Here is a 57,671-nt window from a genome sequence, read left to right as displayed (position 1 = left end):
GCTTATCAAACCAATGAAAACACTCACGACACTCAATGCCGCGATTCAACGCGGATTGGCCGGAGCGGAGAGTGTTTTTAATTTATTGGATAAGGCTACTGAGCCAGATCAAGGTAAAAAAATAGCCCAGAAAGTGCGCGGTGATCTTGTGTTTGATAAAGTTAGTTTTGCATACCGTCGAGGGCAGCAGGTACTGCATGAGGTCAGTTTTAGCGTCGCTGCTGGTGAAACAGTCGCTTTGGTAGGTCATTCCGGTAGTGGTAAAACAACGATTGCCAGTTTAATTCCGCGTTTTTATGAGCTTAGCCAGGGTCGGATTTTGTTAGATGGAGAAAGCATTCAAGAGTTAACGTTAGCAAGCTTGCGAGAGCAAATTGCTTTAGTGAGTCAACACGTAACTTTGTTTAATGATACCATGGCTAACAATATTGCTTATGGTTGTTTTGATGTGAGCCGTGAACAAATTATTCATGCAGCCAAACTGGCTTTTGCCCATGAATTTATTGTTCGTTTACCCAGCGGTTACGATACCAAAATAGGGGAAAATGGGGTTCTTCTCTCAGGCGGGCAACGTCAACGTTTAGCTATAGCGCGTGCCATACTAAAAGATGCCCCACTTTTAATTCTAGATGAAGCAACTTCGGCCTTAGATAGTGAATCAGAGCGTTATATTCAATCTGCACTGGAACAAGTAATGAAAACAAGGACTACATTGGTTATTGCGCATCGATTGTCAACAATTAAACGAGCTAATAAAATTATCGTGATGAATCAAGGGCGGGTAGTTGAACAAGGCTCCCATCAGCAATTATTGGCCTTGGAAGGTCACTATGCTCAATTGTATCAACTGGGTATAGATAGTGCAGAAGAAGTTATTGGCTAATGTCACAATTTATCGAAAAGCTATGGTATAAAAAGCATTTTTTTCGTTGGTTTTTATGGCCATTTGCCCTGCTTTACCAACTGGTTATTGCGACACGCCGAATCTTTTTACAATGTTTTTGGCAACAACAATTTTCTGTTCCTATTATTATCGTTGGTAATTTGACAGTAGGGGGAGTGGGAAAAACACCTCTGGTAATTGCCTTGGCAAAGGCGTTTCAGGCAAAAGGATTACGGGTTGGTATTGTTAGTCGTGGTTATGGCGCTACGATTACTCAATTTCCCCACGAGGTTTCTGCTAGCGACCAGGCAATTTTAGTTGGTGATGAACCTTTATTACTGGCCAGGAAAACAGGTTGTCCGGTAGTCATTGCTCCGAAGAGAGTAAAGGCAGTTCAATATCTGTTAGATAAGTATCAGAGTCAAATCATCATTAGTGACGATGGCTTGCAACATTATGCTATGGGGCGGGCGGTAGAAATTGTTGTGATTGATGGGCTGCGCCGATTGGGAAATGGCTTTTGTTTACCCGCAGGCCCATTGCGTGAAAATGTTAACCGCTTGCAGAAAAGTGATTTAATTGTAGTGAATGGGGGAGAGTGGCCAGGCGCTTATTCCATGGTTTTGCAACCAGGTGAATTAACTCATTTGTCCACAGGACGAAATGTACCTATTAGCGCCCTGGAGTTTCCTGTGGCGGCTGTTGCAGCCATTGGGCATCCACAACGATTTTTCGCTACTTTGCAGAATCTTGGAATTACTTTTAAAAAATATCCTTTTCCAGATCATCATCGTTTTTTGAAAAATGAACTACAATTCACGGAAAAAGCAGTACTAATGACAGAAAAAGACGCCGTTAAATGCCAGGTTTTTGCTGATGATTCATGGTATTTTTTACCTGTAGAAGCTAAATTAAGCGACTCATTTTGGGAGGCGCTATGGTCCCATGAACACTTACAAGGTCATATTTGAGATGAAACGTACACAATTATCCAAGTTATTCGCCTGTTTTGCCTTATTGGCTACCAGTTACGTTGGCGCACAACCTATAGCCGAGACAGCAGTGAAACCGGAAGAAACGAAACAGGCACTTTCTTCCACTGCGCTACAAGCGGATTGGGTATTTTCTGGGATGGTGACTAATGAAAGTGGGGAACGCTACAACTATTATTTCCAAATGCAACGCGATAATAATCAATTCCATGCTATCGCAACCCTCATTGATGGGCAAACTCAAAAAGTATTGCTCTTTGAAGAGGCTATCACAACTATTGAACAACCTGCTGTCAGTAATTGGCAGGTAGGACGAGCTTTCCTCCAATTTAATCCCATTAACAACAGCTGGGTTTTTGGTGTAAAAACAAAGGCCCAAAAAGGATTCAATTTCAAGGTTGATATGTTAAAGCAGGCAGGAAATACACCTACTATTCAAGACTTGCGTTCTGGAATAGAGCTTTTAGTTAATCAAACTGGTCGTTTGAATGGACATCTACAAACGGGTGAGGATAGTAAAGAGCAATTTGTTACCGCCCAAAAGGCCTGGTTTAGGCAGATCTGGGTTAGTAAACCCCAGGAATCTCTCCATCCTTTCATTGGAATTTTATGCCAATTCAATGATGGTAGTGGTTTTTATTCAGTGAACTTACAGGAACCTGATGCTTTAAGAGGTGCTGTAGCGGGCTGGAGAAATATAGAAGGAAAAGCGGTGTCTATGTCACAATTTGTGACTTTGCAAGAAGAGAAAGAGGGCGTCTGGCATATTCGTATTGCTTCACCGAAAGTGCGTTTATCCTTGCAGAATGCATTAGCCGAGAATGATAACCAACATCAACTGATTGCTGGGTTGACGGATGGTATGATGCCCGGGTTTTGTACAATAAGTAAAGATAAAATTGGTCAGCAGCAACCTGGGGCAGAAGCAATTAATTAACGGTAAGTGTTCCGGGGGCTATGTATTTCGTCGTTGCGAGCCCTGTCGAAGCAATCCAGAACGATACTCATTGGAGATGAACAGGATTGCTTCCCTTTGTTCGCTATGGCGACTGTTTTTTATCGGTTCTCAAAGAATCGTGTACCTCGTCAGCGCTCACAATTAACGTTCCTTTAACGACATAAAATGCCTTTTATGTCGATTAAGCTATTGTTATTTTAGGAAAAAAATCGGTTAACATTGAGCAAAGTCACTATTCCCATAAAGATAAAAAACACAGCGCTAATAGAGCGTACCAGTTTCAGCGATAGCTTATTAGTTGTCTTGCTTACAAGCATAATGGCTGGAACGTCGGCGATCAGCATCCCCAGCGTTGTTCCCATGACAACCATGAAAGGCGTTGCATAATGAGCAGTGAAAGCAATTGTGGCTAACTGTGTTTTATCTCCCATTTCAACCAGAAAAAAAGTGAAGAAAGTAACCCAGAAAACACCCATTTTACCTTTGATCATTGGTTGGTTTTCTTCTAGTTTATCGGGTACAAAGGCCCAGATTGCCATTGCAATAAAGGAGCCGGCGAGTATCCAACGTAATGTCGTATGATTGATAGTGGAAGCTAACCAGATGCCAGCAGCGGCTGCCAGACTGTGGTTGATTAAGGTAGCAAATAGAATACCTAAAATAAGCGGTATAGGTCGCTTAAAATGTGCTGCTAAGATTATGGCGAGTAATTGGGTCTTATCACCTATTTCCGCGAAGGCGATTGCACCCGTTGATACAAGTAAAGATTCCATTTGGTTTGCCTCAGCTGGTGATAGACAAATGACTACTAATCTTCTCACCAGCTTCAAGAAGATAGGTAGTCAAAAGTCTTGCTAGGCCTAAGCTGCTTACACCATGGTTTGTAACCAAGGATGTTGATGTAAGCCACCTCTAGGTGAGGTGCAGCTACTCCCTATTGACCTGCGCGATTTTAACACAAATTATTTATTATGCAAAAATTATTTTATTAGACTTCTTGTATACTCTCTGTTTTAGTGCAAGGCGTAAGCGTTTCGAGGAGCGAAGTTTACATGAAGTAAATGAGCAACCGAGAAACGCAGCAAAAGATACAGAGTATGCAAGAGGTCTATTGATAGTCCAGTTGTGAATCTCGTTTGGTATCTCTCATAAAAAGATAAACTATCAGTGAACAAGCAATACAAATCGTAACATACCAATAAAAACCGCTTTCTATCCCCTTGGATTTAAACCATAAAGCGATATATTCAGCTGTCCCGCCAAATAGTGAAACCGTAATGGCATAAGGTAAACCGACACCAAGAGTGCGAATTTCTACAGGAAACAATTCAGCTTTAACTACGGCATTGATTGCCGTATAACCACTGACGATGGTTAAGGCAGCCATAATCAAGAGTAATGCTCCCCACCAGGTTTCAATGGTACTGAGTAGAGAAAGAATAGGTACTGTAAAAAGGGTGCCTAGCACACCAAATGCGATCAAAATCGGTCTTCGACCAACTCGGTCCGATAACGCCCCTATAACCGGCTGTAGTAACATGAAGACAAATAGACTTGCTGCCGAAATAAGTGTCGCTTCAATTTTACTCATTCCCACGCTATTCGTGAGAAATTTCTGCATGTAGGTACTATAAGTGTAGAAAGCCAGTGTGCCACCCATAGTTAAACCGACGACGAGAAGAATTTCTTTAGGATGGCGCATTAAGGCAAATAATAAATTTTCTTTTTTTGTGGTTTGTTTCTGAGTAATAAAGGAGGTGGTTTCCTCCATCCCCTTCCGCAGATACAGCGCTACGATTGCTAGAAGTGCGCCTACCAGGAAAGGAATGCGCCAGCCCCAATTTTCTAACTGTTCTGTGGTAAGAAAAAACTGTTGCAGTACTATTAATAAAGATAAAGCAATTAATTGGCCTGCAATAAGTGTCACATATTGGAAACTGGAGAAAAACCCACGTCTTTCTCTTGTAGCCATTTCGCTTAAGTAAGTAGCCGAGGTGGCATATTCGCCACCTACCGAGATCCCCTGCAGCAAACGGGCTAAAACAAGTAGTATAGGTGCGAGCAGTCCAATGGTTTCATAACCAGGGGTCAATGCAATAATAAGTGAACCAATGCACATGAGTAATACAGAAGCCAACAGCGCTTTTTTACGCCCGCAACGATCAGCATAGACTCCCATTAACCATCCGCCTATGGGGCGCATAAAAAAGCCAACTGCAAAAATGGCTGCCGTATTCATTAGCTGTGCTGTTAAATCGCCTTGAGGAAAAAAAGATTTAGCGAAATAAATTGAAAATGCGGCGTAGGCGTACCAATCATACCATTCTATTAAATTACCTATTGAACCACGAAAGATTGATTTAAGGCGGTCAGTGGTTTTAGGCTGCTCCACTGGTCTGGCTAACCGGTTAAGATCTTTCATGTTTCTTCTCGCTTCTTGAGAACAAGGTACGTTAATGTAGCAACCACGCAGCGTAATACAGGTTAAAGATCTTGTAAACTCCCCCCCCGTCTGGCGCTTCTTTTATCTTTTTAAATTTTGCTTTCTGGCTAATAATATTTGCTGCAATGCATTAGAGTTTCGGCGACTGGATTGACGTTTAGGACAATTAAATGGTTTACAAGATAGAGTTTATTTCTGCTACCTCTGCCCTGGAATTAAGTGCCCAGATTAGAGCCAATTGGGTCAAGTGCGATGAGGTAATAGACTCAAACGAGTTAGTTATAGAGGCAACGGATCTGCAAGTTTATCTTGCTGCGAGAGTTAAGGACAAACAAGTCGGACTTCTAAATCTTAAGTTCCCTTATTCTGCAAATGCTCATATTGGTTGGTTGGGCGTTTTGCCTGATTATCAAGGGCAGGGTGCCAGGACGTCACTGATTCACGCTGCTTATGTGTATGCAAAACAACAGCGGGTTCAAACAATGACGGTAGCCGTAGTTACTCCAGACAAAGAAAATAATGATTATTTAAAAAATTATCAATTTTATGAAAAACACGGTTTTCAACCGTTGTTGAATGGGTCTTCTGAAGCGGGAATGGTTTATATGTTAAAACCATTAAGCAATCCTTTGTACGATCTTGTTGCTCTGGAGAAAAATGCAAGATGGTTTGGTTTTGACTGGCCTAATCAAGCGATGATTATTGAGCAGATTATTAGTGAATGTGACGAGATCAAGGAGGCACTTGAACTACAGGAACCCAAAGAACGTATTCAAGAAGAAATAGGTGATTTATTACATAGCGTCCTGTCTTTATGTCTTTTTACCGGCTTTGAGCCAGAGCAAACGTTATTAAAAACAGTAGAAAAATTTTCGGCGCGTATGCGGGCTTTAAAAGCCATTACAAGAGAAAGAGGATTAGTAACTCTCAAAGGGCAGCCAATCGAACTGCTGCTTATGCTCTGGGCTGAGGCTAAAACTCGAACCAAGGCATGCTGAGACTTGAGTATTGTGCTTGTCTGAGCATATATTGGTTGACTTGAGGGATTTGAGACGATTATGCCGAGTTTTAATGAAATTGTGTGTGGGGAAGTAAATTTCAACGATATTTTGTCTAAACCATTAGAGAAAGCATTGGCAAATAGTGATTTTCAACTGCGACTACTTGAGGAAGGTGACACTGAAGTGGCTGAGGCTGATCTTTTAATGGAAGAGATTTTTCCACCAAGAGAAGTCGATGATTATAAACCCAGTCAACTATTAAGTTCTGTGGATAATGTGCTTTCCATTATTTGCTTGAAGGGTGGTGTGGTTATCGGCAGTATAACGGTTAGTTGTGTTGGGGGGGACGAGAAATATATGATTCTGCATTCATTAGGGGTGGACAAGGAATACCGGAATAAAAAGCTTGGCTCTGCCTTAATGCTGGTTGTGCATGATATCGCTTGTGAATTAGAGATTGATACCATCTCGTTAATCTCGTCAGACTATGGTAAACCATTTTATAGAAGCTTTAATTTTACTGAAATGGCGCACCAATCGTTTGAAATAACCTTGCCTTTCGCAAAGAAAGTAATTGATAAAAAAATAGCCGATTTTCAACGGATGAACCAAAAAGCGGTTGGTAGCGTAACAGCCGGATTAAATTTTTTTGATGGTGGTATTCAGAAGCAAGTTCAGCCATTGGCCAGCCAAAGTTTATCACCTACTTTCTCTTAGTAATTTGTTGTTTTTTCTGGTAAAAATAAAACGAGACAGCTGGAAAGGACTAAGCTAATTGGGATAATAAGAAGAGCCGTTTGGTAGTTAGCAAGAGTATAGGTCTTGCCGGTATGATTGAGACTGTCGAGTATATATCCAATGAATGGTTGCATAAGAGGTGCACTAAGCATGGCTAGTGTATTTGTAAAGCCCGTACAGGTAGAGAGGGAGTCAGCAGGAGCCAGTTCGTTAGCGATAGAAAATGCCAGCATATAAGCTCCACAACACAAGCCGATTAGAAACATTAACCAGCCGAGAGTCACCGCATTATCGAACGGCAGATAAAGGACGACAGCTATCAAAAGCGCTGTCGATAAACATGAACTTACCATAAGTGGTTTGCGGCGCTTAAAAAGGCCAGCCAACTTACCAAAAAGAGGGCAGCTCAGTCCAGCACCTAAAAAGATCATGGCGTCAATAAAACTGGCTTGTTTTAAACTGCAGGCAAGTTTTACCTGAATAAAAGGTACTGCCCACATGGCTCCAAAAACTGTGATAACGGTAAAACTCAAACCCACAAATAATCCATTGATCCACGCTTTCCCATTGCTTAAAATCCCTGACAGTTGTTTGCTATATTTGGGTAAAGAAAATGTTTCTTGCGAAGCAACAGGGATATATAACCAACACAGACAAGAAATAATCAGGCCCAAAAGTGCTGCACTGTTAATGAAACTTCGCCATCCCCACTCGCTAATCAAAGCGCCCAACCCTATCAAACCAAACATGGTGACCAGAAATCCCAAGGTTTCGGAAAGCCCAATCATGAAAGCAAATTGTTTGAGTGGAAAATGTTGTCTTAATAAGTGGGATAAACCAACAAAAGCAAAGGCTGAGCCGGCACCTATTAGAAGACGCCCAATAATTAGGCAAAACAGGCTGGTGCTTTGAGCGAAAAAAACACAACCAATGGTACAGAGGAGTGCATTGAGTGTGAGTAACAACCGGGTGTTTTTACGATCAAAAAGCATTCCCACAGGAATTTGCATGCTAGTATAAACATAATAAAAAGAACTGCTTAAAAGTCCTGCCTGCCACGCAGACAATTGCATATCATACATAATGGCACCAATAATGACCCCTGATGATAATTGCAAGAAAAATTGGAACAGAACAAAAGAAACACCAACAAGCCAGATAAGAGAGCGCTGTGTTGTTTTGGCAAGGGGAATACTAATTGGAGTCATTGATTCATTAGGCTGTAAAAAAAAAGAGACTATACCCAATCGTGGTAGGAATGTGTAGATTTAAATGGCACTGTGTTTAACAAATACGGGATAAGGGCGCATAAATTCAGGTTATATAAGCCGTATTATTTTCTAATTTGGTTTTCATTCGAGGTAAATGAGAGTAGCGATGGTTGGAGGAACTAATACAATAACAGTATTATGGGGATAAAATGAATTTACGCGATTTGCATTATTTTGTTGTATTGGCTGACGTTATGCATTTTGGCGAGGCTGCCAGGCGCTGCCATGTAAGTCAACCTACTTTGAGTATGCAGTTGAAAAAACTGGAAGAAGAGTTGGGTGTGCCACTTTTTGAACGGACTAACAAGCAAGTTATGTTAACTGACAGTGGACGTATGTTGCTTAGCCGAGCTCAACATATACTGACTCAGATTGCTGAAATGAAAGAAATGGCACGTGCTGCCTCTGATCCTTATACAGGTGAGTTACGTTTAGGGGTTATCCCTACATTAGGGCCTTATTTATTACCTCATGTCATGCCAGTGATTCAAGAGACCTTACCGAATTTACGCGTCTGGTTACTTGAAGAAAAAACCGATCGCTTAATTGCTAAATTGGCTGCAGGTCAATTGGATGCGGCTATAATGGCGACACCCGTGGAGGCTGAATTTAGCAAGCAAATTCTTTTTAATGAGCCCTTCTATTTTGCTTGCGCAGCTAATGTTGTATCCCCTGATAAAACTGAAATGCGAGTTGATGATTTGGCTAATCAGCCGGTAATGTTATTAGAAGAGGGTCATTGTTTACGTGAACAGGCAATGGCTGTATGCCAATTGGCAAAGACTGATGTTGTGCAGGCTGATTTTACTGCAACAAGTTTGGAAACTTTACGATTAATGGTACAAGCAGGGAGGGGTGTCACTCTGTTGCCTGCGTTATCTGTTTATAAGGTTGCGCCTGGTGATTTACAAATTATTCCTTTTGTCCAACCTGCACCGTTTCGTACTATTGCCTTATATTGGCGCACAGGTACTGCCAGACTTTCTTGCTTCGAAGCCTTGGCACGATTAATTAGTATCACTATCCAGAATTTATTAAAAGAAAAGCAGCCATAATTGTTCTGGTCTTTACTGCTTTCACGCAGCAGAGACAAGCTTTGAAGTTAAGCGAGCTGATGGACTTTAATCAGCATGCCAGCTTGTGGATGATCCAGATAATAAATCGCCCCGCCTTTCAGGCGTTGTTTTTGGGAAAAAACAAAAGCTGCTTGGCTGCTTGGTGCTGAAAATAGGAGTTCAGTGTCAAGTAAATAATAATTGGAACGGCGAATACGTAGAGTACCTTCTATTTGCCAGCCATCTTTTGTTGTTTTAGGTAACATGATCGGGCGCTGGTTATTTAAAGGCTGTAACCAGGTGTAATGTAAAAGCACTCTATATTGCGGTTTACGGTGCAAAGCCCAATATTCCTGCCGCAGTTGTGAAGACGAGACGGGCAATAAATGATACGGTGTCAGGGAGTTCTTGGCTTCCGTACTTAACGGAATGGCCTGAGAGGTATTTGCTGTGATGTTACTTGCCAGGGATAAATCAGCAGGTAGAGAATAAGCACTCTGATGGGTAAAGACAATCAGGTCAACCTGATAAAAAGAGGCGGTGTTTTTTGCTTGTCCAACACAGGTAAATAAAAGCGTGATTATCAAAATGAATAGTCTAAGCATAATTTCTTCTTCTTTTTAGGGCTATGTAACTCTTAATGTGCAGTTTATTGCTCATGATTATACACACCTCTTCTCTTTTATGTCACGATTAGAAGAAATGACGATACTGCACAACCAATCGCTCCTGGCTGGTCATTGCAGTGGTGAAATCCCTTTTTATAATTAAGTTCTTTATGGTAAAAAATCTTGCTGAAATCAAAAAATTAAGCGTTGCCTTCCAAGCGCCTGAGCAGGTAATTACTGCTGTAGATGCAGTAAGCTTTACTCTTAATCCTGGTGAAACACTGGCACTGCTTGGTGAGTCGGGTTGTGGTAAATCGTTAACCTCGCTCGCATTGATGCGTCTTTTACCAGTCAATGGTGTTTATGGCAAAACGAGTGAAATTAATGTTGAAAATACGGATTTACTGAACTTACCTGAATCTGTGATGAGAGGGTTGCGCGGACGACGGTTGGCTATGATCTTCCAGGAACCAATGACCGCACTAAATCCTGTGTTAACTATCGGACAGCAATTGGCCGAAGCGATATCCAAACAGCAAAAAATACCTAGAGAACAAATGGATGAGCGCTTGCTTGCTCTTCTTGATGAAGTTGAAATGCCCAAGCCTCATTTGCGGCTAAATCAGTATCCGCACCAATTATCGGGAGGCCAAAAACAACGGGTAGTAATCGCTATGGCTATAGCGAACAATCCGGAAATATTGATTGCAGATGAACCAACAACCGCACTTGATGTGACTATTCAGGCACAAATTTTAGCGTTATTAAAAAAACTACAAGGCCAACACCAGATGAGTCTGCTTTTAATCACCCATGATCTTGGTGTGGTAAAAGCAATGGCTGATAGAGTCTGTGTTATGTACGCAGGGCAAGTTGTGGAGCAAGCCACAGTCAGAGAATTTTTCTCGCAAGTGAAACACCCTTATTCCCAGCAATTACTTGCTGCTTTGCCATCTTTTAATAAGCGCCATTATCGTTTACAAACTATACCAGGCGCTGTGCCAACCTTAGATTGCCTTCCCAATGGCTGCCGTTTTCATCCCCGTTGCGCCCATGCTTTTGGACCCTGTGATGATCAGGAACCACAATTACAAACAATACAAAATCGGATAGTGCGTTGTCATTTATACCCGGATCTCGATAAGCCGCCTGCTTTAGCTAGTGAAGAAAGGAATTGGGAGCCTAAACCTAACCAAAGAACAGAAGAAATTCTACTGCGTGTCAACGAGTTAAGTGTTCATTTTTATACTAAACGGGGTATATTGAGACATAATAAAGAAGTGATCAAAGCAGTGGATGGCTTGTCTTTTGAGTTATACAAGGGTAGAACTCTGGCATTGGTAGGTGAGTCAGGATGCGGCAAAACAACAGTAAGTCGTGCTGTATTAAGATTACAACCTGTTACTGTTGGTGAGATAAGCTATCGTGATAAAAATATTAATACTATGCAAGGTCGTCACTTGCGAAATTACCGTAAACAGGTACAGATTATTTTTCAGGATCCTTTTTCTTCAATGAATCCCCGTATGACAGTGGGTGAGATTTTAGCTGAAGGAATGTTGGCCCAGGGCTTAGCTTCGACGATTATCAAGCGCAAGCAACAAACGTTGCTTGAACAAGTCAATTTACCCCGTAACAGTCTGCATCGTTATCCTCATCAATTTTCCGGTGGCCAACGGCAGCGGATTTGTATCGCCCGGGCATTGGCTACCGAACCTGAATTGTTAATTTGTGATGAGCCGACTAGTGCGCTTGATGTTTCTGTGCAGGCACAAATCCTGAATTTGCTTAAGGAATTACAGCAAGAGAGAGGCCTATCTTATTTATTTATTACTCACAATATGGCAGTTGTTTCTTATATTGCTGATGATGTGTTAGTCATGCGTGATGGCCGTGCGATTGAAAAAGGTCTTTGTGAACAAATCTTACAGCAACCGCAACAAGACTATACACGTCGATTATTAGCTAGTGTTCTAACAGTTTAAATGGAGCAATCCCTTTTACCACAGCATTGCTAAGGGATTGCTACCTAAGAATCGGCTATTTTTGTAATAGCTGGCTAATAAATTGATCCAGCTCTGACAAGGCAATACGAGTGACCTCTTCCTTATTGCGTGCTTTATACTCTACTGCTTGCTGTTCCAGGTTGCGTTCGCTTACCACGAGGCGGTGTGGGATACCGATTAAATCATTATCAGCAAATAAAACGCCCGGGCGCTCATTGCGATCATCAAGCAAAACATCAAGGCCTTGTGCACTGAGTTGTTGATAAAGGGATTCTGCTTTTTCTTTAACAAGCGCCGAGCGATGGCCATTAATGGGGACTATAACTAGTTGGAACGGGGCAATAGTTTGCGGCCAGACAATACCATGAGCATCATGGTGTTGTTCAATCGCGGCTGCAACAACACGAGTAATACCTAAGCCATAACATCCCATTAACATGGTTTGTAACTGGCCTTCTTCATTGATAACTGCAGCGTTCATGGCTTTCGCGTATTTATCACCGAGTTGGAATACATGCCCAACTTCAATACCACGGCAAGAATGGAGCGTCCCTTTACCATCGGGGCTTGAATCGCCTTCTTTGACATTACGTAGATCAAAAGCATCTTGATAGTGGGCATCTCGACCCCAGGCAGCCTGCTTATAGTGCTTATCAGCTTGATTAGCGCCGCAGATGAAGGACGTTAATGCCAAGGCATGGTGATCAGCAATAACAGGAATAGTAAGACCAACAGGACCAAGAGAGCCTATAGGCGCTTTGAGTGCTGTTGCTATAGTTTGTTCATCAGCAAATCGGAGAGGTGATTTTAGCAAAGGATGTTTGCTGGCTTTTACTTCATTTAATTCGTCATCACCGCGCAATACCAGGGCAACCAAGGGATGTTCTTTACCTTCAACAATCAATGTTTTTACTGTTTGAGCAGTATCGACCTGTAAAAAATTGGCAACCTCCGTAATCGTTTTTTGCTCCGGTGTATCGACGAGCGTAATAATTTCTTCTGGCAACGCGGTTGCCTTTGGAGGCAGTAGGGTGGTTGCTTGTTCAATATTAGCCGCGTAGTTACTACCATCACTATAAAAAATCAAATCTTCACCAGAATCGGCTAATACCTGAAATTCATGTGATGCCGAACCACCAATTGCACCGGTATCTGCTTCGACTGCGCGATAGCGAAGACCAAGCCGATCAAAAATGCGACAATAAGCGTGGTACATTGCATCATAAGTACGTTGCAGGCATGCCTGGCTTAAATGAAAGGAGTAAGAATCTTTCATAATAAATTCACGCGCACGCATAACACCAAAACGAGGTCTTATTTCATCGCGAAATTTAGTTTGAATTTGGTAGAGATTAATGGGCAATTGTTTATAAGATTGCAATTCATTTCTCATTAAATCAGTAATCACTTCTTCATGAGTTGGTCCAAAGCAATAGTCTCTTCCATTGCTATCACGCATTGTTAATAACAGGCCGCCAAAGGTATCCCAACGTCCTGTTTCCTGCCACAATTCAGCGGGTTGTACGGCAGGCATTAATACTTCCATTGCATTAGCACGATTCATCTCTTCACGTACAATTTGTTCAACTTTACGTAAAACTTTTAAACCAAGCGGTAACCAAGTGTAAAGACCGGAGCCAAGTTTGCGGATCATGCCAGCTCGTAGCATAAGTTGATGTGAAACAATTTCAGCATCACTCGGTGTTTCTTTAAGGGTAGCTGATAGCCATTGAGACGCGCGCATGCCTGCTCCTGATCATATTAGTTTTAAAAAGAGAGTCATTATATACTTCACCAGTTATAAACAAAATAATTCCTTCGCGCTCAGGTGGAGAGAGAATGAACACAATTGCGCTTATTCAAACTTTTTGCAAGGTGGTGCAATGTCATGGTTTGACCGCAGCGGCCAAACAGTTGGATATTTCTGCTGCGGCAGTGAGCAAGCAAATTAGCCTCCTGGAATCAGAGTTAGGTGTTACCTTATTGGAGCGAACAACACGCAAAATAACGCTAACCAGTGTAGGTGAATCTTATTACCGAGAGGTACAGGCAGTTTTACAAGCGTTGGAACAAGCCAATAGTGTGATTGCCGCTTCACAAGCAGAGCCCAAAGGCCTGTTAAGAGTAAAAAGTTCACGTTTTTTTGCCGAGAATATTATTTTACCGCGCATGCCAGAGTTTCAGGTACACTATCCGCAGGTTGTTCTCGATTTACAAATTGCGGAGCAAGTACCCCATCTTTTAGAGGAAGGACTCGATATAGCATTTGGGATGTCTATGCAGGTCGCATCGAATTCAATACAAAAAAAAATTACCACTACCCGTTATGTGTTTTGCGCATCACCTGCTTATCTTGCAAATTTTGGTACTCCTGAAAAACCTATTCAATTGCAACAACATCATTATTTAACTCATAGTATGCGTCAGCCAAATAATAGTTGGACTTTTGCTTCAGGAGAGACTGTCTTTTTGGAGCCCTCGCTCTATTTAAATGATGCCGAAGCACTTTGTGATTGTGCTTGCCGTGGTATAGGGATTGTTGCTTTACACCATTATCAGGTAGCGAGGGCGCTGGAAAGAGGTGAGCTTGTCGAGCTTTTCCCAACCTATAAAATGCCTGTTATCCCTGTCTATCTTTTTTATCATCCAGCACGATTCATTCAGCCCAAAGTTCGTGTTTGGATAGAAGCAATGTCAAAACAGTTAAAGGATTTTATGTAGCCTGTGTATTTTGCTTGAAGTTTGAGAGATATTGGACAAGTAACGCCGGTAGTCAAGGTGAAAAGAACACGATTACCGATAATCAATGTATTATGCGAGAAAGGTTGTATTTTCGGGAACATTATGTGTGCCGTGCATAAAGCACGGCAGATTGGGAGCTAGGCAACAGTATTTTCTGTGTCAACAGTAATAGGCGTTTTTTTGGCTTTCTCCAGTACGCTTCTCATTTTTTCACTAAGCATATTATTCTGATCTGCCCCATCTAGGTGGGTCAATGCGTGTGAATAGTCATTAAAATTAACTTTACCACTTGTAACATCATAGTTTGCACCAATCATGGCGATATTGTCCTGATCAATCATCAATCTTAAGATTTCACTATCCTTGTATATTTGCTGCAAGGTATTAGCAATATTGAATTCAGTCACATGATTTACAAACTCAGTATTTTTGCTTGTACGATTATTTATAGTTTCTCTTTCTGCTGCGACAGCGGGTTGAATTTTGCTCAACAATTGCGTGATATGACCTTTTTCAACCCCATCACAAGCTGCTTGAATAGCGCCACATCGCGTGTGGCCCAAGACAACGATTAATTTTGCACCCACAACGTTACATGCATATTCAATGCTGGCTAACACATCGTCATTAACCACATTTCCAGCTACGCGTATACAGAATAAATCACCGAAGCTCATATCAAAAATGGTTTCTACCGGTACGCGGGAATCGATGCAACCCAAAACCACTGCAATAGGATGTTGTGTTTCAGCGGTGTATTTAATATCGGTTTTAAGACTACGGTGGATACGCGTATCGTGCAGGAATCGTTGGTTACCTTCACGCAATATGTTAAGCACTTGAGGCGGTTCTAAAGTGGCTAAGACGTCGTAAGTAGTGACATTGATGAAATCAACATAATTATGAATGTCGTAATGATCTTTAAAGCCTATCAGGTTTAAAGCGATTTGTTTTAATGGTGCTTGCTCTTGTTGAAACTCTTTAAGTAATTCGACAATTTCTTTATCAATATAGTTTGTGTAACGCGCATCGATAATTAATTGAGAGTTTCTTGGAATGGAATCAAGCTCAGCAATTAGGGACGCTTTATTCAAGAAAGTAATTTGTTGTGGCAACATAAGGCGGTTGGTTACGCCTGTTGGGTATATTTCTTTGATAATATCCAGTCGGGCTTGGCTGTTAGATTTTAAGATATAAAAGAGGCTGATTGCCAAACCGATAAGAATACCTGCCAATAAATTAAATGAAACAATACTGATGACCGTTGCAATAAAAGGAATAAACCTATCCATACCATGCTGGTAAATGGTGGTGTAAATAGACGGCTTCGTTAGTTTATAACCTGTAAAGATTAAAATGGCTGCCAACGAGGATAAAGGGATCTTGTTCAGCCAGGTTGAAATAAACACGACGGCTAGAAGAAGAAAAACACCATGTAACACGGCTGACATTTTGGTTTTAGCGCCGGCTTGAATGTTAACCGATGTACGGACAATAACGGAAGTGAGAGGAATACCTCCAATTAAACCGGCAGTAAGATTGCCAAATCCCTGAGCGATTAACTCTTGATCCTTGGAACAGTAACGCCGTTTCTTATCGAGTTTTTCACCTGCTTTAACATTAAGCAAGCTTTCTAATGAAGCAACAATAGCGATGATACACGCGTATAAATAAATTTTCGGATTAGTCCATGCCGACCAACGAGGGAATTCCAGTTCACTAAAAAAATCGCCAAACCCATCTTGTTGCGGTATGTTAACCAGATGCGGGTTGTTTTGGGCAAAGGGTGAGCCGGTTATAAGGAATAGCTCATTAATTAAAATCCCGGCAACCACAACGACGATCGGCGCAGGGATACCTCGTAGCCATTTAATTTTTGTTTTTTCAGCATAAATTAAAATGGCTAAAGAGATGAGTGAAATAATCGCAGCGCCTGTATTGATATGCGATGGTAAATCATAAAGTGGGTTTAAAGTCAGACTTTCAGTGGTTTCTAATAGGTGTAATTTTAGTTCTTTTAGATCAGTAGAGAGCGAAAAAGCCAAGGGAAGTTGTTTAATAATCAGCAAAATACCGATAGCACACAATAACCCTTGTACTACATTGGAAGGGATATAATCAGCAACAAAACCTGCACGCAGACTGCCTACAATCAGCTGTAGAAATCCTGCCAGCACCAACGCTAAAAGAAATGTATTGAAATCACCTAATTGAGAAATAGCGGCAAGAACGACGGCTGCCATTCCGGCGGCGGGACCGCTGACGCTAACTTGAGAGCCACTAAGTGCACCAACAATAATCCCCCCAACAATACCACTTAAAATACCGGAGAATAATGGTGCGCCGGAAGCCAGAGCAATTCCCAAACAGAGTGGAATAGCAACCAGAAATACAACAATAGCTGCTATAAAATCATATTTTAGCGAGCGATGCCTATAAATACGGAATTTTCGGATATTTGTGGCTAGTATTTCATTCATCTTTATTTATACCCTGGTTTCAGTTCATTGGTAAATCAGGTTGTTCAATTATTGTTTCTTTACAATAAAGATAAATATCTTAACTTTTATGTGATTGCTTTGCTAGTTTTTTATGCAAAAATAAAATTCCTTATCCAAATTTGTATAAATTTCTAGCATTCCTCTTCAAGAGATAACAATTCTTCTTCAGCAAAAATCGTCTCACTTGCGTTAGTATTAGCAAGGAGCAATTGATTTTCAAGCGTTTTAAATTGCCAAAGATCCTGATCCATTAATTGACTCGGTTTGATGCTTTGTAAAGCATGTAAAATATTACTAGGGACTTTAGGGTTTTCTTCCGCTAATTGATCAATAAGCCTGCCAATGCGCTTGCGGGCAAGATTTTCCTGCGAGCCGCATAAAGTACAGGGAATAATTGGATAAGCTTGTTCTTGTGCAAACGTAATGATGTCGCGTTCTTGTACATAACAAAGGGGACGAATAACAATATGTTTTTTATTATCACTAAGTAGTTTGGGGGGCATGGAACGTACATCACCATTGTAAAGAATGGACATCATCAGTGTACGAATCAAATCATCGCGGTGGTGTCCCAAGGCAATTTTATTAAAACCGTGTTCTTCTGCATAACGATAGATTATTCCGCGTCGTAATCTTGAGCAAAGTGAACAGTAGGTTTTACCCTCAGGTATTTTCTCTTTAACAATACTATAGGTATCACGAGTCAGGATCTCGTAAGGAATGTTTCTTTCCTTTAGCCAGGCATGCAATTTACTATCATCCCAACCCGGTTGGGCTTGATCTAAAGTAAAGGCAAACAGCTCAAACTTATTATTTGAACGACGTCGAAGAGTGTGAAGCAAAGTTAATAAGCTAAAGGAATCTTTACCGCCAGATAAGCATACCATCACTCGGTCACCACGCTGGATCATATTAAAATCGGCAATGGCTTTACCGGTGTAATGCAATAGTTTTTTTTCAACGGCAGAAGGAGTAGCAGGCATAGTTACAACCTAAGGTAATGAAAACGGATCAAAATATTGGCAGCGATTCTATCATATTACTTAGGGTCTGTTGACATTTTCTACTAGCTTGGCCGAAAAGATTGATTTCCTGTGCTTTGTTACTCATTGACTACTGTGTAAACTGTGCTGTGATGCGTGTAAATCAATGCTCTTGACTCATGACGGCGCAATGTTAGCAGACCTGGTCATATACTGATGTTTACGCTTGTATTTTACTTGGTAGTGGCTTTTGCTTTTGAGACTGCCGGGTTTTGCGGTGGAAAGCTTGCAATACGAGCGGTCGTTAACCAGGAGTTAACTTCTTCCAAATCGTTAACATTTAAGGTGCCAGCAAGGTATTTTAAATTTAGCATTGCATTGATTAAATTATATTGATCGCTGGCCAGTTGTTCTTGAGCTTCAAAAAGTTTTTGTTGCGCGTTCACCACGTCCACCATAGTGCGCGTTCCAACCTGAAATTGCGCTTCGGTACTTTCTAAAGAGTTTTGCTGAGAGATAATGGTTTGTCTGTCTGCTTTTACTTTAGAGATACCATCAATAATAGTATTGAAAGCAATACGGCTATTGACCACAACATCTCGATACGTTTGTTCTAATTGTTGACTTGAGGTTTGAAAATCGTATTGTGCCTGTCGAGTTTGAGATTCTACTAAGCCCCCCTGAAAGACAGGGAAATTTAAAGCGATAGCAACGTTAGCGGTACCTTGGCGAGCGGGAACGAAAAAAGAACTACTACCGCCGCTGTTATGAGTTTGTGTTGCGGTACCTTGCAATGCAAAAGTAGGCCAATTACCTGCAGATTGTGCCTTGATATTATCACGCGATGATTCCAGGCTATATTTGGCGGCATAAAGTTTATAATTTTGTTTGAGTCCGGTATTAACCCATTCATCGACATTATCCGGTTCGGGTTTGATAAGAGGGATACGGCTATCCCTTAATGGTGCCAGGATTTCATAAACGTGATTGGTTAACTTACGCAAATTCTCGTTTTGGTTAATTTGGTTATTTTTGGCTGAAATAACTTCCGCTACGGATTGATCATAAGCCGCCTTTGCTTCATAGACGGAAGTAATTGCATCTAAACCCACTTTGAAACGTTGTTCTGCTTGCTCAAATTGGCGTTTGTTAGCGCGTTTTTTTGCTTCAGCAAAATTTAACGTATCTTTAGCGAGCAAAACCTGAAAATAAGCGCTTGCCGTACGCAAAATCAAATCTTGGGCTGCATTATTAAAATTGGCTTGTGCTGCTTTAACAGATGCTTTTGCCTGTTGCACAAGAGCCCACGCCTGATAGTTAAACATGGCCTGTGAAGCACTCACTGACCATAGATTGTTATTGTAAGTCGTTTCGAGGGCTGTACCAGAGGCGATAACATTCTGAACGCTACGTCCGGTCTGTGCAGATACTGTCAGTTGAGGAAACAGCGCTGCACGAGCCTGAGGTATAGCTTCCGTACTCGACATGTAGGTGCTATAGGCTTGCTTGAAAGTAGGATCATTTTCTAGCGCCTGCTGATAAATATCCATTAGATCTGTAGCGTGTGACCAGGAAGGTAAACCGAGACCTAATAGCAGGCACAATAACGTTTTTTTCATACAAGCTTGTCCTAGAAGACGAATTCTTTGGGTTTTGATTTATCAATTAATGGAGGGATGCTTGTTTCGAACAATACTGTTCCATGCCATTTTCCATCCTGCTGTAATGTGTGCAATTGCCCCTGCATCACAGGCTCTTTCCCAATAATGGCGAATAATTTTCCACCTGGCAGCACTTGTAAGCGTTGTGTATCACACAGTGACTCGATAGAGCCAGTAAAAACAACCACATCATAAGGGGCTTTTTCAAGCCAACCACGACAGGCATCGCCGGTTGCCAGCTCAACGTTATTACAGTGGTGGGTTTTTAATTTTTGTTGAGCATGGGTGGTAAATTCTGTGTAATAGTCAACACTGATTACTTTTTTACATAAACGGCTTAAAAGAGCGGTGAAAAAACCGGTTCCAGTACCTATTTCCAAAACGGTTTCACTACCTTGCAGGGCCAAGGCTTGCAGGATTTTACCTTCTTCCAAAGGAGTCAGCATCCGCTGATTATGAGCCAGAGGGATTTGCATATCTGAATAAGCAAAATGCTGAAAAGCATGGGGCACAAACTCATGACGTGGTAGCAAATCGTAAAGGTTGAGAATTTTTTCATCAAGAACATCACCCGTACGAAGTTGTTGCTTAATCATATTGGTTTGAGCGTTAGTCATTGGATCACCATACATTCAATATTTCAGGCGTGATAATGCGATTTTGGCTAAAAATTCTTTATTTTTCTGTTGCACAACAGCAAATAGTTGCAGTCGTCTGTTGTGATACTGCCTAAACAAAGAACTTTCGCGCTAAGTTAACGAATTATCAACCAAACCTAGGTTAAAGTGTTGAGAGGATTTTAGCAAGAATTGCTAAAAGGTGCGATTAATTCAACACTGATTCGTTAATTTAATCTAAAAAGAGGGATTTCTTTTAGAATTGCCCCTCCTCAAAGAGAATTTTCTAGAATTAAGAGCATGAAGTGAAATGATTTCATAGTGGAGCTGTGTAAAATTTGTTATTATCGCCCCATTTTGGTGAGACTCAAAGGAGAGAACAGTGCTTGAGCAATTTACCGAGTTTTTGCAATCCGAGTTAGATACCCTCAGAAAAGAGGGGTTATATAAGGCAGAGCGAGTAATATCCAGCCAGCAAAAAGCGGCTGTCCAAGTGAAGGAAGGTGAAGTTATCAATTTATGTGCAAACAATTATCTCGGGCTTGCCAATCACCCCGATTTAATTGCTGAAGGTCAGAAAGCACTGGAAAAATATGGTTATGGAATGGCTTCTGTTCGCTTCATTTGTGGTACACAAACGCCTCATAAAGCTCTGGAGAAAAGAATAAGCCATTTTCTCAGTAAAGAAGATACTATTCTTTACTCATCTTGCTTTGATGCGAATACCGGTTTATTTGAAACGTTATTGGGACCAGAGGATGCCATTATAAGTGATGCTCTGAACCACGCCAGTATTATTGATGGGATTCGTTTATGCAAGGCAGCACGGTTTCGTTATGCCAATAATGATATGAAGGATTTGGAAGAACAACTCATTGCTGCCAAGAATGCCCGTTTTCGTTTGATTGCTACCGACGGTGTTTTTTCTATGGATGGTATTATTGCTAATTTACCCGCCATCTGTGAATTGGCTGAGCGATATGACGCTATGGTCATGGTTGATGATTCACACGCTGTTGGTTTTATGGGCGAAACAGGACGCGGTACGCCTGAATATTGTGGTGTGGCAGATAAGATTGACATTATCACCGGTACCCTGGGTAAAGCATTGGGTGGTGCTTCAGGAGGATATACTGCAGCCAATGCAGTCATTATTGATTGGTTGCGCCAACGCTCCAGACCCTATCTTTTCTCCAATACGCTGGCACCAATGATTGCTGATTGTTCAATTGCTGTTATAGACATGCTTGAAACTAGCAATGAATTAGGACAAAAACTAAAACGCAATAGCCAATATTTTCGTGAGGGCATGACTGAGCTTGGATTCACTCTGGTACCAGGTGAGCATCCTATTATTCCTGTGATGTTAGGGGATGCAGCTTTGGCTGGCCGGATGGCAGAGCATTTACTCAAGCAAGGAATTTATGTGGTTGGGTTTTCCTATCCAGTCGTCCCGAAAGGGAAAGCAAGGATTCGTACCCAGATGTCCGCAGCACATGAATTGGAACATTTGGATAAGGCATTGGATGCGTTTGCTAAAGTGGGTCGAGAACTTGGAGTTATTTAATCACTTCAAGTTGCTGAGTTCTAACATTTTAAAATTAATAACGTCAGTATAACTGGTGTTATTAACTGTAGGGGAGTTGCATGAAATCTCTAGTAAAAGCCAAACGCGAACCAGGTATTTGGATGGAAGATATTCCCGTACCTGAGTACAGTGTCAATGACGTGCTGATAAAAATTCATAAAACAGCCATCTGCGGAACTGATATTCATATCTACTCCTGGGATGATTGGGCGCAGGCAACCATTCCGGTACCTATGACAGTGGGCCATGAATTTTATGGTGAAATTGTTGAAGTAGGTCGAGAAGTAAAAGGGCTTAAAGTTGGTCAACGTGTTTCAGGAGAAGGACACGTTACCTGCGGTATATGCAGAAATTGCCGTGCAGGAAAGCGCCATTTATGTCGTAATACCTTAGGCGTAGGTGTTAATCGACCCGGTTGCTTTGCAGAATATCTGGCTATGCCAGCGTCTAATGTGGTGGTCTTACCCGATAATATTAGCGGTGATCAGGCTTCAATTCTTGATCCCTTTGGTAATGCAACACACTGTGCCCTGGCGTTCGATGTTGTCGGTGAAGATGTATTAATTACCGGTGCGGGACCAATCGGTATTATGGCTGTAGCGATTGTACGTCACATTGGCGCACGCCATGTAGTGATCACCGATGTGAATGAATATCGTCTGGAGTTAGCCCGTAAGATGGGAGCTACACGAGCAGTCAATATAAAACGTCAAGCAATTAAAGATGTGATGACCGAGTTAGGGATGACTGAAGGCTTTGATGTTGGTTTGGAAATGTCCGGAAATCCTATGGCTCTAAATGATATGGTCAAAGCGATGAATCATGGCGGCCATATAGCGATGTTGGGAATCCCCCCACAGGAAACGGCGATCGATTGGAATCAGGTTATTTTTAAAGGCTTGGTTATCAAGGGAATTTATGGTCGAGAAATGTTTGAAACCTGGTACAAAATGATAGCAATGTTACAAAGTGGTCTAAATATAGAACCCGTCATTACGCATCATTTTCCAGTGGCAGAATACCAGCAGGGTTTTGAAATGATGGCTTCAGGGCAGTCAGGAAAAGTGATTCTTGACTGGTCTTAGGCGCTGTTACATGCCGACTAGCTTGGCCGTTCTGCTTTGATTTTCTGTACTTCGTTGCTCGCAAATCAAGCTGGAATGTCTGGAGCTAGCGGCATACAGCAGTTCCTATATTAGGTTTTTTATGGGTATTAATAAGTCAGTTGTATGGCGCCCTTGAGAAAATAACAGGTTTGGGTTAACGTCTGCCCATTTTTAGTGGGATGGAGTGTGTATGTCGCAATATATTTTTACTATGAACCGAGTGAGTAAAATCGTTGATAATCAACGTTTTATTTTGAAAGATATTTCCTTGAGCTTTTTTCCGGGCGCTAAAATTGGTGTACTCGGTTTGAATGGTTCGGGTAAATCTACTTTATTGCGTATCATGGCAGGCGTGGATAAACAATTCGAAGGGGAAGCGAGGCCACAACCAGGGATTAAGATTGGTTATTTGGCGCAAGAGCCTGATCTTGATTTAGACAAAACTGTACGAGCCGTTGTAGAAGAAGGCGTGGCTGAAATTAAAGCGAAATTGACTCAATTTGATGAGATCAGCATGCGTTTTGCCGAGCCGATGGGCGATGATGAGATGAATGACTTGCTGGCTAAACAGGGTGAGCTGCAAAATGAAATAGAGGCCTGTGGTGGTTGGGATTTGGATCGCAGATTAGATATTGCTGCCGATGCACTCCGCTTACCTGATTGGGAGGCCAAAATCAGTCTGCTTTCTGGAGGGGAACGTCGGCGTGTGGCATTGTGCCGTTTATTATTATCCAATCCAGACATGTTGTTATTAGATGAGCCAACTAACCATCTGGATGCTGAAAGTGTTGCCTGGCTTGAGCGTTATTTGGAAGAGTTCCCTGGTACGGTGGTTGCAATTACCCACGATAGATATTTTCTTGATAATGCCGCTGAGTGGATTTTGGAACTTGATCGAGGTGAGGGGATACCCTATAAAGGAAATTATACTGCCTGGCTTGAACAAAAAGAGGCCCGTTTGGCCATGGAAGATAAACAGCAAGCGTCACATCAACGAGCTATCAAAGCCGAATTAGAGTGGGTTCGTACTTCGCCTAAAGGACGCCATGCCAAAAATAAAGCCCGTCTTGCACGTTTCGAAGAGATGAACTCCAAGGAATTCCAAAAGCGTAATGAAACCAATGAGCTCTATATTCCGCCAGGTGATCGTTTAGGTGATTTGGTCTTGGAAGGAATAAAATTAAGCAAGTCATTTGGCGATCGTCTGTTAATCGATAATCTGAGTTTTCAATTACCTAAAGGTGGAGTGCTTGGTATTATTGGTCCCAATGGCGCGGGTAAATCGACTTTCTTAAAAATGATTACTGGACAAGAAAAACCTGATGACGGTGAGATTCGTGTAGGTGATACAGTCAATTTGGCTTATGTCGACCAGATGCGTGATCATTTAGATGATAACAAAACGGTTTGGCAAGAAATTGCAGACGGACATGACATCATGCAGGTGGGTTCTTTCCAAATGCCTTCAAGAGCCTATGTTGGACGCTTTAATTTTAAAGGTGCGGATCAACAGAAGAAAATGGCACAGTTATCAGGTGGAGAAAGAAACCGTGTCCATTTAGCCAAACTACTTAAGCGCGGTGGAAATGTATTATTGCTTGACGAGCCAAGTAATGATCTGGATGTAGAAACGTTACGTGCACTGGAAGAGGCTATTTTGAATTTTCCGGGTTGTGCGATTGTCATTTCACATGATCGTTGGTTTTTAGATCGTATCTGTACACATTTAATGGCTTTTGAAGGTGATTCGCAAGTCGTTTTTGTTGAAGGAAATTACAGCGATTATGAACTGGATAGGAAGCGGCGATTAGGCGATGAAGCAGATAGGCCGTCGCGTATTAAATATCGTCGTTTAAAATCTTGATACAGAGTTGGCAGCAATTTATACGTTAAATTGCTGCAGTATAAGTATAAAGGTAATTCAAAGTGTATTTTTCTGTGTTATCCTTGCTGCCTGTAAACTTATAGCGCTGTTTAATTTCTATAACCAGGAATTCAAGCTAGTGATAGGTTAACAGTCTGGATGTGTTAATAAACTTAAGAGAGAATTTTTTACCATGAAGAAGTTGTTGTGGGTTTGCTTATTAGGCCTTGGGCTTTCCGGTTGTTTTATGGATACCTGCGATGAGTCTTGTTTTATTACTGATGATAATGGTTACGTCCATAAGACAACCCACTATTTAAATGATAAACGTGGCCGAGATTACTTTCCTTTAAAAGCACCAGCAACAGGAAAAAAACAATTTATTTTTGATCCCAAAGCTTTTGCCTGGGCAGCTTATGATCCAGAGGGTAATCGAGTGATGACTGGAGCTGCTTCAGGAGGAAAAGATTTTTGTGAAGATGTGGGGCAGCCTTGCCGTACGGTGACCGGTAGTTTCCATGTCTACAATAAACGAGGAATTGATTGCCGTTCCGGTGAGTATCCGGTAGAAACAACAGGCGGGGCAAAAATGCCTTATTGCATGTACTTCAACCGCGGTTTTACTATTCATGCTGCTTATGAGGTTCCTTATGCGAACTCAAGCCATGGTTGTATTCGCGTACTTCCCAGTGCAGCAAAATGGCTCAATGAGCAATTTGTTACTGTCGGAACACAGGTTACTGTGCTTTCGTATACCAATGAGAATGGCTCCAACCATTAGGGACTGTTACATTTCTAACTATCTTGGCGCTTATGGCTCGATAGGCTGTGCTTCGCTGCTCACATACTACTATGTATGCTCCGCTGCGATGCTCGCCCATCAAACCATAAGCACTCAAGCTAGCGAAATGTAAACAGCCCCTCTTACTATCTTGGTGCCTATGCTTGATTGTGCGCTGTGCTTCGCTGCTCACATACTACTATGTATGCTCCGCTGCGATGCTCGCCCCATCAAACCATAAGCACTCAAGCTAGCGAAATGTAAACAGCCCCTAGGCTTGCATTTTAAATCTTAAATCAATGACATCGGCATTAATGCGGATTTTTCCTGTGGTAAAGGGCAGCGATTGATTATTAATCGTTATGCGATTACCAATAGTCGTGTTGGAAAACACATGGCCGTAAAGAAGTTCCAAACTCGCTTCTTTATTAAAATGGTAATCCGTTGCTAACCCAATGAAATATTGAACATCGGAAGGAAAATTAATGGTTCGGAGAGGGTCTCGCTCCGGACCATCATCGATAAGTCCAATTAGTGTAAATCCCAAACTTTCTTTGTATTGATGGTGTATTGCTGCTGAATAAGCCCATGACTCCTTATATTTCATCGTAAATGTAAAGTCTTTATTCACTGGAGGGCGAGCAGCTGTATTGCGAATGCGAGCGTATTGATTAGCGTTCCATTCACTGCGGAAAGCTTGTAAACTGGCAAGCCAGGTTTGGCTGAAAAGATGTACGTAATTGAGTATGGTAGTTGCTGGCATACGGAAATTAAAGCTAAGCGCGTTATTAACATCGCCGTCGAATAAACTTTCCCCACGTGTTTTTTGTTTAATAGAAGAATAATAAGCGATACCAAAAAAGTTGGTTTGATTGGCCATATAATAAAGACCAGTATCATAGCCTACACCAAAACCGGAGGTACGATTGATTAAGGTTGCATAATCAGTTTGGTTGATGGGTAAGGCCCAATTTGTTTCATTATTCTTTAGAAAATTAAAATTTAAGCCACCTCCAAAATAAAGTTGCGGATAAATATTCAAAGAAAAACGTGGACTGATATCAACATCCGTCATCAGTGTTTCAGTTGCGGCATAGCGAGTAAATGCCTTTCCTCCATAGACCAGGTTGGAATGAAAAGGTTCCGTCACATCAACAGCAAGAACGATTTTCTCGTTTGCGCGAGCCGCAATGCGGCCAAAAGGAAGTAAACTTACTCGCCGCGAGTGGGCGATACCACTATCATATTGAAAAGTATTAAGATTTAATACGTTGCCTTGAAAACCAATGTCGGCATAAAAGCTAGTGCCCCCAATAATGAATTCATTTTTTTTAACTTTAAATAATTCTGCCGGATTGTGATAGCTTAACCCCGCAAAATATTGCAGCACATTTGCCGATGCGTTAACACTGGTAAAGCACAGTATAATCGCGAATTTGTAGCGCATGATTATCCTAACCAAAAAGACGTACAGGTATGAAAAATACCTGTACGGCACTCTATTCACGTTAATTAGATTTCGTCGTACTAGCTGGCGATGTTGTGGTATTTGTTGTTGGAGTGGTTTGAGCACTACCTTGACCAGAAGATTGGCGAGGTGTTGCAATCATTTGCATAATACCAAGATCACCCGAAATTTTTCGTCCGACAACTAAATTAATGGTAAGTGGTTGAGTTAATTTTTCCTTATCATTTTGATAAACCACTTGCAAAGGCAGAACCACTTTCCATTGGTTTTCTTTAAGCTCAGTAATGGTCGGTGTACCATTGACCATAGAACTGACCATGAGTTGTTGTGATTTAATAGCATTGAGATTACCTGATTTTTGTAAGGCATCATTAAATCCTTGCCATCCTTGATCGGTATAACATGATTTTAAGGTTAATAATTGTTTATCAAGTGTGCTGTAATCAAAATCAAATGATTGGGCCGCAGCTTTCTCTGCCCATTTTAATACCAGCGCTTGCTCAATGTGGGTGGTTTCTGCAGGGATACGATAGTTACAGTCAATGGGTTGGGGGGGCGTAATAGGCGTTACTTGCATGGGAGTTTTTGCTGGTGTAGTTGCAGAAGTCCCTGCGGGTATTACTGTCCCTTGCGATGCAGGTGCTGGTGTACCTTGTAGTGCAGGAGTAGGCGTACCTTGTGGCGTAGGGGCAGGCGTACCCTGTGGCGTAGGAGTAGGTGTACCCTGTGGCGTAGGAGTAGGTGTACCCTGTGGCGTAGGAGCAGGTGTACCCTGTGGCGTTTGGGTTGGTGCGGTTTGGGAAGGAGCAGGTTGCACTACTGCAGGCGATGCACTTGCTTCCAGTGCTGTAGGTGCTGGTTTTGTTTGCAAGGTGTCGCCAGGGTTACTGTTCGCGGGTTGAGCACTATTTTCAGCATAGATTGTTGTACATAAAACAGTCATCAATCCTGCGCATAGCATGGATTTTTTCATTAATAACACTCCTTTAATAATAATCCAACAACTCTGCCACTAGGCTGGCAGCCAGTCGTGTGGTTTTTTGCTCTTGATCCAGAGGGGGAGAGAGCTCAGCTACATCAAGACTTATCACTTTGCCAGTTTGTAAGATGTATTTCAACAGGGCTAATGCTTGCCATGGTGTTAAACCCAGGGCTTGTGGCGCACTGACCCCTGGTGCAAAGCATTCGGCAAATACATCCAAACAAATCGTTAAATAAATATATTCATGCCGTAAAAGAAACGTATCCAGGAAAGCGAGTTGCCAGGCAATATCCTCATTATGGATTTGTTCTGCGCTAAGATAAGATACTTTTAATTCATCGGCAGTAGCAAACAAACTAGCTGTATTCGCAATATATTGGACTCCTAAACAACAGTAGTCAAAGGATAGCCGATTTTGTTGACAATATTGGCTGATTTGGCGAAAAGGGGTTCCTGAAGTAGCATAATGCCCGTCTTTTAAAGGACGCAGATCAAAATGGGCATCAAAATTAATAATACCTATTTTGGGATAATGAGCAGCCAAACCAGAAAAATGCGGCCATGCAATTTCATGACCGCCACCGAAAGCCAAGGTTTTATAACCCTGTTGATGACAAGCCGTAATTAAGGATGCGAATTCTTGTTGAGCAGATTCCAATTGTTCTTGCTCACAGACGATATTACCTATATCGGTAAACTGCTTATCGAGATTGCAGGAAAGTTTTGCTAATTGTTCACGCAATTTGAATGGACCTAATTTAGCGCCAGTACGACCTTCGTTACGCCTGATCCCTTCGTCACTACAAAATCCCAGCATAATCAGGTTTTGCTGGTTATCATGTAGAGTTTGGGAACGCAGATCGATACAACGAACACGTTGGAAGAAACGTTCCCCAGGCAAGCTATCTTGACGCCCTTGCCAAATAGATTGCTCAGTTGGTTCGTAATTTTTTAGGTTTGCAAACATAGTCAATTTCAAAGCAGAAATTTGATATAAGGATAATATATCTTCCTGTATATGATAATGTCACTGTAATTATTTCTTTATTCTAAAATCGGTGCCAATCCTAAGCAGGTCTGTTATTATCGGGCCTTATTTTAAGAGTAGACCTCTTCAGGAGCTACAGCATTGAAGCACAGCTTCGTTGATGCGGTGCTTGGGCCTCATGTACTGATGTGTACACTCTGGCTTTGCGTGCCGTTTCTCCTCCGCATTGCTCTCACTGCAACGCGTTTGCGAAAGAAGTCTAGTGTGGTTCGGTATTCTTCTCTGAAGTTCACGAAGTGGTGATTTTAAGTTCTCATCGCTCTTCTGTATTGAGGCCTATAAAATCGATGTTTGCTGGATTAGAAGCGAATAGCCAAAGATTAAGCTAGCTGGAGAAATATCATGTTTGTGATTACTGGTGGAGGGAGTGGAATTGGACGGGCTCTGGCTCATGCTTTGGCGGTTCGACAAAAGCAGATTTTAATTGTAGGTCGACGCGAAGAGGCTTTAGTAGAAACGGCAGCCTATTCTCCCCAAATTAGTTACCTTGTTGCGGATGTTTCAACGAGTAAAGGACGCCGGGAAATTGTTGCCCATATAGAGCAAATTCAAGTTAACGCGCTTGAGGGGTTGATCCACAACGCGGGTGTTATTGAGCCGATTATGCCTGTTGCTGCTATCGATGAAGCTTCCTGGCAGCAAGTTCTTGCCACTAATCTCAATGCACCTTTATTTTTAACGCAGATGTTGCTTGCCAAATTAGAGCAAGGTCGCGTATTGCATATCGGTTCTGGTGCAGCGCATTTCCCTGTTGCAGGTTGGGCTGCTTACTGTGTGTCCAAGGCGGCTCTAGCTATGCTCACCCGTTGTTTACAGTTAGAAAATCAAAACCTGGCTTTTGCCAGTGTGATGCCTGGGATTATTGATACCGACATGCAGACCACCATTCGACACGCTTCGTTTATGGATGAGGAAAAACGTGATTTTTTCAGGGTTCTCAAGCAAGAAAAACGTCTCTTATCCACTACCACCGTAGCTGATTTTTTAATATGGTTATTAATCGATGTGGATAAAACAGACTATGTAGCCCAAGAATGGGATATCTATGACAAAAGCCACCACCAACAATGGCTCAAGGCATCACAACAAGTGCCTGACTGGGAGTAAACATGCAGGCATGTGACCGCTTATTATCAAATGCAACGACAATTGATGCACAAGGTAAGCAACTCGAAAATCAAGCGATTGCTATTAGCAAAGGAATGATAGTTTGGTGTGGTGCCATGAGTGAGTTACCTGCCTCTTACTCGCAACAGGCTACTGTTACTGAAGACTGTGGTAATTTATTAATTACGCCAGGCTTGATTGATTGTCATACTCATTTGGTTTATGCCGGTAATCGGGCTGATGAATTTAAGCAACGACTTGAAGGAAAAACTTATGCTGAAATTGCGCGCGCCGGGGGAGGCATTTTATCGACTGTCAGACAAACGCGTGCTGCCTCTGAAGAAGAGCTTTTTCAACAATCATTACCCAGAATGTTGGCTTTACGGGCAGAAGGCGTAACTACCGTTGAGATTAAATCGGGTTATGGTCTAGATTGGGATAATGAGCTTAAAATCTTGCGTGTGGCGAGGCGTTTGGGGGAAGTGGTTGGTCTGCGAGTAAGGACTACTTTTCTAGGGGCTCATGCGGTGCCGCCAGAATATAAAAATAATGCCCAGGCTTATGTCGATTTTCTTTGTCAAGATATGTTGCCTGCTATAGCTGAGATGAGATTGGCTGATGCGGTAGATGTATTTTGTGAATCCATTGGTTTTACCTTGGCTCAAACAGAACAGTTGTTTACCCAAGCAAAGGCCTTGGCTTTCCCTATTAAGTGCCACGCAGAACAATTGTCTAATCTCGGAGCGACAAAATTGGCTGCCAGCTTAGGGGCTCTGTCTTGTGATCATTTAGAGTACCTGGATCGCGAAGGAGTTGCTGCAATGGCTAATAATGGAACAGTAGCTGTCCTGTTACCGGGCGCTTACTATTTTTTACGCGAGACAGTCAAACCGCCTGTAGCGTTACTGCGTGAAATGGGGGTGGGTATAGCAATTGCCACCGATGCTAATCCAGGCTCATCACCTACGACATCATTATTGCTAATGCTCAATATGGCCTGTCAGCTTTTTGGCCTAACAGTACCAGAGGCTTTAATGGCAGTCACGTATCAGGCGGCGAGAGCACTTGCTCTGGAGCGGGAAACAGGTTCTCTTGCAGCGGGAATGACTGCGGATTTAGTCCGTTGGTCAATAAAGGATAGTGCCTCACTTTGTTATCACTTTGGTTATCCCATACAACACAGTACAATGGTAGCGGGAAATTGGTTAAGGGAATTTGAGGGAGTACAACGATGAAGAAATTTATTATAAGTCTGTTAGGGCTGAGTTATTTCTTGTTACAGAGTTTGGTTTGGGCAGCACCGCCAAAGACAATAGTCATCAAAAAAGAAACTGCTGATTTTGATCTTAGTATTAAATATCCAGAAGGATTTCCAGATGAAGAAGTGGGTGAAAGGATAAAAGCGTTTATAGCCGAAAGCCAAAAGAGTGCAGCCGCTCTTGAAGTACCTGGTGTGAAAAAGACAGGTGATACTTTGGGAAAAGGTAGTTTATATATTGATTATAAAATAGAGTTTCAAAATAAAAATGCGTTAAGTATCTTGTTCTCCGTATCGGCTTATAGTCAAGGTGCTGCACATCCCAGTAATTCTGTAAAAACGTTCAATTTTATCCAAGGCCAATCAGTGACGTTAGATCATTTGTTTGTACCAAATAGTAATTACTTAAACCAAATAGCCACTATATGCCGTAAAGCTTTAGGGAAGAAAAAAATGACTGATCGGGATTGGTTAATAAAAGGAACAACGGCGACCCAGGAGAATTATAGAAATTGGCATTTTACACAAGATGGTTTAGCTATTGTGTTTGATACTTATCAAGTCGCGCCTTATTTTTACGGTCCACAAACAGTAAAAATTTCTAAATCTGAACTCAAGAACTGGTTACGTCCTGATGTAACCAAAGCAGTATGGGGTAATGAATGAGTACATTTGTTCCGTTTATCAAAGCGGATGAAAAAATTGCTGAATTAACTATTCGTAGTATTGTCTTAGCAATTATTTTGACGATTATTTTGGCCTTATCGAATGCTTATCTGGCGTTAAAGTTGGGTATTTTAACGTCGGCTTCCATTCCTGCAGCTATTATTTCCATGGGTATTTTACGTTTGTTTAAAAACTCTACCATTCTGGAGAATAACGCAGTCCAAACAGCCGCTTCTGCGGGCGAAGCAGTTGCTGGAGGTATTGTCTATACCATTCCTGCATTGATTATTATTCAATACTGGGATGGTTTTGATTATCTCACTAATTTTTTTATTGCTGTCTGTGGTGGTATTTTGGGCGTTTTATTTTCAATTCCTCTTCGCCGGGTTTTAGTGAATGAACCGGTGTTAAGATTTCCGGAGGGGAGGGCTATTGCCGAAGTATTGAAATCATCAGCAGAAAAAGCGGGTATTCGAGATATTTTTCTCGGTGGGGCTGTAGGTGGCCTGCTGGAGCTCTTCCAAACCGGTTTTAAAATCATTGCAAACAATTGGAGTTTTTGGTTTTCGATCAAGCGTTCACTATTAGGTTTTGGTGTGGGATTTTCTGCAACGATGATAGGGGCCGGTTATTTAGTCGGACATGAAATGGCTTTGAGTATTTTCTTGGGGGCTATTATTTCCTGGCTGATAGCCATGCCGATTATTAGTCAATTTTATCCAGAGTTTCTTTCCCATTATCCTGCACAAAAAGCGGCTACTTTTCTCTGGAATAGTGAAATGCGTTATTTAGGGATTGGAGCTATGCTTTTTGCAGGTACCTGGACTTTCTTGAAATTAATAAGGCCTTTACTTAAGAGTATGCGGATTTCTTTCCGTGCTTTTGTGTCTAAAAGTCATCAAGAAACGCAATTGCCGCGCACGGATAAAGACATTCCCATGCCCTTTATTTTAATTGGCGTAACACTTATGTCTGCTATTTTATTTTTGTTTTTTCAATTTATTTTCCCTTTGGAGGAAATCGGGCTGGACGGTGATTTCGCCCCTACCTTAGTGTTTGGGGCAGTACTCTATGTTTTGATCATTGGCTTTTTATTCTCGGTTATTACAGGCTATTTTTCAGGTATGGTCGGAGTAACAGCGAGTCCTGGTAGTGCAATAGTTATTGCCGGCATGCTATTTGCAGCCTGGATATTGCTGACGATGATTAACAAGCTTTTACCGTTACCTTTTAGCGTTAACCAGATTAAGGCAGCAGAAGCAATCACAATTATTATTGGTTCGGTGGTAACAGGCATTGCTGCTATTGCCAACGATAATACGCAAGATTTGAAAGTGGGACAATTGGTTGGCGCGACTCCGTGGAAGCAGCAGGTTATGCTTTTGCTAGGGGTAATCATTTCTTCCTTGGTGATACCACCTGTCATGCAATTGATGTTTGATGTCTATGGTATTGCAGGGGTTATGCCTCATGATGGAATGGATCCTGGCCAGTCACTGCCCGCACCCACCGCTGCATTAATGGCGGCAATCACTGAAGCAGTATTTCGTAATGCCTTGCCTTGGACGATGATGTTTATCGGAGCAGCAGTAATTCTCGCGCTTATTTTTTTCATCCATGTAGTTAAATTGGATCGTTGTATTAGACTTTCTATATTAGGCGTTGCTATAGGAATGTATTTACCAATCGCTTCTTCTTTTCCTTTATTTCTTGGCGGAATGATTGCAATGGTCACGCAGTGGCGTCTCAGTAAAAAGAAGCTTCCTGATGAAGAAAGTCAGCTACGGAGACAAAGGGGGGTGTTGATTGCCTGTGGCTTGGTAGCAGGTTCAGCATTGGTTGATGTTTTATTAGCTATCCCATTCTCTATTTTCCATACTCCCAATGCATTAACCATGGTAGGAAAGAATTGGCAGAATTATGGAATCATGTTAGGTATTGTCTCGACCCTGATACTGGCGTATTGGATAGAGCGTCGTGTCTGTGGAAAAAAATAAAAGGATAGCCCCGAATTGGGGCCATCCTTTTATTAACGAGAGTAAATCTTAAGGTAGAATTAAAAGAAACCGGGTATTAAATAATAAACCATGCTAGTGATACCGAAAATAATGACAAGGGTTTTAAAAAATACAGGAAGATCCAAGGCAGGATCCGGTTTAAGATGATAACTATAGGCTCCAATTAGGCCACAAGCAGAACCAAGAAAAAAACCACCCATCACATCAGTTAGCCAATGAACTTTTAGTATTAGGCGTGCGATAGATTCCGCTAAAATCAAACAAAAAATGGTCATTGTTAACCACCGACTCGATTTAATCTTGGGACTCACAATTGCCAATATAAAAATTAAATAGGCTGAGCATAGGGCGACATGCCGACTTGGGAAGGCAAAGCTCTCTATAACACCATGCTCTTCAGGCCGGGGAATGGGGAAAAAATTCTTGAAGAGGAACGCTATGGTAGCGGCTAAAACAATGACAAGAAAAAAATGCACGGCAAGTCTTCTCTGTGCTTGAAAAAATAAAAATAGACTAGTCAATATCAGTGCTGGGACAACTATATACTTGTTTCCTAAAATAGAGAGAAAAGTAGCAGCGAGAGTAAGGTAAGATGTTTGTATCGTCTCAATGGTGCGATGCACATACGTATTAAGAAAGAGATAGGGACCGTGCCACGCGACAATTGCGGTTAAGAAAAGAAATAAAAAAAGGCATACAATAATGCCCAACAGATAATAAGACAGTCGGTTCTGAGTATTCCGTATCACAGTAATCCTTAAAAGCCAATTTACATTTCTAAATAACGTTGTATGTTAGAACAACGACAAAGATAACAGTAAAAGGTTATTATAAGCTTGTAAATCTTATTCTTTCGACTTCGAGTTGGCCTTCTTGCATAACCTGTGTATTTTTGTGTTTTCGTGCAAGGCGGAACGTTTCGGACGGAGGTTAGTACTGCGATACAGCAATAAACCAACGATGCCGATTAGTAAATGTGAGCAACATTTAAAATGCAAATTTTAGCGAAGAGCATGCAATGGATAAAAAATGAAATTAGAGGATGGTTCCTCTTGCTTGGCATGATCGTCTTAATACCCTTTGCCGTTCTTTTCCTTGTTACTGAGAATTCCTATTGGTTAGAAGTATCGGTCTTAGCGATGGCAACGTTAATCGTTGAGGAAAAATTGCAGCTTACTGTCTTGGGAGTATTACTGCATGGGTTGGCAATCATTTTCTTATTTTATTTATTATTTTTTACCCAAGAGCTGCCTATACTTTTTATTTTAAGTAGCACCTTGTCAGCCACAGCGATCATCTGGATAGCCTGCAAAGGTGATAAGTTACGGACATTGGGAAATTGGACATTTATTCCAGCTATCATTCTTTCCATAGAACTCGCTTCTGAAATGAAACCAGTCTTTTCCTTATACAGCTTCACTCGTTTAGTGCCTTATTTACTTGTGGCCTTGATTCCTACCTTAGCCATTACCTTGTTTAATCAAATAAAATTTTATAAAGACAGCAAAGGTTATCAATTTCTACAACTCTCGTATTTATCTGATTTTGGTGCGAAAAAGAATAATACCGAGAGCATGATCGCAATGGCTTTGGGTGTCGGTGTTTCCGCCTTTTTAGTCCAATATATTCCGATGCAAAATGGTCAATGGATGATTTGGGGAGTCGCAAGTGTTATTACAGGCGAAATCGAAACAACGCCAGGGAAGTTCCATCAGCGTCTTATTGGTGTTTTAATTGGTGTTCCAGTAGGTATTCTACTTGGCCAATTTGTTGTTCCTTCTACGCCTTTTGATTTAACGCTTACTACAGTTGCACTGTTTTTAACGCTGGTAGCCTTTCGGCGTTATATCATCGCTTACACGCTACGCTGTGTCTTCGTGGCAACAGTGGTGATGTTGATTACGCACTCAAGAGCAATCGCTTTTGAACGCCTTTCTCACGTGATTATTGGTGGTGGGATAGGACTGGTGTGTGCAATGCTGTGCCATTTCTTAAATAGGACTTACGCAAAACGTCGATCACTTCGTTAAAATTTGCTTTTAATTCGGTCATTTAGTGAGGCTAAACTCTCTCGTTAAAATCAAATGTTGCCTTTGCCTCGACTCAATGTTTTTCCTAAGTCTTTTTGATTAACTCGTTAATTTTAAATAGTATTATCTTGCAGAAGCATTTTAAATTTTTCTAGCTCCGTTATTACCTCATTACACTGCAAACCCTGGCAAATATAAGCACAGGTTTTTCCCTGTGGCTTTTTTGTAGAAAGGGCTTGGGGAAGATTTAGCGTTTCATTGGGTATGGCAAAGGTATAAGGGTTACGTGGCCGCGCATATTCCCACCAAGAGTTGATTTCATCTTGTTTGCCACGAATAATCACCACTTGCGGTGGGGTTAAATAATCGCTTAACCCTTGTAGTAAACTGCAGTGTTCTGCAGGAAATTGCATTAAAGCTGCCCAGGCGGTCTGCAACGTTTTTTCTGCGGCGTTTGAATAGCGTGGTTCACCTAATAAATGACCAAGAGTTAGCAAAGCTCTGACGAGGATCCCATTTCCCGCAGGTATTGCTTCATCAGACATTGGCTTGGGGCGATATAATAATTTTTCATGATTGTCAGCGGTGAAGAAGAATCCTCCGGCCACTTGATCAGAAAAATGGTTTAATACGCTATCAGCCAATTCGATAGCAAATAATAAATGTTCAGTATGCCAAGAGATGGTCAATGAAGTCAGTAGCGCATCAATTAAAAAAGCGTAATCATCCAAATAGGCTTGAAGATAAGCGTCACCATCCTTATAACTGGCTAGTAACTGCTGTTTACAATAAAGTTTTTCTTTAATGAAGCGAATTGCTCGTTCAGCGGAGTTCAGGTAGCGCTGCTCCGCCAAATAATATCCGGCAAGAAGCATACCTTTAATCATCAAGCTATTCCATGAAGTCAAAATTTTTTCATCACGAAAAGGTTTTGGTCGTTGATTACGTTTAGCGAGTAGTTTCTTTTTTGCCGAGGACAGCAGTTTTTTAGTATCTGCCATGGAGAGGGTTAGCTGTTTACTGACTTTTTCTAAAGGCTGAGCAACATAAAAATGCCAATATTGCTCAAAATTAGGTGGTTGTATTAAACCGAAATAATGGCTCAGGACAGCATATTCTATTTCAGTGAGTTCAGCCTGAATCTCTGTTTTGTCCCAACGATAAAATTTTCCTTCTTCCCCTTCAGAGTCTGCATCGAGACTGGAGTAATACCCGCCTTCGGAAGATTGCATTTCCTCAATTACCCATTCGGCGGTTTCAGCAGCAATTTCGTGGAAAAATGCCTCTGCGTGATGCTGGCCAGCAATCGAGTAGAGCGTTAATAATTGCCCATTATCGTAAAGCATTTTTTCAAAATGAGGGATGTTCCATTTTTCGTCAACCGAATAACGATAAAAGCCTCCTGCTAATTGGTCATAGATCCCACCTTTTGCAATATGCTCCAGAGTGGCTGAAGCAAGGGGTGAATGATGGTCTAGTAAATAATCAAGCTTAGGTGCTTGAGGAAATTTGGGAGCGACACCAAAGCCACCATGATTCGCATCATAACTTGCAGACAGATTATACAGAGCGAGTTCTAAGGGACGATTATTTAAAACGGAATTGGTCGGGCTATGGCGCTGTTGCTGCAAGATTTTTTTTAATTGCTTGGCTTGTTCTTGGATATCCTGTTGTTGATTGTTATAGATCGCGGTAACGAAGTGCAAAATTTTTTTAAAGGCGGGTAATTGATAATGGTCTTCGCGAGGAAAATAAGTCCCACTGAAAAAAGGGGTAAGATCCGATGCCAAAAAAATAGTCAGAGGCCAGCCACCGTGTTGTTGGCTTAAAAAATAATGGGCTGTTTGGTAAATTTTGTCCAAATCGGGTCGTTCTTCTTTATCTACTTTTATATTAATAAAGCCTTTATTCATCTCCATCGCGGTTTCTTCGTCTTCAAAGGACTCATGGGCCATGACATGACACCAATGGCAGGCAGCGTAACCAATAGAAAGCAGAATCGGCTTATTTTCTTCGCGTGCTTTATCAAGGGCTGCTTTTCCCCAAGGATACCAGTCTACAGGATTATGGGCATGTTGTTGTAGATAAGGGCTTTTTTCGTGAATCAGGTGATTTGCTTTTTGTTCCTTGACCATACTGAAATCCCGAATTAGGGTAAAGGTAAGCATGCCTGGGTAACAAGACGATGTAAAGGCAAGAATCCCTTCTTGTCATATTAGTTTTGAGCTGTTGTTTAAGAGGTGTGATGAGTGCCCATGGCTTGATATTCGCGCAGCGGAGCATACACATTAGTCTATGTGTGCAGCGAAACGCGCAATATCAAGCCATAAACCCTGTAGGTCGGCGACCTTGACTCAACATGTTTCCAAATACCCTGTTGGGCGAAGCGCCAACCTGCCTAGAGTGTTTCTACCGTTTTTTTATGGTGTAACAACTTACTCTTGGTTAGTTTTGCCTGAGCTAATTTTTCTTGTTCTTTACTAATAATTTCAGCAGGTGCTTTGTCAGTAAATTTAGGGTTACCCAGTTTACCTTCAGCAAGAGCTATATCTTTATCCAATTTAGCAATTTCTTTTTCTAGACGAGATAATTCTGCTTGTTTGTCAATGAGGCCAGCCATAGGAATAAGTAACTCGAGCTCACCAACAACAGCAGAGGCTGAAACTGATAGTGATTCATTCTTATCTATGCAACGGATGTGAGTCAGTTTATTTAACGCAATTAAAGTTCCATGATATTTCTTAATCCGCTCTTCTATTACTGGTGTTACGTTTCTGAAATGTAAGGGAATTAATTTAGCAGGGGAAATAGTCATTTCACTGCGAATGGTACGGACAGATTGAATGACTGACTTTAACCAGGCTAATTCTTCTTCCACGTCAGGATTAATGAAATCCTTGTTTACCTGCGGGTAGTGACTTAGCATAATGGTTTCACCATTTTGGCTGGTAAGTTTGCTGGTACGTTGCCATATTTCTTCAGTAATGAACGGCATAATAGGGTGCAAGAGTTTTAAGATCTGATCAAGCACATGAATCAGAGTACGCCGAGTCCCTCGCTTCATCGCTGCCAAGGCATTATTGTCATAGAGCACTGGTTTTGATAATTCAAGATACCAATCACAATACTCATGCCAGACAAACTCATACAGTGTGTTTGTCAGTAAATCAAAACGGTAGGTTTCAAAATAATGATGGCACTGAGTAATCGTATGTTGCAGACGTGAAAGTATCCATTGATCGGCAGGACTATATTGAAAAGCGCCATCACCAAAATCAATCTGCTCCTCATCGGTATTAAGTAATACATAACGTGAAGCATTCCATAGCTTATTACAAAAATTTCTATACCCTTCAACTCGCCCCATATCGAAACGTACATTACGACCGGTGGATGCTAACGAACAAAAGGTAAAACGAAGTGCATCAGTCCCAAAAGAGGCAATGCCTTCTGGAAATTCTTTGCGGGTGGCCTTTGCTATTTTATCACGTACTGAAGGCAACATCAGGTTGGAAGTTCGTTTTTCAATGAGTTTGTCGAGATCAATCCCATCAATAATATCAATAGGATCCAGGACATTCCCTTTGGATTTAGACATTTTCTGCCCTTCGCTATCGCGAATAAGCCCCGTAATGATGACCTCTTTGAAGGGGACTTTACCTGTAAATTTTAAGCCCATCATAATCATGCGGGCAACCCAAAAGAAAATAATATCAAAGCCAGTTACCAAGACTGACGTGGGGTAAAATTGTTCAAGCTCCGGCGTGCGTTCTGGCCAGCCCAAGGTGGAGAAAGGCCAAAGTGCAGAAGAAAACCAGGTATCCAGAACATCTTCATCTTGTTTTAATGAGACGGATTCATCCAGGGAATATTTAAAGCGAACATCGTTTTCACTATAGCCAACATAAACATGGCCATGGCTGTCATACCAGGCTGGAATACGATGTCCCCACCATAATTGTCTACTAATACACCAATCTTCAATGTTTTCCATCCATTGAAAATACGTTTTAGACCAATTCTCAGGAATAAAGCGGATTTCTCCCTTTTCAACGGCTTCGATAGCTGGTTCAGCCAACGGTTTAATTTTTACATACCATTGATCAGTTAAAAGTGGCTCGATGATAACATTCGATTTTTCGCCGCGAGGTACTTTTAATTTGTGTGGTTCAATTTTAACTAAGAGCTCTGCTTTACCCAGGTCTTGAATAATGAGTTCACGAGCTACAAAGCGATCCATCCCCTGGTAAGGTAAGGGGGCGTTCTTATTGATGGTTGCTTTCTTTGTCAGGATGTTAATGGACGGCAAATTGTGGCGTTTACCAATTTCGTGATCATTAAAATCATGAGCTGGCGTAATTTTGACACAACCACTACCAAATTCCATATCGACATAGTCATCTGCAATAACAGGAATCGTTCTGTCACATAAAGGAAGTTGTAGCTGTTTACCGATCAAATGTTGATAGCGGGGATCATCTGGATGAACGGCAACCGCCGTATCACCAAGCAAAGTTTCTGGTCTTGTTGTGGCGATAATAATTGATTCGCTTGAATCAACGACAGGGTAGCGTATATGCCATAAACACCCATCTTCCTCTTCAGAAATAACTTCCAGATCTGAAACAGCTGTACCTAATTTTGGATCCCAGTTTACCAGACGGGTACCGCGATAGATAAGCCCTTCATCGTACAATTGAACAAATACTTTTTGTACAGCAGCTGACAAGCCTTCATCCATGGTAAATCGTTCGCGCGACCAATCGACCGAAGAACCGATGCGACGCATCTGGCTAGTAATCTGATTTCCTGATTCTTCCTTCCAACGCCATACATGCTCTAGAAATTCCTCACGACTCATGTCTTTGCGGGATAATCCCTTGCTATCCAATTGGCGTTCCACAACGAGTTGCGTTGAGATTCCCGCATGATCAGTACCAGGTTGCCAAAGGGTTTTTGCGCCTTGCATACGTTTATACCGAATCAGGGCATCCATTAAAGTATGTTGAAAACCATGTCCCATATGTAAGCTACCGGTTACATTAGGAGGAGGTAACATAATGCAATAAGCCTTTCCTTCGCCGCGCGGCTGAAAATAATGGTGGCTTTCCCATTTTTCATAGCATGCACGTTCTATCGCTTGGGGGGAATAAGTCTTATCCATGATTTAACCTGTACTGGTGAAAATCGCGAATTCTAACATATTCAATGGCAATAAATCGATCGCTAAACGACCGATTATTCACTTGCTATGGTCATTCTCATAACCCCAAACCTAGACTGGGTTATGAGAATCACTTATTGCTGAAGGGGGAATGGTATTCTCATTATCGTAATCATGTCGGTGGTCAGCTGCAATGTAAGTATACATAGTCGGCACGACAAAAAGAGTAAAACAGGTACCAACCAGTAAACCTGTTGAAATCACCAGACCAATATCAAAACGACTGACAGCCCCAGCCCCTGCTGCGATTAATAGGGGGAGGACACCAAAGACCATGGCTGCCGTTGTCATTAAGATTGGACGCAAACGAATGGCAGCCGCTTCCTCGACTGCAGCTCGACGGTCAAGATTCTTTTCTCGTTGTAATTGATTAGCAAAGTCAACAATTAAAATGCCATGCTTACTGATCAAGCCAATTAAGGTAATTAACCCAACCTGGGTGTAAATATTAATACTTGCTGCTCCCAAATTAAGAGGGATCAATGCTCCACAAATGGACATCGGGACGCTGATTAATACAATTAGTGGGTCTCTGAAACTTTCATACTGGGCTGCAAGCACCAGGAAAATAACAATGATTGCCAGGAAAAAGGCAAAAATAAGCGCGCTACCTTCCTGAATAAATTGCCTTGACTGCCCGCCATAATCATAAGTAAAACCTTTAGGTAATAACTTATCGGCTTGTTCTTTTAGAAACGCTAAACCTTGTCCAAGCGTTGTACCTGGCATCATCACTGCTTGGATAGTGGCAGCGTTTAACTGTTGGAAGTGCGTTGCGGCATTAGGTTGTACTTTTTCTTTTGGTGTAACCACAGTCGATAAGGGTACCATGATGCCATTCGCGGTACGCACAAAAATTTGTCCTAATTGCTCGGAATTCAAGCGATAACGCCTGTCTAATTGTGGAATCACCTGATAACTACGTCCTTGCAAATTGAAATAATTAACGTAATTGCCGGAAAGGGCAGTGGTTAAACTGCTACCGATCGCCTGCATGTCCAATCCAAGATCAGAGGCTTTAGAGCGGTTAATTTGTAATTCAATTTCTGGTTGATTGAACTTAAGGCTGTTATCGATATAAATAAAAAGACCACTCTTGCGTGCCGCATCAATTAATTTGTTGGATACTTCAAAGAGTGTTTGAAAATCATTGGTAGTCTTGATTACAAACTGAATAGGAGTACCACTACCGCCGCCCGGGAGTGGAGGAGGAATAACAGCAAATGATTTAAGACCAGCCACGCTGTCCAATTTTTCTTGTAAAGGCTGTTTTAACTGAAATTGGCTGCGTTCTCGTCGATCCCAGGCTTTGAGTACCATACCGGAAATAGGTGCACTCATATTAACTGTAAAATAATGTTCGGTTTCAGGAAAACTTTTATAGATCTCATCAAAAGGTTGAGTATAGGCTTCGAGGTAATTAATCGTCGCATATTGTGGTGCTGTTGAGACGACAAAGAAGAATCCTTGGTCTTCTTCAGGGGCCGTTTCTTCTGCGGTATGGCTATAGAGATAGGGCAGCATAAGTAATACCACTGCAGCGAACAGCAAAATAATGATCCGAGTATCCAATAAGCTATGGAGAGCACGTTGATAACGGATTTTCAGGCGGTTAAATTTATCATCAAGAAAGTGAACAAAACGTCCGCTACTGATTTCTGCCGAGAGTATTTTAGAACACATCATTGGGGTCAATGTTAATGCAATAATACCAGAGATAATTACGGCACTTGCCAAGGTGAACGCAAATTCCTTAAAGAGAGCGCCAGTTAATCCTCCCATAAATCCGATAGGGGCATACACCGCTGCCAAAGTAATGGTCATGGCAATTACAGGCGTTGCAATTTCACGAGCACCGATAATTGCTGCTTGGAAAGGCGTTTTTCCTTCTTCAATGTGTCGGTGTACGTTTTCAACAACTACAATGGCATCATCAACTACGAGACCAATTGCCAGAACGAAAGCAAGCAAAGTCAGTAAATTGATGGAATAGCCTAAAAATAACATGAAGGTACAGACACCAATCAATGACAAAGGTATTGTGACTACCGGAATAATAACGGAGCGTAAAGAGCCTAAAAACAGGAAGATGACGATAATAACAATGATCGCGGCTTCAGCAATGGTTTGAATCACTTCTTCGATAGAGGCGCGAATAAAATCAGTCGCATCGTAAACAATAGTCCCTGATAAAGAAGGGGGAAATTCACGTTGAATAGAGGGCATTATTTTGCGTACATCAGTAATTACGGTCAGCGGGTTAGCGGTTGGTGTTGGTGTGATGGCGAGAAAGACAGCCTTTTTACCATTAAATCGTACCGTTGAATCATAGTTTTGCGAACCTAATTCTATTTTACCGATGTCACGCAGGCGGATAATAGAGTTCTTGTTGCTTCTGACGATCAATTGGCTGAATTCTTCAGCGTTATTTAAATCGGTTTTTGCAGTCATATTGATCGCAACATATTCACCTTTAGTATTGCCTGCCGCAGTCAGGAAATTATTACGAGCCAATACACTGGATACATCGGAGGGTGCTACATTCAAAGCAGCCATTTTGATTGGGTCGAGGAAAATCCGCATGGAGTAAGTCGCCCCACCCAGGATATCTGCTTTTGCTACGCCATCGACAGTTTGTAATTGTGGCTGTACAACACGGGTAGCGTAATCGGTAATTTGCTGCGGTGTCATATCAGGACTATCAAGGCTGATATACATTAACGGGGTTGAGGTATCCGAACTTTTAACAATAACCGGTTGCTGTGATTCAGGAGGCAATTGATTTAAGATTTGCTGCACCTTGCTCATTACATCGGTAAAGGCAACCTGGGGATTAAAATTCAATTTAATCGTTAAGGTAATTGTACTTAAGCCTTGTGTGCTGGTTGAGGTCATGTAATCGATCCCTTCCGCACTGGCAACAGCCGCTTCCAGAGGTGTCGTAATGAATCCCGCAATTAAAGCGGCATCAGCACCAGGATAAGCAGTAGTCACTGTGATAACCGTATTATCCATGCGCGGATATTGGCGAATTTGCATGGTTGAGATTGAATTCAGGCCAAACAAAAAGATCAATAAACTAATGACTGTGGCGAGAACCGGGCGTTTAATAAATATATCTGTAAAATTCATGCGTTATCCTGGAAAAAACCTTCGTCGTTTTTGACGATATTGATCTCAGCGATGGTTAAATAACCATCGCCTAAGGCAAATCACTTGCCGCTAAAACTGCTATTGGCCTAAATTATCAGCGTCACTGACATCATTGAGTTGTACACTGTTGTTAATGACCACAGGGGTACCATTTTGTAATTTCAATTCTCCTGAACTTACAATCAGCTGACCCGCTTTTATTCCTTTTTTAATCACTGTGTAATTGCCGGCCTGTTCGCCTGTAGTGACAAACACCCGTTGGACTCGCAAAATATCCTTGCCTTCAGCATCTTTTTTACCGTCTTTATCTTTTTCGATCACAAAAACAGAGTTGCCATACAGACTGTAAGAAATAGCTGTAGAAGGTAAAACAATCACGTCTGGAATTAAGGGTTGTTCCACGGAAACAGAGGCAAACATACCGGGAATAAAAGTGAATTGGGTAATATGATTTTTGGTGTTAAGTTCTGTGTTGCAATTGATAATTCTTTTTTCGCCAATTTTTTTGCCAAGCTTAATGAGCGTCGAATTCTCTGGATTGTCAGTTGCTGCAGCGGGGCAATTGGGCAGAGTCGCCTGGACCAGAATGTTATGAGTATTCGTATCGACCTTGGAGTTAATAGCGGTGATTTTTCCTTCAAAGATAGCATTAGGAAATTCTTCTACGTTAAATTGAATGCCTTGATTAATATGTAATCTCTTCAGCATCTGTTCAGGTAAATAAAATTCCAGGTAAAGGGGATCGAGTGATTGCAAGGTCACAATCGCGGTTTGTCCAGGTGTGATATATTGCCCTAAGTTAACTTGACGAATGCCTAATAACCCTGAAAAAGGGGCGCTAATATGCTTTTGCCTTATTTGCGCTTCAGTTTTTTCGACATTGGCCTTGGATTGTTGCAAATTGGCTGTCGCTTCATCAACACTTGAACTGGGGGTTGCCCCTCGTCTAAATAAATCAGCTTGGCGTTTATAATTGAGCTCTCTTAGAGCCAGTTCTGCCAGATTAAATTTAAGCGTGGCCTGATCAACGCTGTCATCAATATCAATCAGAGGTTTATCTTTCTCAAAATACTGGCCTGATTCAAAATGAATTTTCACCACGTTTCCAGATGCTTCAGAATTGACATCAACACCATTAATGGCGACAAAATTTCCTACTGTTGCAATACGCGGTTCCCAGCTTTTTTGGATGGCTTTGACAGAAGATACACTCACGGCAGGAGGTTCATAGTTCGCAAAGAAGCGCTTAATCATAAAGCTTTTGAAGAGGTTAAACGCAATAATGCCTCCAAATACAACGATTAAAGCAATAATCATGATCTTCATGCGTTTTTTCATCTTCATTCCTCTGAACGGGCTAATGCTTAGGAACTTCCACTAAACCTCTACCTAATTTGGGGCTTAATATACCATAACTACTTGATAGATGAAGTAAGTAACTTCGTGATGTTTTGCATTTTTTCGATTACTGGGAATTGGGGCGAGCCTGGATTAGCATAAATAATTTGGTCGAATCAGAATCAACAATTGGTCATTTGAACAGTCAATAGATTGCCTGAAAATAGAGCAAATTATTTTTATCATGGTCACAAAAAAATCCTATTGACTAAAGACAACTCTTTGTTAACAATTGGTCTGCACTCTATCTTAGAGTTACTTTGGAGTTAATGATGAAGCTTAAGTCACTGCTTTTTGTTAGTTGTTTAGGTTTGTTAACATCAGTTTATGCCGATAGCAATCGGCATGTTCATCCACAGGCAAATACTGGTCCTTCTGTAGAGAAAAGAGCGATGATGCCTGGCTATTGTGAAATAGAGGTATTAAACGATGGCTACGACGATATACGTGTCTATGGCATGTTCGATGATGATACTTTATTAGAACCATTTGATATTTATCGTATGGAACGCCCTCATTATATTAGTCTGTATTATAGAGATAGGGATGGTGTAATGCGCTGCCATAGTGGCATGCGTTTAGATATTAATACCTTTAGTGGGTGGCGACTCGTAGGAAGAAGAGCCTATGTAGGCGAAACCGTTTATCCCTTTCGTGAATATCCCTTTCGTTATGGAAGAAAAGCCGAGGTGAAAGCACAGTAATTCCAAATTAATTGAAGTAGTATTTTTTATGAGCTGTAAAATACATAGAGGGCACGATTGTAGAATCGTGCCTTTCTTTTTTTATGTTGCTATGCCTAAGAGGTTTTTATGAAACGTTTGTTAGCGTTACTGGCTTTATTACCATCACTGGGTTCATGTACATTGGAGAACGATTACTATTACTATGATCGTTATTATGAGCCGGCGCCAAGGCCTTTTTACTATCATTCTGCGCCAGCCCCTCGTCCCTATCACCATTATCATCATCACGAAAACAGGGAGTCACATTACCACGGGCATGGCTCGGTGATGCCTGAGTCAAGAGTACACGAACATCCTGGCAACTATGGTAATGGCTATGTTTATGGTCATGATAGTGTGGAGGAAGGTCATATGCATGGTCATGACTAGTTCACTGTGCTGTGATATTCTTGGATAATTTCATTCCAAGAGAGCAGTATGTTAAGGATAATGGGAGAAATCCTACTGGTTTTTTCACTGCTAATCATGGTTGCTTGCTCTGCTACGCCAACGAGCGAAAGTACGGGACAGTACCTTGACAGTGCAGCGATTACTGCAAAGGTTAAAACGGAATTGGTTGATAAATTAGGAACAAAAGGGTTCGCGATTACAGTCAGAACCTATAAGGGTGAAGTGCAATTGAGTGGTATTGTAAATAGCCCAATAACCAAGCAGCGCGCTGCTGCGATCGCAGCGAATATTGATGGAGTCAGGCGAGTACGTAATTCTCTCTTGGTTGAATAACGAGAATTAATGGCTAATGTAAGTAGGAGCTACAAACCTGGCTGAGTAGCTATTATAATTATTTAATTATCGTCTGGATAGGGAATGTCTTTCCTACCTCCGTGCTTTAAGCAATTAGCCGAGGTCATGTGAAGTTACGTTTAATTACCGACAGGGTTAAGGATTGCTAATGTTTGATAAAAATTACACGATTGCCGGGTTTGATGAGGTGCTGTGGCAAGCAATTGCATCAGAGCGTCAGCGCCAGGAAGATCATATCGAGCTTATTGCCTCGGAAAATTATGCCAGTCCACGGGTCCTGGAAGCACAGGGTTCAGTATTAACCAACAAATATGCTGAGGGCTATCCCGGTAAACGCTATTATGGTGGTTGCGAATATGTGGATATTGCAGAAAACCTCGCCATTAGCCGCGCCAAGCAATTGTTTGGTGCTGACTATGTAAATGTACAGCCGCATTCAGGTTCACAAGCTAATGCCGCAGTAATGATGGCGTTGCTTTCGCCTGGCGATGTCATTCTGGGGATGGCTCTACCGCATGGCGGTCATTTGACTCATGGCTCTAAAGTTAATTTTTCCGGCAAACTCTATGAAGCAATAGGCTATGGATTGGATCCTGAGACGGGTCTCATCAATTATGACGCCCTGGAAGAGTTGGCAGTGACTCATCGTCCGAAAATGATTATCGCTGGTTTTTCTGCTTATTCGCAGGTGCTTGATTGGGCAAGGTTCCGGTCTATTGCTGATAAAGTAGGCGCTTATTTAATGGCTGATATGGCGCATGTAGCTGGTTTGGTAGCTGTTGGCCTTTATCCTTCGCCCCTGCCTTACGCGGATGTGGTTACTACGACGACCCATAAAACGTTGCGTGGACCACGTGGTGGGTTGATTCTGGCTCGTGCCAATGAAGAAATTGAAAAGAAATTAAATTCGTCAGTATTTCCTGGTATGCAGGGTGGTCCTTTAATGCATGTTATTGCAGCCAAAGCGGTGGCTTTTGCTGAAGCCCTGCAACCCGAATTTAAGCACTATCAACAACAAGTTTTATTGAATGCAAAAGTGATGGCTGAGGTGCTTAAAGGCCGAGGCTATCCTATTGTTTCGGGTGGTACAGAAAATCATCTGTTACTGGTTGATTTGATCACTAAAAATATTACCGGCAAAGAGGCTGATGCTGCCTTGGGACGGGCTAATATCACGGTCAATAAGAATTCTGTACCTAATGATCCACGTTCGCCTTTTGTAACGAGTGGTCTGCGTTTAGGCACTCCAGCAATAACAACACGTGGATTTAAAGAAAAAGAGGTGAATATTTTGAGTAATTGGATAGCAGACGTGCTTGATGATTTGAATAATGAAGCAATGATTGCGCGTGTAAAAATGCAAGTCTTGCAGTTGTGCCATGAATTTCCGGTATATCGTTAATTATGCATTGTCCATTTTGTCATGCAGAAGACACCAAGGTAGTGGATTCACGCCTGGTTGCAGAAGGAGCGCAAGTACGAAGAAGGCGACAATGTCTTCTTTGTCACGAACGTTTTACTACCTTTGAATCAGCCGAATTGATAATGCCCTCGATCATCAAACGAGATGGCCGGCGTGAGCCATTTAATATTAATAACTTGAAAGCTGGTATGTTGCGGGCTTTGGAGAAGAGGCCTGTTAGCGTTGATGCGCTTGAAGAAGCTATCGTAACCATTATGCAGGAAATTCGCCGTAGCGGGGAGCGAGAAATCGATTCTCGTGAGGTGGGCGAATTGGTTATGAAGCAATTGTATCGTCTTGATCATGTTGCTTATGTGCGCTTTGCATCGGTTTATAAACGCTTTAAAGATGTTAGTGATTTCAGACAAACTATCGATCAAATGAAAGATGATAGAACTTCATGAGGTAATTGTGGAAAAACAATCAATTAGGGGCAAAAGACGTGCACGAAAACTTGCCCTGCAAGCGCTTTATCAGTGGTTAATGTCTAGCCATGAATTATTCGAAATAGAAGCTCAATTTCGTGTTGCAAATAATATGGATAAAGTTGATAGTGAGTATTTCAACCGTTTACTTTATGGTGTCCCAGAGCAGGTGAAGCTCCTGGAAGAAAATCTGATGCCATTTTTGGATAGATCGATTGAGAGTTTAAATCCCATTGAGTTAACTGTATTACGTTTAGGGTCCTTTGAACTGTTGTTCTGCCCTGAGATTCCGTATCGTGTTGTACTGGATGAATCAATATCGCTGGCGAAAGAATTTGGTTCCCAGGATGGCCACCGTTATGTTAATGGCGTACTGAATAATCTGGCGCGACAAGTACGAAAAATTGAAATCAGCCTTCATAATGAATGAATTTTCATTAATCGATGTTTTTTTTAAAAATCCTGCCAGCACTCGCGCCGATGTCGTATTGGGTATCGGTGATGATGCCGCTTGCCTGAATGTACCTCCTGCCCATCAATTGTTAGTGAGCACAGATACTTTAGTGGCTGATGTACATTTTTTGCGTAGCTGGGATGCGTATGACATTGCCTATAAAGCAGTCATGGTTAATGTCAGTGATATAGCCGCAATGGCAGCCAGGCCTTGCTGGATAAGTTTGGCACTGACTATTCCGGAGCTTAATCCTGCTTGGTTGCAGCGTTTTTCCCAAGGATTGCACGCTTCCTTAAAGCAATTTGATATTGCTTTAATTGGTGGTGATACAACGCGTGGTCCTCTAAGCTTAACACTCACTATTCATGGTTTGGTGCCGACTGGAAAAGCGGTTAGGCGCTCTGGGGCTCAACCAGGGGATAAAATCTATGTGAGTGGTGAATTAGGTGCTGCTGCTCTTGCAGTGGCTTTTTTGCAGCGAAGTGATCTTCCTGAAGCTGATAAGCGTGCGTTGATGTTAAAATTGCAACATCCTCAGCCACGTGTTGATCTAGCCGATATTTTGCAAAACAGCGCGTCGGCAGCAATCGATATTTCCGATGGTTTAAGTGCAGATCTTAATCATATTTGTGTTGCTAGTGGAGTTGGGGCTTGCTTATCGTTATCTGCGATTCCTGTTCATTCTTTGGTCCACGAATATCAAGGGGAAAATGCAGTTAATTTTGCTCTTACAGGAGGGGATGATTATGAGTTATGCTTTACCGTTGCACCACAAAAGGAAGAGCAGTTACTCGCTTTGTTTGCCAAGGCGGGGTTGCGCTGTTACCAAATTGGAATCATAGAAGAAAAACATGGTCTGCGTGCCAGGACAGAAGAGGGTGATCTGCTCTCTCTTACACCAAGTGGTTATAGCCATTTTTAAAAGATATAAACCGGGTTTATTCAAGCAAACTTGATTAAGGAGTGCGAATGAATACAGTAAAATTGTCCAATAAGGTATGGCAGGATCCCGCTTATTTTATTGCTTTTGGTTTTGGTAGTGGGTTGATGCCGGTTGCTCCGGGAACTTGGGGTACTCTCGCTGCTATACCTGTTTATTTGTTGCTTGCTGGACAGCCACTCATCATTTATTTGCTAATGACTATTCTCGCTTTTTTATTAGGTGTTTGGGTTAGTGATAAAGTCTCACAAGAAATGGGCGTCCACGACTATTCTGGTATTGTATGGGATGAAGTTGTAGGGTATTTGCTTACCATGACAATGGCCCCGATAGGATGGGGGTGGATGATCATCGGTTTTATCTTATTCCGTATTTTTGATATCTGGAAACCACAACCGATTCGTAGTATCGATAAGCAGGTTCACGGTGGTATAGGAATCATGTTAGATGATGTGTTGGCGGCTATTCCCGCCTGGTTGTTAATGCAATTGCTTGCTTGGGGATTTGCAAAATGAATGAAAACCATAAGGAATTAATCAGTATGGGGTTGACTGTTGGTATAGTCCTGCTGGCTCTATTTATCATTCATCACTTTATTCCGTCTATGATTTGGGCAGCTATTATTGTCATTGCGACTTATCCTTTATATCGCCGTTGGCGAGAATTTTTTGCTAATCATGATAACCTGGCTGCTTTGCTGTTTACTATAATTTTGAGTTTGATATTTATATTACCTCTAAGTTGGTTAGTCAGTATTTTGGTGAAAGAATTACAAATATTCATTAATTACTTACAGCTGATAAATCGCGAAGGAGGGCAGGCTCCGGAATTTATAAAACAAGTCCCAATTATAGGTAATGAGCTTGTAACTTACTGGGATGCTAATATTAGCAAACCAGGCAATGTCAGATCGTTCTTATCCAATCTTCATCTGCCTTTAACGTCCGCCAGTTATTATATTAAGCAGGTAGGAGTCAATCTTGCTCATCGCGGTTTTCAGCTAGGTTTTACACTCTTAACCTTATTTTTCTTTTATCGCGATGGCGATAAATTATTTCAACAAATCAATCATATCGGTGAATTTTGTTTGGGATCCCGTTGGTTTCGCTATGCTGATCGTTTACCCTCAGCGTTAAGAGCGACAGTCAATGGCACGATTGTGGTAGGTTTAGGGGTTGGTGTGTTAATGGGTTTTTGTTATTTTTTGGTTGATTTCCCTGCTCCAACCCTAACCGGTTTTATAACAGCATTTGCTGCAATGATCCCCTTTGTTGTTCCCTTTGTGTTTGTCGTTGTTGCTTTGATTTTATTATCCTACGGCAGCATGATAGGCGCTATTATTGTCTTGGTATGGGGAACCATCGTGATGTTTGTTGCCGATCATTTTATAAAGCCGGTTTTAATAGGTGGTGCGATCCAACTACCTTTTCTTGCTGTTTTGTTTGGTATTTTAGGCGGTGTCGAAACGTTGGGATTGCTTGGTTTATTTGTTGGGCCAATCATAATGGTGCTCTTTGTGACGCTTTGGGAAGAGCCGCAAGGCTTTGTAAAGTTGGTAATAAATGAGTAAAAATAGAACAATATATTGAAAAAATAATCAATGTATGGCATGATAAAAATTCAGATTGAGGACTTGTAATTTAATTATTTGACCCAATTTGTTCTGCCGTGAAGTTTTTCAAATGACCCGAAGTCATGAAGTTAGGGGATACTTATGAATAAAAGTTGGCCAACCAGAGAGAAAGATATCTATACTGCTCAGCGTATCATGGAGGAGTATGCGAACGAGCAAAATAGTGATTCATTGGGGTTATTCGAATTAGTCGTCAATCAGGAAGAAAAGCGTATGGATTTTCGTTTATCCTCTTGGGTTTTAACGCTGGCAGAGCATTTCAAATCACTCTACGGAGCCAGTCAAGGTGATTTCGTGACTCGCCGAGTGATTAGTCATTGCATCACTAAAGGTGAAACCTTGCATTAATCACTATCCTATTTGCCTTGGTAAGTGTTCACGGCGCATGACATTCTTTGATAACGGAAAGCACTGTCGTCATTGCGAACAAAGTGAAGCAATCCAGTTTCAAATCTTCAATGTAGTATCGTTCTGGATTGTTTCGCCAGGTCCCGTAACGACGAAATATACCTATCCCGTGAACGCTTATGTGTTGTTAGATGATTGCAAGCAGTCATTTTTAACCACAAGGCAATAGTTCTATTAAAAATGAGCAATGTATTTCTGATAGTTCAGTTTAAATTCATCACTGTTTTGGTATTGAAGTAACGCTTTATTAATGACCTGTAATAAATCAGGTTCCCCACGGTTAACAGCAATACCCAAACCAAACCCATAAATAAACGGTTCGCCGACCACAGTGAGAGTCCCTGAGGATTGTGATTGCCAGTATAAGGCTGTAGGCTCATCCATGAGAGCAAAATCTATATCCCCTTCTTCCAATGCCTCTATCATGGAGTCCAAGCGGTCAAATTTAACGCTCTTTACATTGGCGATCCCCAAGGTTTTTACTACTTCGGGGAAAATGGTTCCTTCAGAAACGCCTACAGTTTGGTTAGTCAACAATTGCAGGCGAAAAGTTTGGCCAATCCATTTTTTAGGGCCTAAGAAGCGCGCATAACTTAATAAATAAGGAAGGGAGAAATTAACTCGGGATGCTCGTTCCGCAGTGATAATAATTGCACTGACTCCAACATCAGCTTTTCTTGTTTCTATAGTGGCAAAAATGTCTTCAAAGGGCACTGGTACAAATTGGCAGGTACGCTCCATAATGCGACAAAGGCTTTGCATCATTGCTATGTCAAAGCCATACAGTTGATTATTAGCGCTTTCCATAACAAAAGGGGGGGCAAACGTATCAACTGCGACTCTAAGGGGTTCGCCTTGGGCATGAAGAGGTGAACTAATACCGATTATCAGGGCTAAAACAAGGCCAATTATTTTCATCAGTTTAATCAAATTACTAATTTATAGTATTTATAGAGTATAGCCTGCCAGCTTATTTTTAAATAGGCCTCTTGCCAAACTCAACTGTGGCGGGAAATTGCTTCATCGATAAGGGCTTCAATCCACAGGTGCTTTCGAGTGTCCACTCCGGTTCTGCGTCTCTTCGTGTTTTCTTCGTCACAGCGGGTTTTGAAAATGGTCTAAGGGAATAGATGGTTGAGTTTCTTTTTTCTTTGATTAAGCAACATTCAGGCAACTTGTATTTTTATCAATTATTTCCACAAGCCAACCGATGGTAGAAATCATCGCGCATTTGTTTTTTATTTCCAGCTTGGATAGTCTTGGATATGCTTTTTATTATTAATAGGTCAAATGCAGCCAGTGGACGAACTTCCAATTCTTTTACAGTCAAGGAATTCCTTTTATCTAAAACACTTTGCAGCCCTTAAGCATCCGGTGGCTGAGGCACTGCAGAGGCTTTTGTTGGTTAGTGATTATGCTTGCCGACAGGTAGACATTTTGAACCAATTGCTGCAACAAGATGATTGTCAACAACCTTTAACCCGTGAAGATTACTTTATGCAGGTGAGTCAACTGAGCGGGCAATCGTTTATTCCTTTTGCTCGTGCTTTACGCCAATTTCGCCATAGTCATTTTTTGCGTCTGCTACTACGTGAAATCGCAGGTTTAGCTAATACCGAAGAAACAGTGCTGTCCTGGTCTGATTGCGCTGATGCAATGATTAGGCACAGTCTTTCTTTTTGCCAGCAGGAATTGACAGCGCGTTATGGAAATCCGTGTGACGAGACTGGCCTTCCAACCCAACTTTATGTACTTGCTATGGGGAAACTTGGCGGCCGCGAGCTTAACTATTCCTCCGATATTGATCTGATTTTTGCTTTTTCTGCTGCTGGTTATACCAATGGCCAGGAGCGATTGAGTAATGAGCAATATTACACGAAGGTAGTACAGCGTTTTATACAGCTGTTACAAAATGTGACTGCTGATGGTTTTGTTTTTCGGGTCGATTTACGTTTACGGCCTAACGGGGAGAGTGGGGCTTTGGTGAGTAGTCTTGCAGCTATGGAAACTTATTACCAGGAACAGGGGAGAGATTGGGAACGGTATGCAATGGTTAAAGCACGTTTGATTAGTATAAATCCCGATGAACAATCATGGATTCACCGTTTGATAACCCCTTTTGTTTATAGACGCTATGTGGATTTTAGTGTCATTGAGTCTTTACGCAGCATGAAAGCAATGATTGAACGGGAAGTACAATTAAATCCTGCTCTAAACGATATTAAACGCGGTTTTGGGGGGATTCGCGAAGTAGAATTTATTATTCAAAATATCCAGTTAATTCGTGGTGGTAGATTGCCCCATTTACGTCAACAAGGTGCTATGGCCGCGCTTGATGCTTTAAAACAAGAGGGATTATTGGCTCGTACAGCGGCATTAAAACAAGCTTATCTCTTTTTAAGAAAGTTGGAGAACTGCCTGCAAAGTCAAAATGACCAACAAACCCATTCTTTACCTGTGGATGCAGTAAAGCAAGCGCAAATTGCATTAGCGATGGGGTACAGTAATTGGGATGATTTGTTGACAAAGTTACATCAATACCAACGAATCATCAGTGCCGCTTTTCATGCAGTCCTGCATAAGGTAGATACGGATGAAGATCAACATCGCCTTCTTGCTAACCAATTAACCAGTTTATGGCAGGGACATATTGAAAGTTCAATGGCTATTAATTTGTTAGCAAGTCTTGGTTTTCAACACGCTGAACGCTGTTATCAAATGATTCATGCCTTTAGGCATGCACCACGTTGTAGACGCTTAACTCAAGCGGCAAGAATGCGGCTTGATCGTTTCATGGTTTTGTTGCTAAGTGAGTTAACCCAGGTTAGCGAAACAGATACCGTTTTACTGCAGGTTTTGCATTTATTGGAGAATATTGTTGGCCGTAGTGCCTATCTCGCATTGTTAACCGAGAACCCACAGGTACTAAAAGAATTATTGTATTGGTTTGCCAATAGCCCTTTTATTACTTCTTTATTGGTTGGTCAGCCATTTTTACTTGAAGTACTCTTGGATCCAGAACAGACGTGGCATCCTCCATCACGTAAGCAATTACAGGAGACATTGAGAAATCAGTTAGCACACTGTGGTGATAATGAATTACAGGAAGAAGTTCTACGCCAGTTTAAATTGGTTAATTGGCTTGCTGCGGCGCGTGCCGAAATGGACGGTTGCTATGACGCGGTACGTATCGGTCGTTTTTTAGCGGATGTTGCCGAAGTAATTGTTGTTGAGGTTTTAACAATTGCTTGCCAGCAGTTAAGCAGCCGTTACCCACAAATAAGGCAGATTAAATCCCGTTTTGCCATTATTGCTTATGGCAAGTTAGGCAGTCGAGAAATGAATTACAATTCCGATTTGGATTTGGTTTTTATTCATGCTGCCTATCCTGAAGAAGAGAGTTTGGTGACTCGTTTAACTCAGAAGATTTTGCATATGCTGACTACGCGCTCACAAGCAGGTATCTTATATGAAGTTGATACTCGTTTGCGTCCTTCCGGAGCAGCTGGACTGTTGGTTAGTCCTATTGAAGCGTTTGTCGATTATCAATGTACTCAAGCCTGGACTTGGGAACATCAGGCTTTATTGCGAGCTCGGGTGTTGTCAGGAAAACAACCTATACGTTCGGTATTTAAGCAGTTAAAGATTGATGTATTATTTTTGCCGAGAGTTAAACAAACTATTCGCGATGACGTATTGGCAATGCGTGCAAAAATTCAGAAACATGTTGATGCTGATGAAATTAAGCATACAGCGGGTGGCTTGCTTGATCTGGAGTTTTTAGTGCAGTTTTTAGTATTGACCAATCCCGCTCAAAGTTTGGTACAACATACTCATACTTTAAGTTGGCTAAGAACATTATTTAAGGAAGGTAAATTAAATAAAACACAATTTGGCCAATTAAAGCGAGCGTATAAATATTATCATCATTTGTTGCATCAACATGTCCTTCAACCTGGATTAGCAGGTAATAAATCTTATCAGGCTGAAGTATCAGAGCTTAGCCAACGGTTTTATCTGTATTAGCCACAGGAAGATTGAACGATTGATCCAAAATAATTATCCCCCTTAAGCTCTTCCCGGGATTTTTATCAATTAATTTAACAATTCCTCACCACCTACCCTATATTAATATTTCTTTAAGCATCCTTGAGTATAATTGTTGACCTAATTGATTAAGTGGTAACATAATGACCAATCCGTCCTCAGATAATACAAGCCAAGGCGCTAGCTATAGCCAATGTGCTTATAATATGACAACTACTTTGGCTGCTATTGCTGGCCCCGCTCTAATTGCGTATTTTGCAGCGCCTTATTTAGCTTTAGCAACCAGAGCAATTTTCCCCGCTGCTTATGCGTTAGTCATTGGGCCGCCTAGCACCATTGGGTATTACTCTACTTACATACCTGCTCGCGAATACGCTTGTACAATGGTATATAATAACTCGCATATTATTGTAGGGACTGCCTCTGCAACTGTACAAGCAGCAAAAAAAATTGTAAGCAGCATCGCCAATTGTAGTGCGGGATTTTTCGCTTCGTCTAAGTCAGATTCTTCTACCAAAGAACCCTCCATTCAGCACGATATAGAAACTGGTGAATTAAGAGTTTAGATCAATAAGTGTAACCTGGTTGCTTGCAACTGAATCTTCTACATAAGTCTGTATAGAAAAACTTCATAATAGAATTAAAATCCCCTTTAAAGTAAG

47 protein-coding genes and 1 riboswitch (1 of these 48 running past the window's edge) are annotated in these 57,671 nt (G+C 41.6%); of the genes, 29 read left to right on the top strand and 18 right to left on the bottom strand.

Features of this window, described 5'->3' with window-relative positions; genetic code table 11:
- The 3 genes in view from msbA to ACN4Z1_RS08505 are tightly spaced (at most 1 nt apart) and all read left to right on the top strand, a layout consistent with a single transcriptional unit that may run on beyond the window.
- A protein-coding gene (gene msbA / locus ACN4Z1_RS08515; RefSeq protein ID WP_115221807.1) for a lipid A export permease/ATP-binding protein MsbA crosses the window boundary here: on the top strand, positions 1 to 883 show its 3' portion. Its footprint begins 878 nt before the window's first position; the window shows 883 of its 1,761 coding nt (coding positions 879-1,761); its start codon lies beyond the left edge, outside the window; it ends in the stop codon at positions 881 to 883.
- Positions 883 to 1,854, top strand: a complete 972-nt coding sequence (gene lpxK / locus ACN4Z1_RS08510; protein ID WP_228363286.1) for a tetraacyldisaccharide 4'-kinase — start codon at positions 883 to 885, stop codon at positions 1,852 to 1,854. The genes msbA and lpxK overlap by 1 nt, the downstream gene beginning before the upstream one ends.
- Position 1,855: 1 nt before the next feature.
- On the top strand, positions 1,856 to 2,812 hold the full coding sequence (locus ACN4Z1_RS08505; RefSeq protein WP_115221805.1) for a hypothetical protein: 957 nt from the start codon (positions 1,856 to 1,858) through the stop codon (positions 2,810 to 2,812).
- Between the two features lie 218 nt (positions 2,813 to 3,030).
- On the opposite strand, the gene ACN4Z1_RS08500 is transcribed toward ACN4Z1_RS08505, so the two are convergent.
- Positions 3,031 to 3,606, bottom strand: a complete 576-nt coding sequence (locus ACN4Z1_RS08500; RefSeq protein ID WP_115221804.1) for a TMEM165/GDT1 family protein — start codon at positions 3,604 to 3,606, stop codon at positions 3,031 to 3,033.
- Positions 3,607 to 3,655: 49 nt separating this feature from the next.
- A riboswitch (yybP-ykoY riboswitch) is annotated at positions 3,656 to 3,781 on the bottom strand.
- 160 nt (positions 3,782 to 3,941) lie between these two features.
- Positions 3,942 to 5,255 carry an MFS transporter gene (locus ACN4Z1_RS08495; protein WP_228363285.1) on the bottom strand — a complete coding sequence of 438 codons (1,314 nt, stop codon included), beginning with the start codon at positions 5,253 to 5,255 and terminating at the stop codon, positions 3,942 to 3,944.
- Between the two features lie 191 nt (positions 5,256 to 5,446).
- Here ACN4Z1_RS08495 and ACN4Z1_RS08490 point away from each other — a divergent pair, with 191 nt between their 5' ends.
- The gene (locus tag ACN4Z1_RS08490) at positions 5,447 to 6,274 is read left to right on the top strand and encodes a GNAT family N-acetyltransferase (protein ID WP_228363284.1); all 828 of its coding nucleotides are present in this window, start codon (positions 5,447 to 5,449) and stop codon (positions 6,272 to 6,274) included.
- Between the two features lie 60 nt (positions 6,275 to 6,334).
- On the top strand, positions 6,335 to 6,994 hold the full coding sequence (locus ACN4Z1_RS08485; protein ID WP_228363283.1) for a GNAT family N-acetyltransferase: 660 nt from the start codon (positions 6,335 to 6,337) through the stop codon (positions 6,992 to 6,994).
- Here the strand turns inward: ACN4Z1_RS08485 and ACN4Z1_RS08480 are convergent.
- Positions 6,991 to 8,223: an MFS transporter gene (locus ACN4Z1_RS08480; protein ID WP_228363282.1), complete on the bottom strand. Its 1,233-nt coding sequence runs from the start codon at positions 8,221 to 8,223 to the stop codon at positions 6,991 to 6,993. The two genes, ACN4Z1_RS08485 and ACN4Z1_RS08480, sit on opposite strands and share 4 nt — an antisense overlap.
- Positions 8,224 to 8,435: 212 nt before the next feature.
- Here ACN4Z1_RS08480 and ACN4Z1_RS08475 point away from each other — a divergent pair, with 212 nt between their 5' ends.
- Positions 8,436 to 9,341, top strand: coding sequence for a LysR substrate-binding domain-containing protein (locus ACN4Z1_RS08475; RefSeq protein ID WP_228363281.1), 906 nt, complete (start codon positions 8,436 to 8,438; stop codon positions 9,339 to 9,341).
- 47 nt (positions 9,342 to 9,388) lie between these two features.
- Here the strand turns inward: ACN4Z1_RS08475 and ACN4Z1_RS08470 are convergent, their stop codons facing one another.
- Positions 9,389 to 9,946: a CsiV family protein gene (locus ACN4Z1_RS08470; protein ID WP_228363280.1), complete on the bottom strand. Its 558-nt coding sequence runs from the start codon at positions 9,944 to 9,946 to the stop codon at positions 9,389 to 9,391.
- 173 nt (positions 9,947 to 10,119) lie between these two features.
- Here ACN4Z1_RS08470 and ACN4Z1_RS08465 point away from each other — a divergent pair, with 173 nt between their 5' ends.
- On the top strand, positions 10,120 to 11,934 hold the full coding sequence (locus ACN4Z1_RS08465) for an ABC transporter ATP-binding protein (RefSeq protein WP_228363279.1): 1,815 nt from the start codon (positions 10,120 to 10,122) through the stop codon (positions 11,932 to 11,934).
- Positions 11,935 to 11,989: 55 nt separating this feature from the next.
- On the opposite strand, the gene ACN4Z1_RS08460 is transcribed toward ACN4Z1_RS08465, so the two are convergent.
- Positions 11,990 to 13,699, bottom strand: a complete 1,710-nt coding sequence (locus ACN4Z1_RS08460; RefSeq protein WP_228363278.1) for a proline--tRNA ligase — start codon at positions 13,697 to 13,699, stop codon at positions 11,990 to 11,992.
- Between the two features lie 95 nt (positions 13,700 to 13,794).
- Between ACN4Z1_RS08460 and ACN4Z1_RS08455 the strand changes: the two genes are divergently transcribed.
- Positions 13,795 to 14,676 carry a LysR family transcriptional regulator gene (locus ACN4Z1_RS08455; RefSeq protein ID WP_228363277.1) on the top strand — a complete coding sequence of 294 codons (882 nt, stop codon included), beginning with the start codon at positions 13,795 to 13,797 and terminating at the stop codon, positions 14,674 to 14,676.
- A 158-nt stretch (positions 14,677 to 14,834) separates the two neighbouring features.
- Here the strand turns inward: ACN4Z1_RS08455 and ACN4Z1_RS08450 are convergent, their stop codons facing one another.
- From ACN4Z1_RS08450 to ACN4Z1_RS08435, 4 genes are all read right to left on the bottom strand, one after another.
- A complete protein-coding gene (locus tag ACN4Z1_RS08450; protein ID WP_228363276.1) occupies positions 14,835 to 17,177 on the bottom strand; it encodes a bifunctional SulP family inorganic anion transporter/carbonic anhydrase in 2,343 nt (780 codons plus the stop codon).
- Between the two features lie 152 nt (positions 17,178 to 17,329).
- Positions 17,330 to 18,181: a tRNA 2-thiocytidine(32) synthetase TtcA gene (gene ttcA / locus ACN4Z1_RS08445; RefSeq protein ID WP_228363275.1), complete on the bottom strand. Its 852-nt coding sequence runs from the start codon at positions 18,179 to 18,181 to the stop codon at positions 17,330 to 17,332.
- A gap of 233 nt (positions 18,182 to 18,414) precedes the next feature.
- Complete coding sequence (locus ACN4Z1_RS08440) at positions 18,415 to 19,800, bottom strand: TolC family outer membrane protein (protein ID WP_228363274.1); 1,386 nt, start codon at positions 19,798 to 19,800, stop codon at positions 18,415 to 18,417.
- Between the two features lie 11 nt (positions 19,801 to 19,811).
- Positions 19,812 to 20,459 carry a protein-L-isoaspartate O-methyltransferase family protein gene (locus ACN4Z1_RS08435; protein WP_228363273.1) on the bottom strand — a complete coding sequence of 216 codons (648 nt, stop codon included), beginning with the start codon at positions 20,457 to 20,459 and terminating at the stop codon, positions 19,812 to 19,814.
- Between the two features lie 382 nt (positions 20,460 to 20,841).
- Between ACN4Z1_RS08435 and ACN4Z1_RS08430 the strand changes: the two genes are divergently transcribed.
- From ACN4Z1_RS08430 to ACN4Z1_RS08415, 4 genes are all read left to right on the top strand, one after another.
- Positions 20,842 to 22,026 (top strand): glycine C-acetyltransferase, encoded by a 1,185-nt coding sequence (locus ACN4Z1_RS08430; RefSeq protein ID WP_228363272.1) that lies wholly within the window; start codon positions 20,842 to 20,844, stop codon positions 22,024 to 22,026.
- 80 nt (positions 22,027 to 22,106) lie between these two features.
- Positions 22,107 to 23,132: an L-threonine 3-dehydrogenase gene (gene tdh, locus ACN4Z1_RS08425; RefSeq protein WP_115221791.1), complete on the top strand. Its 1,026-nt coding sequence runs from the start codon at positions 22,107 to 22,109 to the stop codon at positions 23,130 to 23,132.
- A gap of 211 nt (positions 23,133 to 23,343) precedes the next feature.
- The gene (gene ettA, locus ACN4Z1_RS08420; RefSeq protein WP_115221790.1) at positions 23,344 to 25,017 is read left to right on the top strand and encodes an energy-dependent translational throttle protein EttA; all 1,674 of its coding nucleotides are present in this window, start codon (positions 23,344 to 23,346) and stop codon (positions 25,015 to 25,017) included.
- 193 nt (positions 25,018 to 25,210) lie between these two features.
- Positions 25,211 to 25,798 carry a L,D-transpeptidase gene (locus ACN4Z1_RS08415; protein ID WP_115221789.1) on the top strand — a complete coding sequence of 196 codons (588 nt, stop codon included), beginning with the start codon at positions 25,211 to 25,213 and terminating at the stop codon, positions 25,796 to 25,798.
- 271 nt (positions 25,799 to 26,069) lie between these two features.
- Here the strand turns inward: ACN4Z1_RS08415 and ACN4Z1_RS08410 are convergent, their stop codons facing one another.
- From ACN4Z1_RS08410 to hutG, 3 genes are all read right to left on the bottom strand, one after another.
- Positions 26,070 to 27,245 carry an OmpP1/FadL family transporter gene (locus tag ACN4Z1_RS08410; protein WP_181879381.1) on the bottom strand — a complete coding sequence of 392 codons (1,176 nt, stop codon included), beginning with the start codon at positions 27,243 to 27,245 and terminating at the stop codon, positions 26,070 to 26,072.
- 61 nt (positions 27,246 to 27,306) lie between these two features.
- Entirely contained in the window at positions 27,307 to 28,239 is a 933-nt protein-coding gene (locus ACN4Z1_RS08405; RefSeq protein WP_228363271.1) for a DotI/IcmL family type IV secretion protein, read from the bottom strand.
- Between the two features lie 13 nt (positions 28,240 to 28,252).
- Positions 28,253 to 29,215, bottom strand: a complete 963-nt coding sequence (gene hutG, locus ACN4Z1_RS08400; RefSeq protein ID WP_115221788.1) for a formimidoylglutamase — start codon at positions 29,213 to 29,215, stop codon at positions 28,253 to 28,255.
- Positions 29,216 to 29,638: 423 nt separating this feature from the next.
- Between hutG and ACN4Z1_RS08395 the strand changes: the two genes are divergently transcribed.
- From ACN4Z1_RS08395 to ACN4Z1_RS08380, 4 genes are read left to right on the top strand one after another with little or no spacing between them, the layout of a single operon-like run.
- Positions 29,639 to 30,403: an SDR family NAD(P)-dependent oxidoreductase gene (locus tag ACN4Z1_RS08395; RefSeq protein WP_228363270.1), complete on the top strand. Its 765-nt coding sequence runs from the start codon at positions 29,639 to 29,641 to the stop codon at positions 30,401 to 30,403.
- A 2-nt stretch (positions 30,404 to 30,405) separates the two neighbouring features.
- The gene (gene hutI, locus ACN4Z1_RS08390) at positions 30,406 to 31,638 is read left to right on the top strand and encodes an imidazolonepropionase (protein ID WP_228363269.1); all 1,233 of its coding nucleotides are present in this window, start codon (positions 30,406 to 30,408) and stop codon (positions 31,636 to 31,638) included.
- Positions 31,635 to 32,327: a DUF3298 and DUF4163 domain-containing protein gene (locus tag ACN4Z1_RS08385; protein WP_115221785.1), complete on the top strand. Its 693-nt coding sequence runs from the start codon at positions 31,635 to 31,637 to the stop codon at positions 32,325 to 32,327. Before hutI ends, ACN4Z1_RS08385 begins: the two co-directional genes overlap by 4 nt.
- Positions 32,324 to 34,324, top strand: a complete 2,001-nt coding sequence (locus ACN4Z1_RS08380) for an OPT family oligopeptide transporter (RefSeq protein ID WP_228363267.1) — start codon at positions 32,324 to 32,326, stop codon at positions 34,322 to 34,324. Before ACN4Z1_RS08385 ends, ACN4Z1_RS08380 begins: the two co-directional genes overlap by 4 nt.
- 59 nt (positions 34,325 to 34,383) lie before the next feature.
- Here the strand turns inward: ACN4Z1_RS08380 and ACN4Z1_RS08375 are convergent, their stop codons facing one another.
- Positions 34,384 to 35,094, bottom strand: a complete 711-nt coding sequence (locus ACN4Z1_RS08375) for a phosphatase PAP2 family protein (RefSeq protein WP_228363266.1) — start codon at positions 35,092 to 35,094, stop codon at positions 34,384 to 34,386.
- 264 nt (positions 35,095 to 35,358) lie between these two features.
- Between ACN4Z1_RS08375 and ACN4Z1_RS08370 the strand changes: the two genes are divergently transcribed.
- Entirely contained in the window at positions 35,359 to 36,375 is a 1,017-nt protein-coding gene (locus tag ACN4Z1_RS08370; RefSeq protein WP_228363265.1) for an FUSC family protein, read from the top strand.
- A 113-nt stretch (positions 36,376 to 36,488) separates the two neighbouring features.
- On the opposite strand, the gene ACN4Z1_RS08365 is transcribed toward ACN4Z1_RS08370, so the two are convergent.
- The 4 genes from ACN4Z1_RS08365 to ACN4Z1_RS08350 form a co-directional block, all read right to left on the bottom strand.
- On the bottom strand, positions 36,489 to 38,510 hold the full coding sequence (locus ACN4Z1_RS08365) for a thioredoxin domain-containing protein (RefSeq protein ID WP_228363264.1): 2,022 nt from the start codon (positions 38,508 to 38,510) through the stop codon (positions 36,489 to 36,491).
- A gap of 263 nt (positions 38,511 to 38,773) precedes the next feature.
- Positions 38,774 to 41,539, bottom strand: a complete 2,766-nt coding sequence (locus ACN4Z1_RS08360) for a valine--tRNA ligase (RefSeq protein WP_228363263.1) — start codon at positions 41,537 to 41,539, stop codon at positions 38,774 to 38,776.
- A 111-nt stretch (positions 41,540 to 41,650) separates the two neighbouring features.
- Positions 41,651 to 44,731: an efflux RND transporter permease subunit gene (locus ACN4Z1_RS08355; RefSeq protein ID WP_228363262.1), complete on the bottom strand. Its 3,081-nt coding sequence runs from the start codon at positions 44,729 to 44,731 to the stop codon at positions 41,651 to 41,653.
- A 99-nt stretch (positions 44,732 to 44,830) separates the two neighbouring features.
- Positions 44,831 to 46,090, bottom strand: a complete 1,260-nt coding sequence (locus tag ACN4Z1_RS08350; protein ID WP_115221778.1) for an efflux RND transporter periplasmic adaptor subunit — start codon at positions 46,088 to 46,090, stop codon at positions 44,831 to 44,833.
- Positions 46,091 to 46,419: 329 nt separating this feature from the next.
- Here ACN4Z1_RS08350 and ACN4Z1_RS08345 point away from each other — a divergent pair, with 329 nt between their 5' ends.
- From ACN4Z1_RS08345 to ACN4Z1_RS08300, 10 genes are all read left to right on the top strand, one after another.
- Positions 46,420 to 46,854 (top strand): hypothetical protein, encoded by a 435-nt coding sequence (locus ACN4Z1_RS08345; protein ID WP_228363261.1) that lies wholly within the window; start codon positions 46,420 to 46,422, stop codon positions 46,852 to 46,854.
- A 108-nt stretch (positions 46,855 to 46,962) separates the two neighbouring features.
- Complete coding sequence (locus tag ACN4Z1_RS08340) at positions 46,963 to 47,265, top strand: hypothetical protein (protein WP_228363260.1); 303 nt, start codon at positions 46,963 to 46,965, stop codon at positions 47,263 to 47,265.
- Between the two features lie 48 nt (positions 47,266 to 47,313).
- A complete protein-coding gene (locus ACN4Z1_RS08335; protein ID WP_228363259.1) occupies positions 47,314 to 47,619 on the top strand; it encodes a BON domain-containing protein in 306 nt (101 codons plus the stop codon).
- Positions 47,620 to 47,788: 169 nt separating this feature from the next.
- Positions 47,789 to 49,042 (top strand): serine hydroxymethyltransferase, encoded by a 1,254-nt coding sequence (gene glyA / locus ACN4Z1_RS08330; protein WP_228363258.1) that lies wholly within the window; start codon positions 47,789 to 47,791, stop codon positions 49,040 to 49,042.
- Between the two features lie 2 nt (positions 49,043 to 49,044).
- On the top strand, positions 49,045 to 49,506 hold the full coding sequence (gene nrdR / locus ACN4Z1_RS08325) for a transcriptional regulator NrdR (protein ID WP_058443286.1): 462 nt from the start codon (positions 49,045 to 49,047) through the stop codon (positions 49,504 to 49,506).
- Between the two features lie 7 nt (positions 49,507 to 49,513).
- The gene (gene nusB, locus ACN4Z1_RS08320) at positions 49,514 to 49,957 is read left to right on the top strand and encodes a transcription antitermination factor NusB (protein ID WP_228363257.1); all 444 of its coding nucleotides are present in this window, start codon (positions 49,514 to 49,516) and stop codon (positions 49,955 to 49,957) included.
- Complete coding sequence (thiL, locus tag ACN4Z1_RS08315; RefSeq protein WP_228363256.1) at positions 49,950 to 50,903, top strand: thiamine-phosphate kinase; 954 nt, start codon at positions 49,950 to 49,952, stop codon at positions 50,901 to 50,903. Before nusB ends, thiL begins: the two co-directional genes overlap by 8 nt.
- 47 nt (positions 50,904 to 50,950) lie before the next feature.
- Positions 50,951 to 51,436 (top strand): phosphatidylglycerophosphatase A, encoded by a 486-nt coding sequence (locus ACN4Z1_RS08310; protein WP_228363255.1) that lies wholly within the window; start codon positions 50,951 to 50,953, stop codon positions 51,434 to 51,436.
- The gene (locus tag ACN4Z1_RS08305) at positions 51,433 to 52,491 is read left to right on the top strand and encodes an AI-2E family transporter (RefSeq protein WP_115221771.1); all 1,059 of its coding nucleotides are present in this window, start codon (positions 51,433 to 51,435) and stop codon (positions 52,489 to 52,491) included. The genes ACN4Z1_RS08310 and ACN4Z1_RS08305 overlap by 4 nt, the downstream gene beginning before the upstream one ends.
- Positions 52,492 to 52,635: 144 nt before the next feature.
- A complete protein-coding gene (locus ACN4Z1_RS08300; protein ID WP_115221770.1) occupies positions 52,636 to 52,902 on the top strand; it encodes a hypothetical protein in 267 nt (88 codons plus the stop codon).
- A 234-nt stretch (positions 52,903 to 53,136) separates the two neighbouring features.
- On the opposite strand, the gene ACN4Z1_RS08295 is transcribed toward ACN4Z1_RS08300, so the two are convergent.
- A complete protein-coding gene (locus tag ACN4Z1_RS08295) occupies positions 53,137 to 53,880 on the bottom strand; it encodes a transporter substrate-binding domain-containing protein (protein WP_228363254.1) in 744 nt (247 codons plus the stop codon).
- 372 nt (positions 53,881 to 54,252) lie between these two features.
- Here ACN4Z1_RS08295 and glnE point away from each other — a divergent pair, with 372 nt between their 5' ends.
- On the top strand, positions 54,253 to 56,988 hold the full coding sequence (gene glnE, locus ACN4Z1_RS08290; protein WP_228363253.1) for a bifunctional [glutamate--ammonia ligase]-adenylyl-L-tyrosine phosphorylase/[glutamate--ammonia-ligase] adenylyltransferase: 2,736 nt from the start codon (positions 54,253 to 54,255) through the stop codon (positions 56,986 to 56,988).
- A gap of 164 nt (positions 56,989 to 57,152) precedes the next feature.
- On the top strand, positions 57,153 to 57,575 hold the full coding sequence (locus ACN4Z1_RS08285; protein ID WP_228363252.1) for a hypothetical protein: 423 nt from the start codon (positions 57,153 to 57,155) through the stop codon (positions 57,573 to 57,575).
- The last annotated feature ends 96 nt before the right edge of the window (positions 57,576 to 57,671 follow it).

Origin of the sequence: Legionella sp. ST3F1, assembly GCF_048553315.1 — a bacterium.
In the GTDB taxonomy this organism is placed as follows: Bacteria; Pseudomonadota; Gammaproteobacteria; order Legionellales; family Legionellaceae; genus Tatlockia; species Tatlockia donaldsonii.
This window is presented reverse-complemented; position numbering and strand designations above follow the sequence as displayed.

Coding starts and splice junctions, on each gene's coding strand:
- thiL (WP_228363256.1), top strand. CDS start 49,950: ATGAATGAATTTTCATTAATCGATGTTTTTTTTAAAAATCCTGCCAGC.
- ACN4Z1_RS08475 (WP_228363281.1), top strand. CDS start 8,436: ATGAATTTACGCGATTTGCATTATTTTGTTGTATTGGCTGACGTTATG.
- ettA (WP_115221790.1), top strand. CDS start 23,344: ATGTCGCAATATATTTTTACTATGAACCGAGTGAGTAAAATCGTTGAT.
- ACN4Z1_RS08485 (WP_228363283.1), top strand. CDS start 6,335: ATGCCGAGTTTTAATGAAATTGTGTGTGGGGAAGTAAATTTCAACGAT.
- nrdR (WP_058443286.1), top strand. CDS start 49,045: ATGCATTGTCCATTTTGTCATGCAGAAGACACCAAGGTAGTGGATTCA.
- ACN4Z1_RS08455 (WP_228363277.1), top strand. CDS start 13,795: ATGAACACAATTGCGCTTATTCAAACTTTTTGCAAGGTGGTGCAATGT.
- ACN4Z1_RS08350 (WP_115221778.1), bottom strand. CDS start 46,090: ATGAAAAAACGCATGAAGATCATGATTATTGCTTTAATCGTTGTATTT.
- ACN4Z1_RS08470 (WP_228363280.1), bottom strand. CDS start 9,946: ATGCTTAGACTATTCATTTTGATAATCACGCTTTTATTTACCTGTGTT.
- glnE (WP_228363253.1), top strand. CDS start 54,253: ATGCAGCCAGTGGACGAACTTCCAATTCTTTTACAGTCAAGGAATTCC.
- ACN4Z1_RS08345 (WP_228363261.1), top strand. CDS start 46,420: ATGATGAAGCTTAAGTCACTGCTTTTTGTTAGTTGTTTAGGTTTGTTA.
- ACN4Z1_RS08395 (WP_228363270.1), top strand. CDS start 29,639: ATGTTTGTGATTACTGGTGGAGGGAGTGGAATTGGACGGGCTCTGGCT.
- ACN4Z1_RS08355 (WP_228363262.1), bottom strand. CDS start 44,731: ATGAATTTTACAGATATATTTATTAAACGCCCGGTTCTCGCCACAGTC.
- ACN4Z1_RS08480 (WP_228363282.1), bottom strand. CDS start 8,223: ATGACTCCAATTAGTATTCCCCTTGCCAAAACAACACAGCGCTCTCTT.
- ACN4Z1_RS08410 (WP_181879381.1), bottom strand. CDS start 27,245: ATGCGCTACAAATTCGCGATTATACTGTGCTTTACCAGTGTTAACGCA.
- ACN4Z1_RS08380 (WP_228363267.1), top strand. CDS start 32,324: ATGAGTACATTTGTTCCGTTTATCAAAGCGGATGAAAAAATTGCTGAA.
- ACN4Z1_RS08295 (WP_228363254.1), bottom strand. CDS start 53,880: ATGAAAATAATTGGCCTTGTTTTAGCCCTGATAATCGGTATTAGTTCA.
- ACN4Z1_RS08440 (WP_228363274.1), bottom strand. CDS start 19,800: ATGAAAAAAACGTTATTGTGCCTGCTATTAGGTCTCGGTTTACCTTCC.
- ACN4Z1_RS08340 (WP_228363260.1), top strand. CDS start 46,963: ATGAAACGTTTGTTAGCGTTACTGGCTTTATTACCATCACTGGGTTCA.
- ACN4Z1_RS08465 (WP_228363279.1), top strand. CDS start 10,120: ATGGTAAAAAATCTTGCTGAAATCAAAAAATTAAGCGTTGCCTTCCAA.
- ACN4Z1_RS08360 (WP_228363263.1), bottom strand. CDS start 41,539: ATGGATAAGACTTATTCCCCCCAAGCGATAGAACGTGCATGCTATGAA.
- ACN4Z1_RS08335 (WP_228363259.1), top strand. CDS start 47,314: ATGTTAAGGATAATGGGAGAAATCCTACTGGTTTTTTCACTGCTAATC.
- ACN4Z1_RS08285 (WP_228363252.1), top strand. CDS start 57,153: ATGACCAATCCGTCCTCAGATAATACAAGCCAAGGCGCTAGCTATAGC.
- ACN4Z1_RS08490 (WP_228363284.1), top strand. CDS start 5,447: ATGGTTTACAAGATAGAGTTTATTTCTGCTACCTCTGCCCTGGAATTA.
- ACN4Z1_RS08405 (WP_228363271.1), bottom strand. CDS start 28,239: ATGAAAAAATCCATGCTATGCGCAGGATTGATGACTGTTTTATGTACA.
- glyA (WP_228363258.1), top strand. CDS start 47,789: ATGTTTGATAAAAATTACACGATTGCCGGGTTTGATGAGGTGCTGTGG.
- ACN4Z1_RS08495 (WP_228363285.1), bottom strand. CDS start 5,255: ATGAAAGATCTTAACCGGTTAGCCAGACCAGTGGAGCAGCCTAAAACC.
- ACN4Z1_RS08365 (WP_228363264.1), bottom strand. CDS start 38,510: ATGGTCAAGGAACAAAAAGCAAATCACCTGATTCACGAAAAAAGCCCT.
- ACN4Z1_RS08450 (WP_228363276.1), bottom strand. CDS start 17,177: ATGAATGAAATACTAGCCACAAATATCCGAAAATTCCGTATTTATAGG.
- ACN4Z1_RS08370 (WP_228363265.1), top strand. CDS start 35,359: ATGCAATGGATAAAAAATGAAATTAGAGGATGGTTCCTCTTGCTTGGC.
- ACN4Z1_RS08415 (WP_115221789.1), top strand. CDS start 25,211: ATGAAGAAGTTGTTGTGGGTTTGCTTATTAGGCCTTGGGCTTTCCGGT.
- hutI (WP_228363269.1), top strand. CDS start 30,406: ATGCAGGCATGTGACCGCTTATTATCAAATGCAACGACAATTGATGCA.
- hutG (WP_115221788.1), bottom strand. CDS start 29,215: ATGTTTGCAAACCTAAAAAATTACGAACCAACTGAGCAATCTATTTGG.
- ACN4Z1_RS08385 (WP_115221785.1), top strand. CDS start 31,635: ATGAAGAAATTTATTATAAGTCTGTTAGGGCTGAGTTATTTCTTGTTA.
- lpxK (WP_228363286.1), top strand. CDS start 883: ATGTCACAATTTATCGAAAAGCTATGGTATAAAAAGCATTTTTTTCGT.
- ACN4Z1_RS08310 (WP_228363255.1), top strand. CDS start 50,951: ATGAATACAGTAAAATTGTCCAATAAGGTATGGCAGGATCCCGCTTAT.
- ttcA (WP_228363275.1), bottom strand. CDS start 18,181: ATGCCTGCTACTCCTTCTGCCGTTGAAAAAAAACTATTGCATTACACC.
- ACN4Z1_RS08505 (WP_115221805.1), top strand. CDS start 1,856: ATGAAACGTACACAATTATCCAAGTTATTCGCCTGTTTTGCCTTATTG.
- ACN4Z1_RS08300 (WP_115221770.1), top strand. CDS start 52,636: ATGAATAAAAGTTGGCCAACCAGAGAGAAAGATATCTATACTGCTCAG.
- ACN4Z1_RS08305 (WP_115221771.1), top strand. CDS start 51,433: ATGAATGAAAACCATAAGGAATTAATCAGTATGGGGTTGACTGTTGGT.
- ACN4Z1_RS08500 (WP_115221804.1), bottom strand. CDS start 3,606: ATGGAATCTTTACTTGTATCAACGGGTGCAATCGCCTTCGCGGAAATA.
- ACN4Z1_RS08435 (WP_228363273.1), bottom strand. CDS start 20,459: ATGACTAACGCTCAAACCAATATGATTAAGCAACAACTTCGTACGGGT.
- tdh (WP_115221791.1), top strand. CDS start 22,107: ATGAAATCTCTAGTAAAAGCCAAACGCGAACCAGGTATTTGGATGGAA.
- ACN4Z1_RS08460 (WP_228363278.1), bottom strand. CDS start 13,699: ATGCGCGCGTCTCAATGGCTATCAGCTACCCTTAAAGAAACACCGAGT.